A 56473-nucleotide genomic window follows, 5' to 3' on the forward strand; every position below is an offset into this window, starting at 1 on the left:
CATCTTTACCTATTTGCCACATTCTGGCGTACAGGTGGGATTGCCGGACGGACTCGCATACCGCCGACCGTCGCGCATTACCGGGACCTGACACTCCGCCGGGTAGCGTCGTTCACGACAGTACGCCCGAAAAATATGGATGAAGGCGCGTATATGACAACGCAGCAGCTCGAGATTACTGTGAGCGATCACCAGCCGGCCGTCGTGGTCGCGCTGCGCGGTGAACTCGACATCGCCAGCGGAGACACGTTCCGGAGGGCGATCGGGAATCTTGTCCGCCAGGGTCGCGTGAAGATCGTGGTGGATGCGTCCGGTCTGCGGTTCTGCGACTCCAGTGGCCTGGAGGCGCTGCTGGACGCCCGGGACGACATCCAGAAGGCCGCCGGTTCGATGCGGCTCACCGGAGTTCACGGCATCTTGAAGATCGTCCTTGAGGCGACCCGGCTGCGCGACACGTTCATCATCGACGGCACGCCCGTCGAGGCGGTCGCCGCCATGGTGGTGAGCGCCTCGCGCGACGTGTCCATGGTCTGACCGTTTGATTGACCACCGGCCCCCGCCCTCGCACCGAGGGCGGGGGCCTCTGACCGCCCGCCGCGGTCGTTTGTGCCGGTCAGGTCCGGGTACGCGCGGACGAGGGGAACGGCCCCGTCGTTCAGGGGGAGGAACACGGACATGGATCAGTCCCGCGCACCCGTGCTGGAGGCGCTCACCGCCTATCGCCGGCGGGGAGACCTCAGCTTCACTCCTCCCGGCCACAAGCAGGGGCGGGGGGTGGACCCACGGGTTCTGGAGATCCTGGGCGAGGATCTCTTCCGGGACGACGTCATGGTCATGAACGGCCTGGACGACCGGCTGCAGAGCAACGGCGTGCTCCAGAACGCGCAGCAGCTCATGGCGGAGGCCGTCGGCGCCGAGAAGGCGTTCTTCTCCACCTGCGGCAGCTCCCTGTCCGTCAAGAGCGCCATGCTCTCCGTGGCCGGTCCCGGGGAGAAACTGCTGGTCGCTCGCAACTCCCACAAGTCGGTCATCTCGGCGCTGATCCTGAGCGGCGTCGAGCCCGTCTGGGTCCACGGGGACTGGGACGGCGATCTCCACATGTCGTATCCGCCCACACCGCGGGCGATGGAGGAGGCGTTCAAGGCCGCCCCCGACGCCAAGGGCGCCATCGTCGCCAGCCCGGTGGACTACGGCACCTGCGCCGACCTCGCGAGCATCAGCGAAGTGTGCCGCAGGTACGACCGGACCTTCATCGTGGACGAGGCGTGGGGCGCCCACCTGCCGTTCCACGAGGACCTGCCCACGTGGGGCATGAACGCCGGGGCGGACGTGTGCGTGACGAGCGTTCACAAGATGGGCAACGGGCTGGAGCAGAGCTCGGTGTTCCACCTCCAGGGCGACCGGGTGGACCCGGCCGTGCTCAAGGCGCGTGAGGACCTGCTCGGCACGACCAGCCCCTCGACGCTGATCTACGCGGCGCTCGACGGCTGGCGTAGGCAGATGGTGGAGCGCGGCAAGGACCTGCTCGACCGTGCGCTGGAGCTCGCGGAGTCGGTCCGGGGGGAGATCGACAAGATGCACGGCCTGTGGGTGCTGAGCAAGGAGAACACCGCGGCCTTCGACGTCGATCCGCTCAAGATCGTGATTGACGTGTCGCAGCTCGGCGTCGACGGCTACCACGCCTGCGACTGGCTGCGCGAGCGCTGCCACGTCAACTTCTCGCTGAGCGACCACCGCCGGGTCAGCGCCGAGATCACCGTCGCCGACAGCGAGGAGACGGTCGGCGTGCTGCTCGACGCGCTGCGCGCCCTGTCGTCGGCCTCCGACCTGCCGCCGGCGGCCAGGATCGACGTGCCCGAGCCGGGCGAGCTGGAGCTGGACGTCGCCATGCTGCCCAGGGACGCGTTCTTCGGGCAGGTCGAGATCGTGCCCACCGGTCAGGCGGTGGGCCGGATCGTGGCCGAGATGGTCACGCCGTACCCGCCCGGCGCGCCGGCCCTGTGCCCGGGCGAGCGCATCACGAAGCCGGTGCTGAGCTACCTGACCAGCGGGCTCGAAGGCGGCATGGGCATCCCGGACGTGAGCGACCCCAGCCTGAAGACGCTGCGCGTCGTCGCGGAGTGAGGATCAGGCCCAGCAGGAGGCGGCCGTCTGCGTCATGAGCAGCTCGGTCACCTCACGCAGGCGGCCGTGCCGGGCGTACGCCGCCCGCTGACGCGCCGCCCCCGACCCGCTGTGCCGTATGCGGTCGAGCTGGAGGGTCAGCGGCGTCCAGTCGCCGTTCTCCTCCAGCACCGGCCGCACGTGCTCGAGCAGGCGGTCCACCAGGCGCCAGGCCGGCACGCGAGCTCCGGTGAGCAGGTCGAAGGCTTCACCGTCCACGCCGTCACGGGCGGCCCGCCAGTAGGCCGCCCGTAGCAGGGTGTCCTCGACGTCGGGGGCGGGCACGCCGGCCCGCGCGTCACGCAGCGCCGTCTCGGCCAGCCCCCGCACGAGCCCGGCCAGCATCACGGCCTCGCCGGCGGTCGGGCACACGTCGGCAGCGCGGATCTCCAGCGTCGGCACGTGATCGGACAGGCGGACGAGCCAGTAGATCATTTTCCGGTCCATGATCACGCCTCCGGCAAGCATGCCGTCGACGAGGCTCTCGTAGTGCCGGAGCGACCGGAAGAACGGCGGCGGCTCCGCGCTCGGCCATCGGCCCATCATCAGCGCCCGCCAGCTCGCGTAGCCGGTGTCGCGGCCGTCCGCGATCGGCGAGTTGGCCGCGAGCGACTGCACGGCCGGGAGCCAGGGCCGCAAGTGGTTGCTGACCCGCAACGCCTCCTCGCGGTCCCCGATGCCCACGTGGACGTGGCAGCCGCACACCCCCTGGCCCTCCATGACGGCCCCGAACTCGCGGTGCATGGCGTGGTAGCGGGGGCACGGCGACAGGGGCGGCACCCCCGCGTTGCCGTCCAGTGCCGTGCCGCACGCGAGGAGCCCGAGCCCCGCGCTCGCGGCGGCCCCGGCGGCGGCGCGCCGCATCTCGAGCAGGTCGCCGTGCAGGTCCTCCAGGCTGACGTGCACCGCGCTGTTGCTCTCCAGTTGGAACTGTGTCAGTTCGAACACCAGCCGGTCCGCCCCCGGCCCGGCCGCCCGCTCGCGGATCTCCCGCGCCGCCGGGACGACCCGTCCGGTTCGCGGGTCGACGAGCAGGAACTCCTCCTCCACCCCGAGCGTGAGCGTCGCCGAACTCGCGGTTGCCTGCGCGACGAGGGAGGGTCCGTGCACGGTGTCGAACTGGACCTCCCTTGTCACGTCCGGCATGAGCGATCTTCTTTGGAGGAGGGTCCAGTCGGTCAATCCCCCACTCCCCCGGACCATGAGGCGAAAAACCACAAATGGCGTTTCTTGACCCTCCACTCTTGACCCTCCACACGGGGCGAAGGACTCTCCGCGAGCCGTACGCCCCGGTCCCGCGGCGTCGCTGCCCTAGACTGACATCGTCTCCCCCCGCCCCGCCGTCCCCCGTTCGCAGCGTCCGCCGAGGTGTGCTCGTGACCGCCGCCGTCGTAATGACCCCCGTGTCCGCCCCTGTCGCCGACCACGTGCTGGTCGTCGCGCTCGACGGCGCCTTGGACTACACGAACGCCGAGCGGCTGCGCCAGGACGTCGAGGCGGCCCTCGGCGGGGAGCGGCACGAGCTCGTCCTCGACCTGAGCCTGCTGAGCTTCTGCGACTCCACGGGCATCCGCATCCTGCTGGCGGTGCGGAAGCTGCTGCAGGAGCGGAACGGCGCGGTGACGCTGGCGGGCCTGAATCCGCGGCTCACGAGGATCTTCACGACCACCGGGCTGATCAACGGCTTCGCCGTCGCGCCGGGCCTCGCGGAGGCCGTCGACATGGTCGTCGCGCGGTCGACCCCCAGGTGAAGGCATCGGACGAGTAACGAGACGGTAGCCTCGGAGATACCGGGCGGCAGACCCAGCCGGAAGGCAGCGGCGAGGAGGACAGGTGGTGGATCACCGCCGGCAGTGGCCGATTACGGATGATCTCGCGGCACTGCGCGAGAACATCCAGCGGTACGCCGTGCAGGCGGGCCTCACCGGCCCCCGGCTGGACGACCTCGTCATCGCCGCCAACGAGGCCGCCATCAACGTGCTGGAGCACGGTGGGGGAGCCGGCACGCTGGCGATCTCGTGCGACGGCGGCGTGGTCGCCGTCGACGTCGCCGACCACGTCGGCGCCCTGCCGCCGGGCGCGGTGCCGGGAGAGCGGCCCGGCGGCCGCGCCGACCGCGGCTTCGGCCTGTGGCTCATGGGCGAGCTGTGCGACTCGGTGACCATCGACCAGATCCCCGGTCAGTCGACCGTCCGGCTGTTCATGCGGGTGGACGGCGGAGATCCGCCCGCCGGTGGGGGCGCCGCCTCCCTGCGCGGCGCTCACTGGGCCTGAGCGGGCGGCGGCCCGTCGCGGACCCAGGAAAGCACCCTGGCCGGCCCTGGTCGAGCCTTGGTTGAGCCCCGGTTGGCCCAGGGCATCGTCCCGATCCCGTAAACCCGGCCTTCAGGGCTCTCCGGCCGCCTTAACCTGGGTCCGCGACCACCTCCTCACGGCTGCTGGACGGCTACCTGAGGAATGCCCATGACGCGGCGGCAACCGCGATCAGGGCGCAGAGGCGGATGGTCCGGGGTGTGCTGTCCACCACGTCCCGGACCGCTCTGGCCACCTCTCCGATCCACGAGCCGAACTCCGGGTCGTGAATCCGCCCTTCGATACGGCGTCCCGCGCTCCCGCGGGGCCTGATAGCAGTCATCGGGGCCCCCTCCCCATATGCGCTGTCCGAAAGCGATGTCTCGGACGTTCGATCGGCCCGATCAGGAATCCGTTCCCGGCCGGTCGGTAGCGCGCCATGGGCGGAATCCCCGCCGCCGTCGCGTCGCCGACCCGGTAGGAGGGATTCCGGACCATTTCCCCGATGTTCACAGGTGACCCACCGTGTACGCAACGAGAACGAGCGGCATTCGAGGTTCCGTACGAAGAGTGACGATCAGATCACAGCTTGCGATAGCCTTTGATCCTGATTTGTCCCGCGATGAGTAGTTGTCTGTCCGATTTGTCCGCGGCCCTTTCCGGAATTTTGGGTCAGCGCGCGACACGCCGTCATTTGTCTCAGAGGACGGCATCGGGCGGCATATCCGGGCGCCCGCGACACCTGGGCAAGGCGCCCGGAACCGCATGCTAATTGGGGATGCCGGAGACGATGTTACCGAAAGTGATGCCGTCGTCACACACCCGGGAGTGGGTGGCGCGGTCAGGCGCCGAGGTCGCGCACGGCGTTCTCCAGGCAGCGGGTGAGTATCTCCACCCGCTCCTCGGTCACCGGCTCGTCGCTGTGGGCCTCGGGCAGGTCCGCGCGGCGCACCACCACGAGCTTGCGGTGCCTCTCGTCGAGTTCGTCGATCGGCAGCACGAGGCACTCGCCCCGGACGAAGACCAGCGCGACGTCCGGATCGGCCGACTCCAGCAGCCGGCGTACGCAGTCGGGGTCGAGCAGCGCCATCGTGCCTCCCTCTCGGCCGGCGTTCACGGACGCGTGCCCACGCCCGTCGTGACCTCCTTGAGCCGCTCCCGGCCCGAGTCGGGCGCGAGCGGCGGGGTCTCCATGCCCGCACCGCGCCGCATGCCCTCGATCACCGCGCGCAGGGCGTCCACCGCGCTGTGCCGCGGCTGCCAGCCCAGTTCCTCACGGGCGCGGGTGGTGTCCATGATCGGGATCTGCAGGACCATCTCCACCATGCCGGGCGAGGCCGGGATCAGCCGCAGGTGCCAGCCCGCCGACACCGCCGTACGCACCACCGCGGCCGGGAGGGGCACCCGCCGGGCGCCGAGCAGGTCCGCCAGCACGGAGGCGTCGATCAACGGGTCGGCGGCCAGGTTGAACGCCCCCCGCACGTCGCGGGTGAGCGCCAGCCGGAACGCCTCGCCGGCGTCCCGCGAGTGCAGCGCCTGGAACCGCAGGCGCGGCATGTCCGGCACGAACGGGATCAACTCCGGCCGCATCAGGCGCTGCGGCAGGAACGGCCCGGCGAACAGCCGTCGCTGCTCGGTCGCGGCCTCCTCCTTGAAGATGAACCCCGGGCGCATCCGCACCACGCGGATGTCCGGGTGGTCGCGCTCGAAGATGTCGAGCACGCGCTCGACGTAGGCCTTCTCCCGGCCGTACGCGGCGTTCGGCCAGCCGTGGGTCGGCCAGGACTCGTCGACGGGCGGGTCCTTGGGCCCGGGCGAGTACGCCCCCACGGACGAGGAGTGGACGAGGACCGAGACCCCGGCCCGGGCGGCGGCGTCGAAGACGCGCGCGCTCCCGAGCACGTTGGACCTCCACGTGGTGACCGGGTCGTGGGTGGGCTGGAACAGCCAGGCCAGGTGCACGACCGCGTCGGCGCCGGCGAAGATCGGGTCGAGGTCGTCCCGGAAGACGTCGGCCGTACGCCATTCGGTCTTCGCCGGACGCCAGCCCGGCATCCGCCTGGCCACCCCGACGATCGAGGTCACGCTGGTCTCGGACTCGAGGGCGGTGAGCACGCTCGTGCCGACGTTCCCGCTCGCACCAATCACGACAACTCGCATGAAATACTCCGTTTCCGGACACTCGCCGGTGCAAACCGGTTACCGGCCGACGTACGGCCCCCTCCCCGGCGCGGTGGCGATCAAGCGGGAGCTCCAGATTTCCCCTGGGACAATGCGGGGAAATCAGTGGTGGCGCGGGAATACCGCTACCTAGGAGGATTAAGTTCTCAATCTGGTCAGAGAGGCGGAGTAGCGGAGATGGCTCAGATCGTCGGTGGCGGACGCCCCGTCAATGACGCCGAGCGAAGGGTCATCGCGCACCTGCGGGACAACGCCCCTGACGACTGGCTGCTGCTGCACAACATCGAGGTGCCGCGCGGCGCCGACCTGTTCGAGGTGGACGTGGTCGTGCTCACCGGCCACTCCCTCGTGGTGATCGACGTGAAGGGAGCCAGGGGGCGGTTCGAGGTGTCGGGCACCCGGTGGTTCCCCCAGCACCGGGAGGCGTTCGGATCGCCGGTGGCCAAGCTGCGCGGCACCGCCCGGGCGCTGAAGGGCCTGCTCATCGAGGAGCATCGCGAGCTGGAGCGGTTGTACGTCGACAACGTGGTGGTGCTGACCGCCCCCGGTGCCGTCCTCGTCGACCCCGGCGGCCGCGACGCCCGCCACGTCACCACCATCGCCGGGCTCATCCCCATGCTCAGCGACGTGTCCCGGGTCAGGCACGGATGCAGCCGGGACGCCGGGCCGTACCGGACCGCGATCATCGAGGCGCTGAACGGCACCGTGCGCCGCTCGACCGCGCCGCCGCGCTTCGGCAACTGGGAGGTGGAGGAGCAGCTCGGCGGCGACAGCCGGGTCACGGAGTATCGCGCCGTCAACGCGACCGCCCCGACCAGCGGGACCGTGCTGCTGCGGGTCTACCGCGCCGACCCGCTGGCCGAGCAGCGGCGGCGGGTGGCCGAGCAGCGCCGGATCGCCAACGCCTACCAGTCGCTCGCCAAGATCCCGCCGCATCCCTGCGTCGTACGCTCGCGGGACTTCTTCGCCATCGACGACGAGAGCCGGTTCGTGCTCGTGCTCGACGACGTGCACGGGCAGGCCCTGCACCTGCATCTGACCGGGCGGAAGCTGGGCATCGACGCCAAGCTCGGCGTGATGGAGGACATGCTGGACGGCCTCGCCCACGTCCACGCCAACAACGTCATCCACCGGGCGCTGACCCCCGCCTGCGTGCTCGTCACCGACGACGGCAACGGGATGCTGACCGGTTTCGACTACGCCAAGCCCGGCCCGCGCAAGCACACCGTGGCCAACGAGCTGCCGAACATCCTCGACGTCCACTACGTCGCCCCCGAGTGCCGGGCCCGCCCCGAGCGGATGACCCCCGCCGCCGACGTGTACTCGGCCGGGGTGATCGCCTTCCAGCTCCTGACCGGCGAGCTGCCCATGCCCGGCGTGGACGCCGAGCCGGACGCCGGCGGCGTCGCCCCCGAGGTCATGGACCTCGTGCGGCGGATGCGCGACCCCACGCCGGCCAAGCGCCCGGACGCGGTCACGGCCCTCGCCGAGCTGCGGGTGGCCCGCGACGCCCAGCCCCGGCGGCGCGCGCCGTTCGGCGGCAGGCTCAGGAACGCCCTGCGCCGCCTGTCCCGTCCGGCGCACCGATGATCCTGGGGTTGTTCCGGCCTCCCGGCCCGGGCCGGGAGGCCGATCGACGTCGATGACGGGACCTTCGTCCCTAACCCGCCCGCCGGTCGATCCCGCAGGCTTGCAGACATGAAGCTCGACTCGGCCGGCCTGGAGATCCTCAGCGGAGGAGAATGCCTGGACCTGCTGGCCTCCGCCCCCATCGGCAGGATCGTCTTCACCGATCGTGCCCTCCCCGCCGTCCAGCCGGTCAACTTCTGCCTGCTCGACGGGAACATCGTCATTCGCACCGCCGCCGGTTCCAAGCTCGCCGCCGCGGCACGCAACGCCATCGTGGCCTTCGAGGCCGACGACTTCGACGTGTCGTGCCGTACGGGGTGGTCGGTGACCGCGGTGGGTCCCGCCCGTGCGGTCTCGGAACCGGAGGAGATCGCCCGCCTTTCGGCGCTGCCGCTCACGCCGTGGGTGCCCGGAAACCGCGACCACTTCATCGTCATGGCCCCCGAGCAGATCTCCGGCCGCCGGCTCAACAGGTAGCGCCCATACGCGAAACGCCCGCCTCGTTCCCCGAGGCGGGCGTTCTCGCGTGCGTCAGCGGGTGACCGTCAGGCGGCGGCGGAACACCCAGTAGGTCCATGCCTGGTAGGCGAGGACCACGGGGGTGAAGATCGCCGCGACCCAGGTCATCACGCCCAGCGTGTACGGCGTGGACGCCGCGTTGTGGACGGTCAGGCTGTTGGCGGGGTCGAGCGCGGGCATGACGTCAGGCCACAGGCCGCCGAACAGCGTGACGGTGACCGCGACGATCGCGGCGGCGTTGGCGGCGAAGGCCCAGCCGTCCCTGCCGCGCAGCGTCGCGACGAGCGCGCCGGCGATCCCGGCAGCGGCGGCCGCCACGCTCACCCAGGTGCCCGGGGTGCCGGTCATGAACTGCGTGACCAGCAGGAACGCCCCGCCCAGCACGAGGGCGGACAGGCCGGTCCACCGGGCGGCCGTCCTGGCCCGGTCGCGCAGCTCGCCGGTCGTCTTCAGCGCCGTGAACACGGCGCCGTGCAGGGTGAACAGCGCCAGCGTGGCCAGGCCGCCCAGCAGCGCGTACGGGTTGAGCAGGGTGAGCAGGCCGCCGGTGTACTCGTGCGCGGCGTCCAGCGGGACGCCGCGCACGATGTTGGCGAAGGCCACGCCCCACAGGAAGGCCGGGCCGAGCGAGCCCCAGAAGAACGCGCGGTCCCAGCCCCGGGTGCTGTCGCTCTTCGAGCGGTACTCCAGGGCGACCCCGCGCACGATCAGGGCCAGCAGGATCAGGAAGAGCGGCAGGTAGAAACCGCTGAACAGGGTGGCGTACCACTCGGGGAAGGCGGCGAACGTCGCGCCGCCCGCGACCAGCAGCCAGACCTCGTTGCCGTCCCAGACGGGGCCGATGGCGCGCACGAGCGTGCCGCGCTCGGCCTCGTCGCGGCCGAGGACCGGCAGCAGGACGCCGACGCCGAAGTCGAACCCCTCCAGCACGAAGTAGCCCGTCCACAGGACGGCGATGAGCAGGAACCAGACGGTGGTGAGTTCCATGACGGCGGTCCTTCAGTAGGAGAGGGCGGGGAGAGCGGGCCCGTCCTCGTGGACCGCGTCCTGCGGCTCGGGCCCCTTGCGGATGAACTTCAGCAGCAGGCGGACCTCGATGACCGCCAGCACGGCGTAGACCACCGTGAAGCCGACCAGGGTGGTGGCCACCTCGCCGACGTCGGAGCCGGGGGAGACGGCGGCGGCGGTCCGCATCATGCCGAAGACGGTCCACGGCTGGCGGCCCATCTCGGTGAAGATCCACCCGAGCGTGTTGGCCAGGAACGGCAGGCCGATGCCGAACACGGCGGCCCGGTAGAACCAGGGGCCGGCCGGCAACCGTCCGCGCCGGGTCAGCCACAGCCCGGCCAGCGCCAGCAGCCCGGCCAGCGCGCCGAACCCGATCATCAGGCGGAACGACCAGTACGCGAGGCCGACGACGGGGCGGTAGTCGCCGGGGCCGTACGTCTTCTCGTACCTGGCCTGGATGTCGTTGATGCCCTCCACCTTGCCGTCCAGGGTGTTGGTGGACAGCAGGCTCAGGCCGTAGGGGATCTGGATGTTGATGTGGTTGCGGCCGTTCTCCACGTCGCCGACGGCGAAGATGGAGAAGCCGGCGGAGGTCTCGTCCTCCCACAGGGCCTCGGCGGCGGCCATCTTCATGGGCTGCTGCTGTGTCATGATCTGCGCCTGCCAGTGGCCGCTCAGCGCGACGCCGGCCGACGCGGCCAGCGTGACCACGAGCGCGGCGCGGGCCGACTTCCGGAACAGGTCCGTCTCACGCTTGCGGGCGAGCTGCCAGGCGCTCACGCCGATGACGAACGCCCCGGCCGTCACGAACGCGCCGAAGATGACGTGGGGGAACGCCGCGAGGGTGGTCGAGTTGGTCAGCACGGCCCAGATGTCGGTGAGCTCGGCCCGCCCGGTGGTCGGGTTGAGCCGGTAGCCGACCGGGTGCTGCATCCACGAGTTGGCGGCGAGGATGAAGTACGCCGAGATGTTCGTGCCGATCGCGGCCAGCCAGATCGTGGCGAGGTGGACCCTCTTCGGCAGCTTGTCCCAGCCGAATATCCACAGGCCGAGGAAGGTGGACTCCAGGAAGAAGGCCATCAGCCCTTCCATCGCCAGCGGCGCGCCGAACACGTCCCCGACGAACCGCGAGTAGGCGCTCCAGTTCATCCCGAACTGGAACTCCTGGACGATGCCGGTGACGACGCCCATCGCGAAGTTGATCAGGAACAGCCTGCCCCAGAACTTCGTCATCCGCAGGTACGCCGCGTCGCCCGTACGGTGCCAGGCCGTCTGGAACCCGGCCACGAGGACCGACAGGCCGATCGTGAGGGGCACGAACAGGAAGTGGTAGACGGTCGTGATGCCGAACTGCCACCGGGACAGATCCAGGACGTCCATGGGGGCTCCACAATCATGAAGGGACGTCTGAAGCCTGGCCGAGACGCGATCACGCCCCCAGGGCTACCGGACCCGGCCGGAAAGGACCTTCGTCACCATCCTCCCGGGACTGTTGGCGCTGATTGAGATGATTGAGGGGTGCGCGCCCGTCCCGTCTCCCCGTCCCTGCTCGTGGAGGAACTCGCCGATCTGATCGCCGCCCGGCCGCGCGACGCGTGGGTGCGCGTCGCCGTGGACGGCGCACCCCCCACCGAGCCCGGACGGCTGGCCGACGACCTGGTGGAGCCGCTGCGCCTGCGCGGCCGGGACGTCCTGCGGGTGCCCGCGGCCGGGTTCTGGCGCCCGGCCTCGCTGCGGCTGGAGTTCGGCCGGACCGACCCCGACGTGTTCCACGACGAGTGGCTGGACGTGGGCGGCCTCCGCCGTGAGGTGCTCGGGCCGCTGGAGGCGGGCCGTACGGGCCGGGTGCTGCCCTCGCTGTGGGACAGCGTGCGCGACCGGGCCACCCGCGCGGACTACGTGACGCTGAAGCCGGGCGGGGTGGTGCTGGTCGACGGCACGCTGCTGCTCGGGCGCGGCCTGCCCTTCGACCTGACCGTCCACCTGTCCCTGTCGGCCGCCGCACTGGCCCGCCGCACGCCCCCCGGGGAGCGGTGGACGCTGCCCGCCTACGAACGGTACGAACGCGAGGCGGACCCGGCGCGGGCCGCGGACGTGGCCGTCCGCGTCGAGGACCCGCGCCACCCCGCCCTGGTGATCCGATGACTCAGACCCCGACCTCCTCCGCGACCTCGGAGGATGGAGCCGGGGCCGGCTTCGGTGCCCGGCGCCCGGGCATCCACCAGTTGGCCTTGCCGCACAGTTCCATCACCGCGGGGACGAGGACCAGCCTGATGATGGTGGCGTCGATCAGCACGGCCACGGCCATGCCGAGACCACCCTGCTTCACCGCGACGTCGGAGCCGAGCAGGGATGTCGTGAAGACGGCGATCATGATGGCGGCCGCGGCCGTGATGACCTTGGCGGTCCGCGCCATCCCGCGGGCGACGGCCGCCCGGGTGTCGCCGGTGCGCTCGTACTCCTCGCGTACCCGCGAGATCAGGAAGACCTCGTAGTCCATGGACAGGCCGAACAGGACCGGGAAGATCATCATGGGCACCCACGTCGTGATCGGCATGGTCGTGGGGAAACCGAGGGCCGAGCCCAGCCATCCCCACTGGACGACCGCGACGAGCACGCCGTAGGCGGCGCCGATCGACAGCAGGTTCATGACGGCGGCCTGCAGCGCGATCGTGACCGACCGGACCAGCGCGATCAACAGCAGCAGTGACACCGCGACGACGACCGCGATCATCAGGGGCAGGCGCGAGCTGACGTCATCGGCTGTGTCGATCGTCGCGGCGTTCGGACCGCCGACGTAGACCCCCTCGCCGCCGGGTGCCTCGGGCAGCACGTCGTCGCGGAGCCGGTGCACCAGGTCCGCGGTCGCCTCGTCCTGGTATCCGGTCGTGGGGAAGGCCATGAAGATCGCGGCCTGCCCGTCCTCGCTGACCTGAGGAGGCATGGCGTAGGCGATGCCCTCGGTCGCGCCGACCGCTGCGACGAGGGGACGCAGATCGGCCTGGCCGGATCCGACCTCGGCGGCGAAGATCAGGGGTGCGCCGTAGCCGGGACCGAAGCCCTCGGAGAGGATCTCGTACGAGAGGTAGCTGCTCCTGTCTCGGGGCTGGACACTGGCGTCGGGGTTGCTCAGCCGCATCGACAGCGTGGGAGCGGCCAGCACCACCAGGACCGCGCCGGCCAGAGTGGCGGAGGCCAGCGGCCTGCGCTGGACCACGCCGGCCCAGCGCTCGGCGAGGGTACGGCGCTCCCGGGACGTGCGGCGGGGCAGGCGCAGCGCGTTGATCTTGTAGCCGGTGAAGCCCAGGAACGCCGGCAGCAGAGTCACCGCGGCGATCATCGTCACCAGCACGATCACCGATGTGGCGACGGCCACTCCGGTCATCAGCCGCTGTCCCATGACGATCAGACCCATCAGCGCGATCACGACGGTCGTGCCGGCGAACAGCACCGCGTGACCAGCGGTGGTGATGGCCTTGACCGTGGCGCTTTCGGGGTCGTCGCCGTCCTGCAGGCCGTCCTTGTAGCGGGTCACGATGAACAGCGCGTAGTCGATGCCGACGCCGAGCCCCACCATCGCGGCGATGATGACGGTGAAATCCGGCGCGGGGACCAGGTAGCCCACCAGCTTCATCAGGGCGATTCCGGCGGCGATCGCCAGCAGTGCGGTCACGATCGGCAGGCCCATCGCCACCAGTGACCCGAAGGCGACGAACAGGATCACCGCTGCCGCCAGGATGCCCACGCTCTCCGCCGAGCCCTGTGGGGGCGTCTCGGCCTTCTCCGCCTGAGTCCCGCCCAGCGCCAGCGTCACGCCGTCGCCGGAAGCGTTCCTGACCATGTCCACCAAGGGCTTGATCTCGGTCTTGTCCACCTCCTTCCGGGTCAGCGGGATGGTCGTGCGGGCGATGCGGCGATCCGCGGTCACCAGGCTCTTGTCCTGGTAGGGCGAGGTCACCGGTCCTACGACCGGTGCGGCCGTCAGATCGGCGAGTGCCTTCTCGATCTTCTGACGGGCGGCGGGGTCGTCGACTCCCCGCTCTGCCCTGATGGCGAGAGTCAGCGTGTCCCCCTGCCGCTCGGGGAAGTGCCTCTCGATCAGCGCCTGCGCCTTGGCGGAGTCGGAGTTTCCGCCCGAGAAGTCGTTCTCGGGGGCGGCGCCGTAGCCGAAACCGGCGAACGCCACGGCGATCACCCCGACGATCCAGGTCAGGACGACCAGGCGGCGCCGCCGATAACAGAACCGGGCCAGTCTCGCCAGAGCTCCGTCAGTACGGGGAGTCTCGATCGACACCAATTTCTCCTCACGTCGTTGAGCCATGGCCCGGGCTCGCGCCGTGCGAGCCGCCGAACGGCGTGGTGACGCCGTCGTAGCGGAGGCGCAGCATCATGCCCTGATGCGCATGGGGCAGGTTGTGGCAGTGGTTCATCCAGATGCCGGGGTTCGCGGCGCGGAACGCGACTTCCCATGTCTCGCCCGGGCGGACGTCGAACGTGTCCACCCACAGCGGGCTGCCCGTCGCCGGCGTCCCGTCCCTGGACAGGATCAACACGGCATGGCCGTGCAGGTGCCAGGGATGTGTTTCCAGGCTTCGGTTGACGACGGTGAATCGGACGATGTCGCCTTCGGCGACGAGCTGGTCGGGGATGGAGGGGTGGCCCCGGCCGTTGACGGTCTGCGCGTACGCCGGCCGGCCGTCGACCATGGCCACGCCTCGATCGAGGACCATGGTGAAGTGCCGGTCCGCATCGCGGGCGTCGAAGGGCACGGCGGCCGGTGCCCCGTAGCGCAGCAGGTCGAGCTCCGGCAGGCCGGAGGTGTCCTCGGCGCGGGCGTCACCGGCGTCGGCATGCGGGCGCAGGAGCAGTCCGCCGTCACGATCGTCGTCCACCACGAGTGCCACGGGCGTGTCCGGCATGACGAACACCAGGTCGTATCGTCCGCCGGCGGCCAGGCGCAGGCCGACGTCCTCGACCTCGCCGGGTCTGTTGAGGTCCCGTCCGTCGACGGCCGCCACCCGGAACGGGGTTCCGGCGAGGACGATCCGATGCGGGACCGAGTCGGTGTTGATCAGTCGCAGCCGCACGGGTTCACCGGGTGACACGTCGTGTACGGTCCGGCCGTCCCTGTCCGCGATCACGACGGTGCCCTCGAAGGTGTGCACGGGCAGTGTCAGGTCCGTCCGCTCCGCCGGGAGGTGGTCGCCGGTTCCTCGCCCGTCGCGCGGTCTCACGACGAGGGTTCCGTACAGCCCTTTGTGCACCCCGACGTGGGACGCGTGATGCGTGTGGTACCAGTAGGTGCCCACTTGGTCGGCGCGGAACCGGTAGACGAAGTCCGCACCCGGGCCCACATCCTTCTGGGTCACACCCGGCGCGCCGTCGTCACCGCACGGCACGTCGTAGCCGTGCCAGTGCAGGGTCACGCTGTCCTCGATGTCGGCGTTGCGCAACCGCACTTCGATCAGGTCGCCCTGGGTCGCCGTGATCGCCGGACCCGGCACCTCGCCGTTGTAGGTCCACGCGTCGATCTCCCGTCCGGACGCGAGCCGTACCGTGGCCTTCTTCGCGGTGAGCACGTGCCGCCGCACGGCGCCACCCGGCGCCGGTGCGCCGGAGAACCGCAGGCCGGCCACCGACGCTGTCGCCCGGGACGAGCGTCCGGGACCACCGCCCAAGGCCACCGATGGCGTGGACAGGAGCGACAGCCCGGTGCCGGCGCCGGCCGCGGTCGCCACGACCGCGCCACCGGTCCAGGCGACGAACCGGCGGCGCGAGACCTCCCGCCCGTCCTCCGGCGCCCGTGCGGCACCCGCCGCAGCGGCGTTCCGGGCGGGAGGCGCGACCACGCGCGCGGTCAGCAACGCACCGGCGCACACGAGCGAGATCGTGATCAACGCCGTGCTCGGAGTGAGCGGGTACCCGCCCAGGAAGGTCACCGCGAAACCGGCCAGCGCGGCGTACGCCGCGGTGAGCACCGCGACCACGCCGGCCGCGGAGCCGCCGTCGCCCCGCCCCCGCCTCGCGGCGAGCAGTCGTGGTCCGGCGAGCAGCACGGCGCCGGTCGCGGCGGCCCCCAGCAGCGGCAGCCCCAGCAGCACTTTCTCCTGGACGAACCACCAGCCCCGGCCGGCCAGCATCGCCACGGTGACCACCCGGACGAGCGTCACGAGCACCGCCGCGGCGAGGGCGGCGAGCGCCGTCCGGACGCGCCGCAGCGCCAGTGTGACGCCCGCCGCGAACCACGCCACGCTGCTCAGCAGCGCGACGGCGTGGTCCGAGACGATCAGCGGTGTGGTGCTCACGGAGCCGGTCGCACGGGTGTGCCCGGCCCGGACATCCGCCGGGCCTGCCGGACGATGGTCATGGCCACCGCCATGATGGCGAGACCGCCGACGGCGTGCAGACCGAAGACGAGCTCGCCGGCGGTCGTGCTGCCGCCCGCGTCGTCGAACGCCGCGGCGATCACCCGGATCACGGCCTGGAGAACCGCGAGCCCGGCGACCAGGCCGCTCATCCCGATGAGCCGCCCGGGCATCCGGGCCACCGCGGCGACGACGGTCACCAGGACCGCGAGCAGGACGATTCCGGCCCCCAGCATGCGGTGCGTCTGGAAGGACTCGTCGTTGGACGCCGTGGCGAACGCACCACTGGCGGCCAGGAAGAACTGTGCGACGACGGCCAGCACCTGCAGGATGGCCAGGCCGGCGAAGAATCTACGCATGGCGCGCTCCTCCAGGTTGGGGAGGGTGATCGTTCATGGCGGAAATCGTCGCGCCGGTGAGGTGCCGTGCCCTCTGACAGCGGACGGCCGCGTCTACGCAATCGGACGTAGAGGATCCCTGTCCCGCTACGTCCGTCGGCGTAGCAGGTCGCGCGTCCGGGCGGAGCGTCGTCCGGGTACGGGAACAGTACGATCACGGCATGGAGCACCGAGCCGCGTCGTTGCGCCTTCCTGTGCCGGCGCAGGAGGTGTCGCTCGCGGTCTTCATCACCGTGATGCAGATTCAGGGCACGATCATCCGCACCACCGGCGAGGTGGTGCAGCGTCCCCTCACCGATCTCGGGAACCTCGGATTCGCGCTGCTCGCGCTGAACGGCCTGATCCTGACCGTCCGCCGCCGGTGGCCGGTGCCGGTGTTCGTCGTCGCCGGGCTCGCCAGCCTGGTGTATTACGGTCTCGACTTCCCGGACGGGCCCGGCTGGCTCGGACTCTTCGTCGCCCTGTACACCCTCGCCGCTTACGGTGACGGGCGCCGGTCGTTGGTGATCGCCGGCGTGGGCACCGCCGTGCTCGCCGTCTGGTGGCTGGTCACCGCGGCCGACATACAGCCGCACGCCGCCATCGGCTGGGTGTACTTCCGCATCGGCGCGTCGGTCATGAGCGTGGCTCTCGGTGAGTCCGTGCGATCGCGGCGGGTCATCGCGGCCGAAGCGGAGGCGCGTGCGGAACTGGCCGAACGGACCCGCGAGGACGAAGCCCGTGCGCGGGTCGACGCCGAGCGGCTCAGGATCGCCCGCGAAGTCCACGACACCGTCGCGCACGCCATCGCGATCATCAACGTGCAGTCCGGGGTCACCGCGCACGTGCTCGACAAGAGACCGGAACAGGCCCGCGCAGCGCTGCAGGCCATCGAGCAGACCAGTTCCCGGGCGCTGCGGGAGATGCGCGCCATCCTCGGTGTGCTCCGTGACGACGACGACGGCCGCGCGCCACACCCCGGCCTGGAACAGATCGGCGAACTCACCGCCAAGGCACGCGACGCCGGGCTGGACGTCACGCTCGAAGCGCCCTCCCCCGCGACGCCGCTGCCGAGCGCGGTGGACAGTGCCGCCTACCGGATCCTGCAGGAGTCGATCACCAATGTGATCCGCCACGTCGGTCCGACCCGGGTGACGGTCGCGCTGAATCCGGGCGTCGACATCCTGGAGATCCGCGTGGCCGACGAGGGCCGCCGCACCGGGTCCGGCGGCGACTCCGCGAGTCGAGCGGCCGGCGACGGCACGGACACGCCGGGTGGGGCCGGCCGCGGCATTCTGGGCATGCGCGAGCGCTGTCAGCTGCTCGGCGGAGACCTCGACGCCAAGCCGACTCCGGGCGGAGGGTTCGAGGTCACGGCCCGCCTGCCTCTCGTGCCGACCGGGTCGCGTCTATGAACACGGCATTCGTGTCACCGCCGGCTTCCTCTCCGATCAAGGTGCTGCTCGCCGACGACGAGGGGCTCGTGCGATCGGGGTTCAGACTGCTGCTCGACCTCGAAGACGACATCACCGTGGTCGGCGAGGCGACCAACGGGGCCGAGGCCGTCGAGCGCGCCCGCGCGACCCGCCCCGACGTCGTCCTCATGGACATCCGCATGCCGAAGCTGGACGGGATCCGGGCCACGGCCGAGATCACCCGGATACGCGGACTGGAGCGCGTCCGGGTTCTCATCCTCACCACCTACGACACCGACGCCCACGTTTTCGAGGCACTGCAAGCCGGCGCCAGCGGCTTTCTGCTCAAGGACGCCGGACCGGCCGAGCTCCTGCACGCCATCCGGGTGATCGCCGCGGGAGAGGCCCTGCTGGCACCGCGGATCACCAGACGCCTCATCGGCCGGTTCACCGCGCTACAGACGGCGGCCAAGGCCGCGGAGGACCGGCTCGCGGTGCTCACCGAGCGCGAGCGGGAGGTGCTGGCCCTGGTGGGCCGGGGCCTGAGCAACGACGAGATCGGCGCCGAGCTGTCCCTCAGCCCGGCCACCGCCCGCACCCATGTCAGCCGCGCGATGACGAAGCTGGGAGCGCGTGACCGCGCGCAGCTGGTCGTCATCGCCTACCGGACAAGACTGGTCAGCCCCGACGGGTGACCACGCGACGGACCACGACGCCGGTTAGAGCCCGTACGCCTCCAGCAGGCGCAGCCACACCTCGCTGACGGTCGGGTAGGCCGGTACGGCGTGCCACAGGTCGTCGAGGGTCACCCCCGCGGTGACCGCGATCGTCGCGGCGTGCAGCAGCTCGGCCGCCGCGGGGGCCACGAAGGTCACGCCGAGCAGCACCCGGCGGCGCTCGTCGACCACCGCCTTGGCCCTGCCGCGATAGCCGTCGCCGAGCAGGTAGCCGCCGGCCACCTGCTCCATGTCGTACTCCACCACCCGCACGTCGAAGCCCTCCGCGCGGGCCTGCGCCTCGGTGCGGCCCACCGCGCACACCTGCGGATCGGTGAAGACCACCTGCGGCACCCCGGCGCGGTCCGCGCGGTCGCGCATCCCGGGCCGGTCGTCCGCCTCGCCGCGGGCACGGGCGGCGACCACGTCCGCGGCCACCCGCGCCTGGTACTTGCCCATGTGCGTGAGGAGCGCGAGGCCGTTCACGTCCCCGATCGCGTAGAGCCAGCCGTCCGCCACGCCGGCGGCCCGCATGCTCTCGTCCACCTCTATCGGGCCGGACTCGGGCAGCCCCACCGAGGCCAGGCCGAGGTCGTCCGTGGCGGCCCGGCGGCCCGCCGCGACCAGGATCTCGTCGGCCGTGACCGTTGCGCCGCTCGCGAGCCGCACCGTGACCTCGCCGTCCGGCTCCGGCCGTTCGACCTTCTCCGCGCTCTCGTGCATGCGGACGTCGATCCCCTGGTCGGCCAGCGACCGCGCGACCGTCTCCCCGGCGAAGGGCTCCATACGCCCGAGCAGCTGACCGCCCCGGACGAGCATCGTGACCTCCCTGGCGCCGAGCCCGCGCATGGCCTGGGCCATCTCGCACGCGACCACGCCGCCGCCGATCACGACGAGCCGGTCCGGTACGGCACGCACACCGGTGACCTCACGGTTCGTCCACGGCCCGGCCGCGGCGAGACCGGCCACGGGCGGGATCACCGGGCGGCTTCCGGCGGCCAGCATGACGGCGTGGTTCGCGACGAGCGTGCGGGTGCCGCCGTCGGCCGTCGTGACCTCGACCCGCCGGGGGCCGGTGAGCCGTCCGGTGCCGCGTACGAGCGTCACGCCCGCCGATTCGAGCCAGCGCACCTGCCCCTCGTCGTCGTAGTGCGAGACCACGGCGTCACGCCGGGCCAGCACCGCGGCGGCGTCGATCGGGCCGCCGAGCCTCAGCCCCGTGACCCGGCCCACCTCACCCGCGAGGTCCACCGGCCGCAGGAGCGCCTTGCTCGGCATGCAGGCCCAGTAGGAACACTCCCCTCCCGCCAGCTCGCTCTCCACGATGACGGTGCTCAGGCCGGAGGCGGCCACCCGGCCCGCGGCGACCTCACCCGTCGAACCCGCACCCACCACGATCACATCGAAGACGTCCACGGCTCCACCCTGTCACCCCTGCGGCCGTGAGGTGGAGACGAGTCCCCCTTCGTAGGCGGCGATGACCAGCTGGGCCCGGTCCCGCGCGCCGAGCTTGGCGAGCAGGTGGCCGATGTGGGTCTTCACGGTGGCGGTGCTGACGTGCAGGTTCGCGGCGATCTCCAGGTTGGACAGGCCGCGTGCGACGAGGGTGAGCACCTCCCGCTCACGGCCGGTCAGCCCGTCGAGCGCTCCCGTGGCCGCCCGGTTCGGGGCAGCGGCCGGGCCGCGGGCGAACTGTGTCGACTGGGCGAACTGGGCGATCAGCCGCCTCGTGACGCTCGGCGCCAGCAGTCCCTCCCCCGCGGCGATGACGCGGATCGCGGCCAGCAGGTCGGCGGGCGGGGTGTTCTTCAGCAGGAACCCGCTCGCCCCGGCCCGCAGCCCCGCGTAGACGTACTCGTCGAGGTCGAACGTGGTGAGGATCAGCACCCTGGTGCCGAGGCGTTCGGCGCAGATGCGCCGGGTCGCCTCGATGCCGTCCATGCCGGGCATGCGCACGTCCATCAGCACGACGTCGGGGCGCTCCGCGCGGGCCAGTTCGACGGCCCGCGTCCCGGTGCCGGCCTCGCCGACCGCCACCAGTCCCGGCGTGCTGTCGACCAGCAGGCGCAGGCTGCCGCGCAGCAGTTCCTGGTCGTCGGCGAGCAGCACCCGGATCGGACCCGGATCGTTCACCTCTCCTCCCCCCGCAGCGGCAGGCGGGCGCGCACGCGGAAACCGCCGCCGGGAAGCGGACCGGCCGTGAAGTCCCCGCCGTGCGCCGTGACGCGCTCACGCATGCCGATCACACCGTGTCCGGCAACACCGTGCCCGGGCGGGCCGGGGGGCAGGACCCGGCGGCCCGGCCCGTCGTCGGTCACCTCGACGCGCAGCCGTCCCTCCTCCTCGTCCACCCGGACCCGGCACCGGGCCGGGGCCGCGTGCCTGACCACGTTGGTGACGGCCTCCTGGACGATCCGGTGGACCGCGAGCTCCAGCGCCTCGGACAGGCCGCCCGTCACCCGGACGTCCAGGTCGACCCGTACGCCCGCGGCCGCCGCGCGCTCGGCGACGTCCGTCAGCGCCGCGAGCCCGGGCGCCGGGGACAGGCCCTCGGAGACAGCGCCGGGAGCGGTGCGCAGGACACCGAGCATGTGCCGCATCTCGGTCAGCGCCTGCCTGCTCGTGCTCTCGATGACCCGCAGCGCCTCCAGCGCCTCCTCCGGCCGCCGGTCGGCCACATGCGCCGCGACCCCGGCCTTGACCCCGATGAGGCTGAGCGTGTGGGAGACCACGTCGTGCATCTCCCTGGCGATGCGCAGCCGCTCCTCGGTGACGGCGCGCTCGGCGGCCTGCCCGGCCAGGCGGGCGGCGTACGCCCGGCGCTCCCGCACCGCCCGGCCGATCGTCCAGGCGCCGCCCAGCGCGAGCGCGGCCAGCACGACGGTCTCCGCGATCCGCCTGACCTCGGGCTCGGCCGACACGCCGCCGAACGCCGCGAGCAGCAGCGCCCCGGCGGTCAGCACGCCGATCGCCGCCGTCGGTTCCCACCGGCGCCGCCGTGTCGTGAGCGCGACCGGATAGAGCGCGTACGCCGCGGCGGCCAGCGGTTCCCGCACGACGCCGAACGCCATGGCCGCCATGGACGCGGCCGCGACGACGCAGAAGACCGGCAGCGGCCACCGCCGCCTCGCCGCGAGCGGCAGCGTCATCGCGGCGATCAGGGCCAAGGCCGCCGGGTGGTGCACACCTGGAGGGTTGACGACCAGCACGAACGCGTAGCCCAGCCCGGCCAGCACGTCGAGCGCGACCAGCTCACAGGGGCGCAGCGGCCGGGGGAACAACGGCCGCACGTCCGGATCGTCCACGCGCCCACGCTAGCCATACGTGCGCACGCTCGCCTCCTGCCCCGGTCTGTCATGCCACGGTCTGAGACACGTCCCGCGGATCGCACGCCGCTCCGACGCGAAGAGCGGGGGCTCCGCGAGACCGTCGGGAGATGATCGAAGTCAGAGAGCTGACCAAGCGCTTCGGGCGCACGGTCGCCGTGGACGGGCTGACGTTCCACGTGAAACCAGGCCGGGTCACCGGGTTCCTCGGGCCGAACGGCGCGGGCAAGTCCACCACCATGCGGATGATCCTCGGCCTGGACCGCCCGGCGAGCGGCGAGGCGCTGGTGGGCGGCCGCCGCTACGACCGCCTCCGTCACCCGATGCGGGAGGTGGGCGCGCTCCTGGACGCCGGCGCCGTCCAGGGCGGCCGTACGCCCCTGGGTCACCTGGGCTGGATGGCCCGCGCCAACCGCATCGGCCAGGACCGGGTCGTGTCCGTCATCGAGCAGGTGGGGCTGGCCGGAGTGGCACGCAGGCGGATCCGGGGCTTCTCGCTCGGCATGCGGCAGCGCCTCGGTATCGCCGCCGCGCTCCTCGGCGACCCCGGAGTGCTGCTGCTGGACGAGCCGGTCAACGGCCTCGACCCGGACGGCGTGCGCTGGATCCGCGAACTGCTCCGCGGCCTCGCCGCGGAGGGGCGGACGGTGCTCCTGTCGAGTCACCTGATGAGCGAGATGGAACTCACCGCCGACCATCTGGTCGTCATCGGACGCGGGCGCCTCATCACGGACACCTCGATGCGGGAGCTGACCGCCGTACGGGACGTCTTCGTCCGCAGCAGCCGCGCCGCGGACCTCGCCACGGCGCTGTCGGCCGCGGGCGGGACGGTCGCGGCCGAGGACGGCGGGGGCCTGTCGGTGCGCGGCCTCGACCCGGTGGAGATCGGCGACCTCGCCGCCCGGCACGCGATCCCTCTCCACGAGGTCACCCCGCGCGGCGCCTCCCTGGAGGAGACCTACATGCGGCTCACGGCTGAGCTCACAGCGGAGGAGGCGAACCGGTGATCGACGCTCTCGCCGCCGAATGGCTCAAGCTCCGCACTGTCCGATCCACCTCCGTGGTTCTCGCCGTCGTCGCCGTCGTCGTCGGTCTCATGGCCCTGCTGGCCTGGTACGCCGCCCACCTGTGGGACGGCCTGCCGCCCGGTCGGCGCGACCACCTCGAGGTGTCGTCGCTGCCCGAGGTGACGCACACGCTCGCCTCGCTGTGCCTGGCCGTGCTGGGCGTCCTCGCCTTCTCCGGCGAGTTCGGCACCGGGATGATCCGCACCACGTTCACCGTGCTGCCGTCACGCGGCCGGGTGCTCGCCGCCAAGGCGGTCGTCGTCGCGGTCGTCGCCTTCTGCACGGGCCTCGCGGCCGTGCTCGCGACGTACGCCGCCGGGCGGCTCATCATCGGTGACCGGCCCGTTCGCGGGCAGTCGGCGGAGGCGCTGAGCGGGCAACTGCCGCTCTTCCTGGCGATGAGCCTGTCCATCGCGATGTTCGCGCTCCTCGGACTGTGCCTGGCCGCGCTCACGCGCTCCGCCGTCGCCGCCGTCGCCACCCTCGTGGCGGTCTGGTACGTGCTGCCCATCGTCGGCTTCAACCTGCCGGCGCCCTGGAACGAGCGTGTCGGCTCGATCCTGCCGGGCGCCCTGGCGGGCCAGCTGGCCGGCACCGGCAACCCCCAGTCGGTCGGCGGCGCGCTGCTGTCGCAACCCGCCGCGCTCGCGGCGATGGTCGCCTGGGTGGCGGTGCCGTACGCGGTGGCCGCCGTCCTGCTGGCCCGCAGGGACGCCTGACGGCTCAGGAGGCGGTCTGCGGCAGGCAGGCGGCGCCGGTGGCGGCCCCGGTGGTCGCCCCGGTGGTCGCCCCGGTGGTCGCGGCCTCCGGCTTCGCGTCGAGGGACACCGCGGCCGTGAGCGAAAGGGTCAGGGGCAGGGTGAGAGTGGGCGTGCAGGCGGGAGCGCACGCCGCGGGCTTGACGACCGGCTGCGGCACGGGCTTCTCAACCGGCTTCACCACGGGCTTGACGACGGGCTTGACGACCGGCTTCTCGACCGGCTTCACCACGGGCTTGACGACCGGTGCCGCGGCCGGCTGCGGCGTGGGGGTGGCGGGCCGCGTGACGGGGTCCACCTGTGGCCGGGGCGACGGAGCGTCCGGCTTCGCCTTGCCGCCCGCCTTGCCCTCCTCCTTGCCCTTCTCGTCGCCCTTCTCGTCGCCCTTCACCTCGACGGACCGATCCACTTCGGTCTCGTGCTCGTCCACCCGCGGGGAGGCCGTCGTCTTGCTGTTGTGCTCCTCGCCGTCGCGGTTGATCTCGACCGCCTCGGGCGCGTTCTCCTGCGTGGACAGCCGGTCCTGGTTGCCGTACTGCTGCGCGACGGTGCTGTCGTTCTGCCAGTTGTACGGCAACGCCTGCGCGTCCGTCGTCTCCTTCTGGTAGGGGACGAGGACCAGCGTGAGGTCACGCATCAGGAACTGGTGCTGGCGCTGCTGCTCCCGCAGCCGCTGGTTGTGCCGGTGCCCGTTCTTCTGGCGGTTGCGCTGCCCCCGTGCGTGCGGATGGCCGAACCGGACGAGGCTGTGCTGTGCGGACATCGTGGCGGACATCGTGGCGGGCAGCGTGGCGGCCCCCGCCGGTGTGGCGACGAGAGGAGCCCCCGCGATCACGGCGCCCCCGGCGATGACGGCGCCGATCGCGAGGATCCCGGCGACGCTCGTGCTTTTTGCCATTTCGTTTCCCCCTAGAACTACCGCAGCACAATCACGGAACAAGCGCCGTGCTTACCGATCTCGGGGTTTCCACGTCGATCATCGGACAAACGGGCCAAGAGCCGGTTTTTCCTTTCCCCTGCGCTTTGTTGGGGCCGCTGCCCGTTTGAATGTCCGCTTTCTGCGGGAAATGTCCCGACACCGCCCAAGTGAGGGCTGACCCCCTCCGGGTACGGCTCAGGCATGACCTCAGCACGGGACGAACTGGCGGGGCTCGACCCCTTCGACATCTTCGACACCGAGGCGGCACGGCTGGAGCGCTTCTTCTCCTCCCTCGACGACGACGGGTGGAGCCGCCCCTCCCGGTGTGACGGCTGGACGGTACGTGACGTGCTCGCGCACCTGGCCGGCGAGGAGTTGTACAACCACGCGTGCCTGGACGACGACATCGACGGGTTCTTCGAGCTGCTCGACCACGAGGGCGTGCGCGGCGGCTTCGACGGCTTCAACGAGTGGTGCGTGCGCAAGCGGCGCGCCCTGCCGGTGGAGCAGGTGCTCGACGAGTGGCGGACCAGGAACAGGGAGACCCGCGCGCGCATGCGCGCCCTCGGCCGCGACGGCACGCTCCACACGTCGGCCGGCCCCTACCCGGCGGGCCTGCAGACCTTCCACTACGACTCGGAGTACGCCACGCACGCCGACGACGTCGGGGCGCCGGTGACACAGGACGAGGCCGGCGACCGCCTCGACTGGCGGGTCCACGTCGGCGTGTCCGTACTGGAGGAGCAGGGGCCCAAGGCGCGGGTCGAACGCGCATGCGGCCGGGTTCAGGTGCAGGTGGACGGCGGCCTGACCGCCGACCTGTCCCCCGAGGAGTTCGTCGAGGCGACCGTCGGCCGTCTGCCCGCCGGGCATCCTCTCGACGCCCGCGTCCGCGGCGCCCTGCGCTGCCTCGCCTGAGCGACGAGGAGACGCCGGGCGCCCCCGCGGGCGCCCGGCGTGCGGGACATAAGGGATCGGACCGTGCCCTCGGCACCGGTGGTAATAAGCCGCTCGTCTCCCGCCTCGGCGGGACCGCCGCCCACAACCGGGTGCGCCCGGGAGCGGGCCGTACGAGCGTGATCGTGCGGACGGTCACGGCGATCGCGCCGGCCGGTACGGCGGAGCCGTGGATGCCCGCCCCGCCGCCCACGCGGCATCGGTACGGCGGGCCGACCGGACGTCTGCGGCCGGGCGGCCGGGTGGGCCCCCCTGGCCGGCGGTCGACGGCGGCGCGCCGGCGCGCCGGATATGGAATGCGTGTCGATAAACGCCTCATGCGAATTCCCCGAATGAAAAATGCGGCCAGGACAGGCCGGTTTTGCCCGGGGGGATCCAGACGTGCGGCGGCCCGTCAACGATGCACCGGGATCGGGCCCAAATCAATCAGGCACGCCGGAGAGAACGCATTCCGCCCGATTAGACAGGAGATCAGGGCAGCCAGGAGACGCGGCCGCGCAGCAGTCCGTACCCGACGAAGGCGACCACGTCGATCAGCGTGTGCGCGGCGATCAGCGGCATGGTCCGGCCCCAGCGCTGGTAGAGCCGGCCGAAGACCACGCCCATCGCGATGTTGCCGACGAAGCCGCCGAAGCCCTGGTAGAGGTGGTAGGACCCGCGCAGGACGGCCGACGCCCCGACCGCGCGCCACGGCGACCAGCCGCGCTGCCCCAGCCGGTGCAGCAGATACCCGGCGACCAGCACCTCCTCCAGCACGCCGTTCTGGGCGGCCTCGACGACGAGGACCGGGATCCGCCACCAGGTGTCCGGCAGGCTGTCGGGCACGACGTTCAGGTTGATCCCGGAGCGGAAGGCGAACAGGTAGAACACCAGACCGGTGCCGCCGATCGCCGCCGCCAGCACGGCGCCGCGCAGCGTGTCGCGGCCGGGCTCGCGCCAGTCGGCCCCGATCGTGCGCATGGACTCGCCCGATCGGGCCAGCAGGTAGGCGACGAGCCCCACCGGCGCCACGTTCACCGCGATCCCCGCGAGGTGCAGCGTGAGATCCAGCCACGGGCGGCCCGGGGCCAGCGAGCCGACGAGCACGGCGTGCTGGTCGCCCAGGTCCTTCGGCGCGGTCAGTGCGCCGATGAGGCGGATGAGCGACAGCAGGGCGCTGGCGCCGAGCGAGACCGCGAAGACCGCGATGATCTCCGGGCCGATCAGCCGCGGCGTGAGACCGCGCAGGGCGGTGGCGTCGGCGGTGGCGTCGTCCATGCTGGCAGGGTAGCCGCCCCCGCACGCTCACCCGTCCCGTCAGGCCCGCCCCATCAGTACGGCAGCGCACGGGACGTGAACGACGGTGCGACGAACGCCGCCTTGAACTTCGGGAAGGCCACCGTGTTGGGGTTGCCGTCCGAGGTGTAGCGGTCCGTAGGGTTGGCCTTGAGCCAGTCGAGCCACGCCATCGAGCAGAACTTCTTACAGTCGCCCACCTTGTTCTCCTTCGACCTGATCCGTGGGATGCCCACCGGGTCGAAGTCCTTGGTGAACGGCGACGGCGCCGGCGTGTAGCCCGCGAGGAACACGCCCTTGTAGTCGTAACGGGTGCCACCGGACGCCCCCTGCAGCGCCCACTTCTTCTCGTGCGGCTGGTTGCCGTACGGCAGGGCGAGCGTGACCGGCGGCGTCTTGACCAACGAGGTGATCAGCGTCTGCCCGGCCGCGATCTCCTTCTCCACCTGGTCCTTCGGCTTGCCCAGCAGGTTGAGGTGGTTGCGGGTGTGGTTGCCGATGTCGAAGTTGTGGTCCTTGAGCCACTGCAGGACCTGGATCTGCTCCTCCTGGCGGGCCTTGCCGAACAGGTCCTTGATCACATACATGGTCGCCACCGGCCGGAAGCCCGGGTGCTTCTTCGCGACGTCCATCAGGATGCCGACCGCGCAGTCCGGCGACGGGTTGCCCATGCCGTCGAGCGTGAGCTGGGCGGGCGAGGAGTCGTCGAAGGTCAGCACCACCGGGTGCTTGCCCGCCGGGATGTCGATCTTCCCGGTGACGTACTCGGCCGCGGTGACCGGCACGTAGTCCTCCGCCGCCAGCCGCTCCAGCTCGTCGCGGAAGTCCTTCGGACTGCGGTCGTCGCCCGGCGGCGGGTTGTTGACGATCCGGTGATACATGATCACCGGAATCTGCCCCAGCTCATTGGCCTTCGCCTGGGCGGCGGCGGCCGTCTCGGACTTGCGAAGCGTCGCATCGGCGGCCGCTCTGTTCTGCCGGTGGCCGGCCGGGCTCGCCGGTGTGGCGTGCTTGCCCCCGCCGGCCGCGCAGGCGGAGAGCGCCACCGCCCCCAACGACACCACGGCGATGCCGGCAACCCTGAAGCGCCCCATGGATCCCCCTCGTCGGGCCGCGCTTGACGATGAGGGGCTCCTACCCGCGCGACGTCTTCACGTCACGCCGAGTAGGACAAACATCACGCTAAGTACGTCATATCTGGGGCTGCGCACAGAAGGCGACGCCGTCGCCGCCGATCTCGGCCGGGCCCTCGGACGCGTCGGCGAACACCGACTCGCCGGAACGCAGCTTCACCTCCGAGCCGGAGGCCGTACGCACGTTGACGACGCCTTCGGTGCACAGCACGATCCGGGGAAGACCCCCGGGGAGCACCTCCACCGCGCCGGACTCGACCCTGCGGAGCAGGAACTCCGGGACGGGCGGCACGTACGCGCCGCCGACCGGCTCCACCGCCAGGGGCTGCGCCGCGGCGTCGGTGATCCGCAGCAGTTCCTCCACGTCGATGTGCTTGCCGGTCAGGCCCGCCCGTAGCACGTTGTCGGAGCAGGCCATGATCTCCACGGCGAGGCCGTCGAGGTAGCAGTGCAGCACCCCGGCCCCGAGGAACAGCGCCTCGCCGGGGGCCAGCGTGTGGCGGCGCATCAGCAGCGGCGCCAGCACGGCCGGGTCCTCCGGGTAACGCCGCGCCAGCCGCACCACGAGCGCGTAGTCGGGCGTGTGGCAGGCGGAGGCCGCCCACACCACCGACTCGACCAGCTCCCGCCGGGAGCCGGGCCACTCGAGCAGCGCCCGCAGCGCGGCGAGCACGTCGCCGTCGCGCAGCGCCGCGACCACCGGCTGCAACGCGTTCACGTGCAGCCGCTCGACCAGCATCGACGCCTGCTCCGGCGGCCGGAACCCGGCCAGCCCGGTGAACGGCGTGAGCGCGCAGACCAGCTCCGGCTTGTGCCAGGGGTCGGTGTAGTTCGCGTCGCCCCGGGCGTGGCCCGCGGCGGCCTGATCGGCGTCGGGGTGGACCTGCAGCGACAGCGGCGCGTCCACCGCGATCACCTTCATCAGGTACGGCAGCCGCTGCCCGAACCGCCCGGCGACCGCCTCACCGAGGGTCCCCACGGGGTCGGCGGCGACCGCGTCGGCGAGCGTGATCTCGGCCCCGTCCCTGGTCAGCCGGGAGGACGCGGCCGGGTGAGCACCCAGCCACATCTCGGCCTCCGGCCCCGAGGCGGGCCGCCCGGTCAGCTCGGCGATGGCCGTACGGGAGCCCCAGGGGTAGTCCTTTATGGGGTTGGTGAGCAGGTCCACGTGCGTCCTTCGGGCGTCAAAGGGGGAGTTACGAGACTAACGGGGTTCGTTGACGCATCGGAGCACCGGGTGACGTACGAGCGCGCCGGGGTCGGGACTGCCGCCGGTGACGTGGAAGACCGCGGTCTCCCCCGGCAGCAGCGTGACGAGCTGGTCGTCCACGGTCGCGCGGGGATCGAGCCGGTCGGGGAAGAGCGCCAGCTCCCGCACGATCGTCCGCGCCGTCACGCGCACCCGCAGCCCGCCCTCGAACTCCTCGACCACCGTGTCCATCTCCGCCGGAGGGTAGTCCATGGCCGGGTCCTCGCGGGGGAACCGCAGCGCCCGGGCGTCGCCGAGGGTCGCGACCAGCACCTCACCCGCCGGATTCCCGGCCCGCGCCACCCCTTCGGGCAGCTCCACGGACGCCGTGCCGCGCGCCGGGACCGCCACGTCGAAGCGCTCCTTGGCGAGGATGTCCCCCGCCAGGCTGAGCCGTTCGACGGCGAGCTCGCCCGACCACGGCTCGCCGGTGTCGTTCACCACCGCCACCGCGTCGCCCTGGAAGGTCAGCAACCGGTCGGCGTACACCCGGCGCAGCGCGTACCACAGCGGCTTGCGCCGCCCGCCGCCGTCCACCGCGGCCCAGGAGGTGACCGGCCAGCAGTCGTTGAGCTGCCACGCGATCGTGCCCATGCAGTACGGCGCGAGCGCCCGGAACCGCTCGATGCCGAACGCCATCGCCCTGGCCTGATTGACCTGCGTGTAGTAGTGCCAGTCGTCGAACCCGTCCGGCTGCGGCAGATGCTCGCCGAGGCCGCGCAGCAGCTTGAGGTTGCCGTCGATCGCCTTCTGGTGGTGGGTCACGCCCGGGGAGACCGGCGTCAGCGGGTCGTCGGAGACCGCGGCGCGCAGCGTGGCGTACGTCGGCGGGCCCTGGAAGCCGAACTCGGCCACGAACCTCGGCGTGTAGGTCCCGTAGTGCGTGTAGTCGTGGGTGTTCCAGACGGTCCAGATGTGGACGGTGCCCTTCGACGGGTCGTTCGGCGGCAGGTCGGGCGCCCCGGAGTACGGGCTGCCCGGCCAGTAGGGCCGGGTCGGGTCGAGCTCGGCCACGACCCGGGGCAGCACGTCGTAGTAGAAGCCGGCGCCCCAGCTGCGGCCCTCCAGCGTCTCCTGCCAGCCCCAGTCGGCGTGGCCCTCGATGTTCTCGTTGTTGCCGCACCACAGGACGAGACTGGCGTGGCGGGTCAGGCGGGCGACGTGCTCGCGGGCCTCGGCCTCGACCTCGGCCGCGAAGCGGCCCTCCTCCGGGTAGGCCGCGCAGGCGAACGGGAAGTCCTGCCAGACGAGCAGGCCCATCTCGTCGGCGAGGTCGTAGAAGTCCTCGCTCTCGTACATCCCGCCGCCCCACACCCGCAGGCAGTTGGCGCCCGCGGCGGCCGCCTGGGCGAACCGCTCGGCGAGGCGCTCGCGGGTGACGCGGGAGGGGAAGCAGTCGTCGGGGATCCAGTTGAAGCCCTTGACGAAGACCGGCGTGCCGTTGACGACGAACGTGAACGCGTCGTCCGTGCGGTCGAGTTCGACGGAGCGAAAGCCGATCCGGCCGGTCCATTCGTGGTCGTCGAGCCGGACGGTCAGGTCGTACAACGGCTGCTCGCCGTACCCGCGCGGCCACCACAGCTCCGGGTCGGGCACGGTCAGCGTGACGACGGCCCGGCGCTGCCCGGCGCCGACGGTGACGGTCCCGGTCACGCCCCCCGCCGAGGCCGTGAGCGTGAGCGGCCGCTCGGCGGCGCGCTCGACCGCCACGTGCACCTCGACCCTGCCGTCTCCGTGGACGAGCGGACGCACCTCGGCCAGGCGGGCGGTGCTCCAGGTCTCGATGCCGATGGGCCGCCAGATCCCGGCCGTGACCAGCGTCGGTCCCCAGTCCCAGCCGAAGTTGCAGGCCATCTTCCTGATGAACTGGTACGGCTCGGCGTACGCGCCGGGGCGGTCGCCGAGGGCCGCCTTCTGCGCCTCCGCGTACCCGTACGGCGGGTCGAACAGGATCTTCAGCATGTTCTCGCCCGCACGCAGCAGGTGCCGTACGGAGAAGCGGTACGACCGGTGCATGTCGGCCGTCGTGCCGATCTCGATGCCGTTGAGCACGATCGTGGCGGCCGTGTCGAGCCCCTCGCAAACGAGGTCCGCCCGGTCGTCCTCGGTGCCGTCCCACGTGAAGGCGGTCTCGTACGCCCATGCCGTGCGGCCGATCCAGGTCAGCCGGTCCTCGTTGTCGTCCAGGTACGGGTCCTCGATCAGCCCGGCGGCCAGGAGGTCGGTGTGGACGCAACCGGGAACGATCGCGGGCAGGCCCGCGACCACCGGCCGGAGCTGCCCGGTCGACGACACGGCGGTGACGGTCCACCCGTCGTGCAGGGGACGGTACGAGCTCACGCTTTCTCCTTAATCTTCTTCTCCTCGGCAGCAGCCCCCGCGCAGCCGGAGCACGCCACGAAGTGGCCGTCTTCCACCTCGGCCAGCCCCGGGCGGGTGCGGCTCTCCTCCTGCGCTTCGTGATAGGCACACGGCACGTCCTCGACGACCTCGTCCGTCCATTTGGCGTGCAGCCGCGGGACCGAGGCCAGCAGCGAGCGGGTATAGGGGTGCGCCGGAGCGCCGAAGACGAGGTCCGTTCGGCCCATCTCCACGATCTTCCCGTTCCGGAGCACGACAGTCCGGTCGCTGACGTAGTTGCCGAGCGACAGGTCGTGCGTGACGAACAGGATGCCGAGGCCGCGCGCCCGCAGGTCGGCCAGCAGGTTCAGCACGTCGATGCGGGTCGACGCGTCGAGCATGCTGATGATCTCGTCGGCGACCAGCAGCCGGATGTCGAGGAGCACCGCCCGGGCGATGAGCATCCGCTGGAGCTGCCCGCCGCTGAGCTGGTGGGGATACTTGCCGAGCACGTTGCCGGGGTCGAGTCGCACACTCTCCAGCGCGGTCTCCACGCGCGTGCGCCACTCGGCCGCGCCGAGCCGGGGGAAGTACTGCTCTTTGATCATCTCGAAGACGCGGTCGGCCCGGAAGACGGGGTTGTAGCAGCTGAAGGGGTCCTGGAAGACGCCCTGCACCTGCCGGTAGTACTCCTTGCGGTCCCTGATCGAGGAGATGTCCCTGCCGTCCAGGGTGATCGTGCCGGAGCTGACCGAGGCGAGGCGCAGGATCATCCGGCCGAGCGTGCTCTTGCCGCTGCCGCTCTCGCCGATGAGGGAGACCACCTCCCCCTCGCCGACCTCGAAGCTGACGTCGGAGACGGCCCTCAGCTCGCCTCCGCCGAAGGCGCCGACGCGGTAGACCTTGGAGACGCTATCGAGTTTCAGCATTCACTCGGCCTTCCAGCAGGCGACGAAGTGGCCGGGGGCCACCTCCGCGAACGGCGGCTGCTCGGCGCACTGCTCGAACGCGAGCGGGCAGCGGTCCCGGAACCGGCATCCGCCCGGCGGCTTCAGCAGGGACGGCGGATTGCCGGGGATGCCGGTCAGCCGGCGGTCCTCGTACCGCACCCCCACCTCGGGCAGCGCGGAGATGAGCTGCTTGGTGTACGGATGCCTCGGGGCGGTGACGAGCACGTCGGCCGGGGCCTTCTCGGCCAGCCGTCCGGCGTACATCACCATGATCGTGTCGGCGATCTGGTAGACGAGCGAGATGTCGTGGGTGACCACCATCATGCTCGTGACCAGGCCGCGGTCGCGGAACCCGAGCAGCGTCGTGGCCACGGCCTTCTGGCTGGACACGTCGAGCGCGGAGGTGATCTCGTCGGCGATCAGCAGCGAGGGGTTCAGCAGCGTGGAGACGACCATGACCACCCGCTGCTTCATGCCGCCCGACAGCTCGATCGGATAGCGGTCGAGCACGTCCTTCGACAGCCCCACCAGCTCGAGCCGGCGCTCCAGCTCGGCCCTCTCCGGCCGCTCACCGCGCGACTCCAGCAGCTCGCCGACCATCTTGCCGATCTTCCTGGTCGGGTTGAGCGCGCTCATCGAGTACTGCGGGATGAGCGAGACCTCACGGAAGCGGAACCGGTCCATCCCGGTGTCGTCCGACAGGGGCATCGTCTTGCCGTCCAGCTCGACCGTGCCGCCGACGTGCCGCATCCGGCCGTCCAGGCGGATCAGGCTCTTGGCGAGCGTGGACTTGCCCGAGCCCGACTCCCCGGCCAGGCCCATGATCTCGCCGTCCGCCACGGAGAACGTGACGCCGTCGAGCGCCTTCACCTCGCCGCGCAGCGTCCGGTAGTAGACCCGGAGGTCGGTGACATTCAGCGCCACGTCACATCTCCCTCAGCTTCGGGTTGAACACCTCGTCCAGCCCGACGTTCATGACGTAGAGCGCGCCGACGATCGCCGTGATGCCCGCGCCCGGAGGGATGAACCACCACCACAGGCCGAGCTGGAGCGCGCTCCACCGCGCGGCGTTGTTGAGCATCAGCCCGAGGGAGACCCCCTGGGTCGGGCCGAGGCCGATGAAGTCGAGCGAGGCGGCGACCAGGATCGCGCTGCCGAACAGCAGGATGAACGTCAGGAACAGGTACGAGCTCATGTTCGGCGCGATCTCCCGAAGGATGATCTTCGGGGTGCGCACCCCGCTCAGCCGGGCGAGGTCCACGAAGTCGCGCGAGCGCAGCGAGAACGTCTGCGCCCTGATCGCCCGCGCGGCCCACGGCCACGAGGTCAGCCCGATGAACAGCGCCTGCACGCCGATGCTGCGCACGCCCAGGTACGCGTTGATGATCAGCAGCACCACCAGCGCGGGCAGCACGAGCACGATGTTGGTGAGCATGTTGAGCAGTTCGTCGACCCATCCGCCGCGGTAGCCCGCGACGAACCCCACGACCATGCCGACGGCCGCCGCCAGCACGCCGCCGAGCACGCCCACGAGGAACGTCGCGCGCAGGCCGTACACGAACTGGGCGAAGACGTCCTGACCGAACGTCGTGGTGCCGAACCAGAACTCCCCGGACGGCGGCGCCATGGCCGGCCCGACGTAGTCGTTCGGCCCGTGGTCGAACATCAGCGGTCCTGCCAGGCCGGCCACGAGGAACACGGCGATGACGACCGTCCCGACGACCAGCTTGCGGTTGCGCAGCGCGAAGTGCAGCGCCTCGTTTCTCACGCCGCTCCTCCCATCCCGGTCCTGGTGCGCGGGTCCACCAGGACGTACGCGACGTCGATGATGAAATTGGCGATCAGCACGCCGATCACGATGAACAGGAAGGTGCCCTGCAGCAGGAAGAAGTCCTGGTTCTGGATGGCCTGGAGGATCAGGTGCCCCAGCCCGGGATAGCTGAAGACGATTTCGGTGACGAGCGCGCCGGCCACGAGCACGCCGAGTTGCAGGGCCAGGCCGGTCACCTGGGGCAGGATCGCGTTCCTGAAGGCGTAACGCCGCACCAGCCGCGTCGGCGCGCCGAGCGCCCGCAGGTAGTTGACGTAGTCCGCCTCCAGCTCGTAGATGATCATGTTGCGCATGCCGATGGCCCAGCCGCCGAACGCGACCAGGAACAGTGACGCGAACGGGAGGAACCAGTGCTGCGCGAGGCTGCCGAGGAAGGTCCACGACCAGGACGCCTGCAGGTCGAAGCCGTAGGCGCCGGCGACCGGGAAGATCCCCGCGACGATGCCGAGCGCCCAGGCCAGCAGGATCGCCAGCCACATGTACGGCGTCGCGGTGAGCACGTAGCCGATCGGGAGCACGCTGTTGTCGAGCCACTTGCGCCGCGCGGCGAACGCGCCGAACCGGTTGCCCGCGAACCAGCTCAGCAGGATGGACGGGATCAGCAGGCCCAGCGTGTACGGGACCGCCCGGACGATGACATCGGAGACCGGCGTCGGGAACAGCCAGATGCTGATGCCGAGGTCGCCCTTCAGCAGCGAACCCCAGAAGTTCAGGTACTGCTGCCACAGCGGCAGGTCAAGGCCGAACATCGCGGTGTAGTGCGCCCGCATGGCCTCGACGGCCGCCGGCTGCGCGACGTTGGCCCGCGACAGCATGCTCTGCACGGGGTCGCCCGGCATGAACCGCGGGATCATCCAGTTGATGGTCACGGCCACGAAGAACGTCAGGCCGTAGATGAGAAGCTTTCTGCCGAAATAGCGGCGCAAGATCGACCTCCCGGTCGCGGAACGGCGCCCCCCTCCCGTACGCAGGATGGAAGGGGGGCGCGACAGAATCAGCCTCCGGAGGCCGGCTGGAGTTCTGTGAGCATGAGCGTGCCGCCCATCTCCAGCCAGTTGCGCCACACCGTCGGCGGGTACTTCGGGGCGTTCGGCGCGCTGGTGGGCCAGTTCTTCCAGGTTGAGTTCGTGGTCTGGGACCACAGGCCGTTGTACCAGAGCGGCACGACCGGCATGTCCTCGAGCTGGATCTTCTGCAGCTCCGAGGTGACCTTCTTCATGCCCTCGATGTCCTCGGGCTTGACCTGGTCGAGCTGCTGCGTGAGCTCCCACGCCCGCTTGTTCTCGTACCGGCCGTAGTTCGTCGTGCTCTGCAGCTTCTGCACCGGCAGGCGGAACAGGTAGTCGTAGTACAGCCAGGGGGTGTTCGCGAGCTGCTTGTCGTTGTTGAGGACGAGGTCGAACTTGCCCTGGTTGCGCACGTCGACGAGGGCGTTGTAGTCGGGGAAGTCGGCCTCGATGTCGATGCCGGCGGCCTTGGCGCTGGAGCTGATGACCCGGGCCGCCTCCATCCAGTCGGTCCACCCGGCGGGCACGATCAGCTTCAGCGAGATCTTGGCGCCGCTCGGCGACTCCACCAGCCCGTCGCCGTTGCGGTCCTTGTAGCCGGCGTCGGCGAGCAGCTGCTTGGCCTTGTCCGGGTTGTAGGAGAAGCCGAGCGTGGAGGTGACGTTCTTGTCGACGTACTTGTCCCACTGCGGCAGCAGGCCGGTGGGGTCGGACCCCTTCACCAGGTTGCCGTAGACACCCTCGACGATCTTCTTGGTGTCGATGGCGTAGGCGACCGCCTTGCGGAACTCCTTGTCGTCCATCGGCTTCTTCGCCGTGTTGAACCACATCCAGGTGGTGTTCGCCGACAGCATGTACGGCGGCTGGTCGTAGAAGGTCTTGATGCCGAAGCTGCCCTTGACCAGGTTGGCGATGCCCGGCAGGAAGTTGTTGCTGAGGTCGAGGCCCTTCTGCAGCAGCAGGCCCATCGCGACCTCGTTGCTGGAGTTGACGATGTCGACGATGTACTTGGGCTTGACGTCCTTGTTCAACGCCTTCGTCGCCCACCAGCCGTCGCGCTTGATCCAGACCATGCGGTCCTGGTCGTGGGACTGGTAGGCGTACGGGCCGGTGCCGACGGGCTTCTCGTTGACGCCGTTCATCACCTCGTCCTCGGACCGCCCCTCCCACAGGTGCTTGGGGACGATGGCCCGGCTGTAGAGGTGGTTGGCCCACTCCTGGTGGTTGGCCGTGCTGAAGCTGAACTTGATCGTTTGGTCGTCGACCTTGGTGGCGCTCTTCATCCACGACCACAGCGGGTGGTAGGGGACGGTCTCCATCTTGCCGAGCTCGAACGTGAAGATCACGTCGTCGGCCGTGAACGGCTTGCCGTCCGACCAGGTGATGTCCTTGCGCAGCTTGAGGGTGTACTCCAGGTCGCCGGTCCAGTCGCCGCTCTCGGCCAGCCACGGCGAGAACTTGTCGGTGTTCGGGTCGTACATGAACAGCGTCTCGTAGACCAGGCCCTTGGTCCCGGTGGCGCAGTCCCACTCACGCAGAGGGTTCCAGTTCGCGGGCGGGCCCCACTGGGTGCCGCTGGTGTAGAGGGTCTCGTTGCGGGGGAACGCCCCGCCATCCGCCGGGGCGGCCGCGCCGCCTCCCGCCGCACCTTCCGCGGGGCCGGTCGGCGTGGACGACCCGCTCCCTCCCGAACAGGCCGCGCTCAACAGGCCGGCTGCCAGCACCGGTATAAGAAACCGCGATCGGTTTCGCATGGTGACTCTCCTTCCCCCACGCGACACCGCGCGGGGTCCGCACTACTGCCAGGCCCCGATGATGTTCGGCTCGCTATTGCTGAACCGGATAAGTACCGAGACCGTAAAATCACCATGTATCCGGTGTCAATAGGAAGAAGATGGAGGCAAAGTAACGGTAGTAAGGTGAGGGTCACTGGACCGGTTCAGCCGAGGGGACACGTGAGAAGACCGACCATCGCGGACATCGCACGGCAGGCGGGGGTCTCCAAGGGCGCGGTCTCGTACGCCCTGAACGGCCAGCCCGGGGTGTCCGAAGCGACCAGGGCCCGCATCCTGGCGATCGCGAACGAGATCGGCTGGCGGCCGAACATCGCGGCCCGGGCGCTGAACGGCGCCCGCGCGCACGCCGTGGGCCTCGCCCTGTGCCGGCCCGCCCGTTTCCTCGGCGTGGAGCCGTTCTTCATGGAGCTGATCAGCGGCATCGAGGCGGAGCTGTCCGCCCGCTCGTACGCCCTGCTGCTGCAGGTGGTCGGCGACCACGAGGCCGAGATGGGCGTCTACCGCCGCTGGTGGGGAGAGGGCCGGGTGGACGGCGCGATCCTCGTCGACCTCCACCTCGACGACCCCCGCGTGCCGCAGGTGGAGGAGATGGGCATGCCCGTCGTCGTCCTCGGGCACCCCTCGGCCGCCGGGTCGCTCGTGCCGGTCTGGGCCGACGACAGCGCGGCCGTACGCGAGACGGTGGAGTATCTCGTCGCGCTCGGGCACCGGCGGATCGCCCGCGTCGCCGGGCTGCCCCGGCTGTCGCACACGTCGATCCGCGACCGGGCGTTCCGCGACGTCTGCGCGGGCCTCGGCCTGGACGGCTGCCCGATCGTGCACACCGACTACACCGGCGAAGAGGGCGCGCGGGCCACCCGGCGGCTGCTCAGCTCACCCGAACGGCCCTCGGCGATCGTCTTCGACAACGACATCATGGCCGTGGCCGGCCTGTCGGTCGCCCAGGAGATGCGACTCGACGTGCCGGCCGAACTGTCCGTCGTCGCCTGGGACGACTCCCCGCTCTGTCAGGTCGTCCGCCCGCCGCTGACCGTGCTCACCCGGGACATCCCGGCGTACGGCGCGCACGCGGCGCAGCGGCTGCTCGCGCTGATCGACGGCGTGGAGGCGAGGCCGCTGGAGGACCGGGCCCCGCGCCTGACCACCCGCGGCAGCACCGCGCCGCCCGCCTAGTCTTCAGGGTCTTCAGGGTCTTCAGGGTCTTCAGGGTCTTCAGGCCGCCGCGGGGAGCGCCGACCAGTCGATCACCAGGCGCGGGACCAGGGCGGTCGCCGGCAGGCCGGTGCCGACGAGGTCCCGGTTGCCGGTGCCCAGGAAGCTCTTCATCTGGCCGAAGACGCCGGTGGAGGGGCCACCGCCGCCGACCAGCTTGGTGGCCAGGATGACGACGTCGCCGATCACCAGGAACATCCCGACGATGAAGGCGGGCATGCCCCACGACATGGTGTCGATCGAGCCGATCCCGTAGATGCCGGCGAGCAGCATGGCGAGGCCGGTGCCGGCGCCGATGACAAGGACAGTACGCGACATTGTTCTCAACCCTTCGGATTTCTCGTACGTCCTAGAGATAGGCGGACGGGCTTGATCCGTACTTGCAGGGCGGTTACCTCGTTTGAAAGGTGACGTTCAGGGGAGATCGCTACACTTGGCCCCGTTTGCCGCTACTGGCTTGCGACCTGGTGAGAAACGCCTGGTCCGACCCCCTCAGGAGCACGACAGTGGGTCACGTCGACGTCCGTCCCGCGCCCCCGGCGGAGGAGGACCTCCCGGCGCCGCCGCCGCCCCGGACGCCCCCCAGGTGGCGGGCATGGCTGTGGGTCACGTTGTCGGGAGCGCTGGGCGTGCTCACGGGCGCCGCCACGTTCGCCGTCGGCGGGTACGTCAAGCTGACCGGCAACGTCAAGCACGAGACGGTGACCAAGCAGGATCTCGGCGAGGCACGCCCGCAGAAGATCAGCAAGGCGCTCAACGTGCTGATCGTCGGTTCGGACCAGCGCAACGGCGCGAACGCCAAGTACGGCAGGTTCCCCGGCGAGCGCACCGACACGATCATCCTGGCGCACATCTCGCCCAACCGGGACGGCGCGGTGCTGATCAGCTTCCCGCGCGACTCGCTCGTCCGGCTCCCCGCCTGCCCCGCGAAGGGCACCCTGCCGGGCCAGCGGCCGCACGTCGGAATGATCAACGAGTCGTTCAACTCCGGCGGCATCGGCTGCACCTGGAAGACGATCGAGGGCCTCACGGACATCCACATCGACCACTTCGTGAAGGTCGACTTCACCGGCTTCAAGGCGATGGTGAACGCGCTGGACGGCGTGCAGGTCTGCCTGCCGCAGGCCGTCCACGACAAGAAGGCGCTGCTCGACCTGCCCGCCGGCAAGCAGGTGCTCAAGGGCGAGCAGGCGCTCGGATACGTCCGCGCGCGCTACAGCCTCGGCGACGGCTCCGACATCGGCCGGATCCAGCGCCAGCAGATGTTCCTCGCCTCGATGGCCAAGAAGGCCATGAGCGGCGAGACGCTGACCAACCCCGCCACGCTGTTCGGCTTCCTCGACGCGGTGACCAAGTCGATCACCACCGACCCCGACCTCACGATCGGCGTGATGAAGGACCTCGCGACGAGCGCGCAGGGCCTGACCGCCGGGCAGATCCGCTTCGTCACCACGCCCTGGCGCTACTCCATCACCAACCCCGGGCGGGTCGAGTGGGTGCAGCCGCAGGCCCAACGGCTGTTCAGGATGGTCGCCGCCGACCAGATCGCCAAGAACGTCAAGAGCGGCGAGCAGAAGATCCCCAAGTCGCAGATCCACATCCTGGTCCGCAACGGCAGCGGGCAGCAGGGGCTCGGCACCCAGGTGGCCGCGGAGCTGGAGCAGCGCGGCTACCACATCGTCAAGGTCGAGCAGGCGCCCCAGCCGTACGCCAAGACCGTCGTGGCGTACTCGAAGAACGGCGAGAGCCGGGCGTCCCGGCTGTACCGCGAGCTCAAGAAGTCACGCTCCCGTCTGGTGCCCACGGCCACCACGCAGACCCTCGTGCTGGGGATCGGGGCCGACTGGAACGGGATGAAGCCCCCCAGGACGCTCGACGACGTGGAGGGCTTCGACGCCACGCAGGACAGCTGCACGGCCTCCTAGAAGAGCCAGTCCAGCAGTCCGCCGCCGTGGCGCGGCTCCTCCTTCGTGGGGGCGGGCGCGCTGGTCGGCTGTTCGGTGGCCGCGTCGGCGGTGGGGGCCGTGGCCGCCTGTTCCTCGGCCGGGCCCGCGTCCGTCCCACCGACCTGCTTGCCGGTCTGGGCGTCGACCGACACGCGCGACGGACGCGGGGAGGCGGTCGCCCGGGAGCCGGGGTCCTGTGTACGAGGCCGATCGGCGCGCGAGGGCGCGGGCGACGCGGCCGGCGCCTCGGTCCCGGACGTCGCGGGCCGGGTCCGTTCGGGCCGGGCGCTGGGAGGCTCGCTGGGCGCCTGGCTCGGCACGTCGCCGGGCACGTCGCTCACCTCGTCGGTGGGCACGTCCGTAGGCTCTCCGGCCGGTGAGGCCGGCGCCGTCGTGGCCGTGCCGGCCCCGGCGGCGCAGGTCGCTCCGTCAGCGCAGTCCGCTCCGGACGGCTGCCCGACCCACAGCGCCAGCGCCCAGATCGCGCCCAGGACCCCGGCGGCGATCAGGCCGGTCCGCAGCAGCAGCCCGCCGCGCCGCGACCCCTCGGCCTCGTCCCCCTCCGGATCGGGGGCGTTGCGCCAGCCCGAGCCGAGGAAGCCGCGCGGATCGGTGTCGCCGTCGCTCACCTCCTCGTCGCTCACCAGGCCCTCGGGCCGGAGCCGAGCCGTGCGTCCGGCGGCGTAGTCATCCTTGTCGGCGTGGTCGGCGGGGGTCAGCGCGGGCTGGTCCGGCCGCCAGTCCTCCGACAACACGTCGCCCTGGTCTTCCGGCGCGGTGCCGAGAGCCTGGTCGTCGTGCTCCTCGGACCAGAACCGGTCTCCCTCACCGCCATGACGGCCTTCGTCGGTGATGTACGGCCGGCTGAGCGAGCCGTCCTGCTCGTAGGCGTCCTCGGTGGCCGGGTCGCGCATGAAGGTCCTTCCTCGGTGGGCTTTTGGGCCATGTCTCAATAGCGTCCGTTCCTAGCACCGATCGACACGTCCTGTCTGGAAATTTCACAACAATCGCTGGAAGCCGGGTTGTCATCGACACAACAACCCCGCCAACCCATCGGGCTTGACGGGATTCCTGGAACGGTCTTTAATATCGACTAAACCGACTGACTTGGTAGGAATCTCGGAATAGAGGACACGGCATGAGAGTGCGCAGGCTCGGGGCCATCGCAGCCGCCGTCATGGCGACGACCACCCTGGTCACCGCCTGCGGGGGAGACGGCAACGCCGGCGGGGGCGACGGCGGCGGCGACAAGGTCCAGTTGGCACTGGTCGCCTACTCCACCCCCCAGGCGGCGTTCGAAGACATCATCAAGGCGTTCCAGAAGACGCCCGAGGGCAAGAACATCACCTTCACCCAGTCGTTCGGCGCGTCCGGCGACCAGAGCCGCGCCGTGGCGAACGGGCTCAAGGCGGACCTCGTCGAGTTCTCCCTGGAGACCGACATCACCCGGCTCGTCAAGGCCGGCATCGTCGCGGAGGACTGGAACTCCGGTCCCACCGGGGGGATCCTCACGAAGTCCGTCGTCGTCATCGGCACCCGCAAGGGCAACCCGAAGGGCCTCAAGAACTGGGACGACCTCGTCAAGCCCGGGATCGAGGTCATCACGCCCAACCCGTTCACCTCCGGCGCCGCCCGCTGGAACCTCCTCGCGGGTTACGGCTTCAAGTCGGACAAGGGCGCCGACCAGGCCGCCGGGCTCGCGTACCTCGACTCGCTGCTCAAGAACGTGCCGGTCCAGGACGACAGCGGCCGCAAGGCGCTGCAGACCTTCACCGGCGGCAAGGGCGACGCGCTCCTCACGTACGAGAACGAGGCCATCTTCGCCCAGCAGAACGGCCAGGAGCTGGACTACGTGATTCCGGACTCCACGCTCCTGATCGAGAACCCGGTGGCCGTGACCAAGAACAGCGCCCACCCCGCGGAGGCCGCGGCCTTCCTCAAGTACCTCTACTCGGTCGAGGCCCAGACGATCTTCGCCAAGAACGGCTACCGCCCGGTCGTCGACGGCGTGACGGGATTCGACTGGCCCGCTCCGCCGCAGCTGTTCACGATCCGGGACCTCGGCGGCTGGGACAAGATCACGACTGAGTTCTTCGACTCGAAGACCGGCAAGGTCGCGGAGATCGAACGCAAGCTCGGCGTGGCGACGGAGAAATGACGACGGAGAGATGACACGGTCACGCGTGGCCGGCGGCACCGCCGCCGGCCTCGGCATCGCGGTCCTGTACCTGAGCCTGATCGTGCTGATCCCGCTGGCCGCCGTGGTCTGGCGCTCGGCGGACGAGGGGCCCGGGTATTTCTGGCGCTCGGTCACCACCCCCGACGCCTGGGCCGCGCTCACCCTGACCATCGGCGCCTCGGCGCTCGTCGCCCTGGTCAACCTGGTCATTGGCACGGTCATCGCCTGGGTGCTGGTCCGCGACCGCTTCCCCGGCCGGGCCGTGCTCGACACGATCATCGACCTGCCGTTCGCGCTGCCGACCATCGTCGCCGGTCTCGTCCTGCTCGCGTTGTACGGCCCGCAGTCCCCGCTCGGGGTCAACCTGGCCTACAGCAGGGCCGGAGTCGTGCTGGCGCTGATGTTCGTGACGCTGCCGTTCGTCGTCCGTACGGTGCAGCCGGTCCTGCTGGAGCTCGACACGGAGATGGAGCAGGCGGCGGCCTCGCTCGGCGCGAAGCCGTTCCAGACCTTCCGCCGGATCATCCTGCCGAACCTGATCCCCGCGATGCTGTCGGGCACCGCCCTCGCCTTCACCCGGGCGATCGCCGAGTTCGGCTCGACCGTGCTCATCTCGGGCAACCTGCCGTTCAAGACGCAGGTCGCGGCGGTGAACCTCTTCAGTCAGATCGAGAGCGACAACATCACGGGCGCGGCCGCGATCTCGACGGTGCTGCTCGTGGTGGCCCTCGTGGCGCTGATCGCGCTCGACGTCCTGCAACGCTGGGGGAGCCGCCGTGGCTAAGCACGTCCTGCGCCTGGTCGCGGTCGTCTACGTCCTGTTCCTGCTGGTCCTGCCCGTAGGGCTGATCGTCTGGCGGACCTTCGGCGACGGGCTCGGGCCGTTCGCCGAGGCGCTGACCTCCCCGTCGGCCCTGCACGCGTTCAAGGTGACGCTCGCGGTCGCCGGCTGGTCTGTCGTGGCCAACACGGTCTTCGGGGTCGGCGCCGCGCTGCTGCTCGTCCGGCACGAGTTCCCCGGCAAGCGGCTGCTGGGGGCGTTCATCGACCTGCCGATGGCCGTCTCGCCGGTCGTCGTCGGCCTCGCGCTCATCCTCGTGTACGGCCGTTTCGCCCCCGTCGGCGGCCTGCTGGAGAGCTGGGGAATCCAGGTGATCTTCTCCACCCCCGGCATGGTGCTGGCCACGGTCTTCGTGGCGCTGCCGCTCGTCGTACGGGCCGTCGTACCGGTCCTGGAGGAGCTCGGCGACGAGCAGGAGCAGGCCGCGCACACGCTGGGCGCCGGCCGCCTCCAGGTGTTCACCCGCATCACGCTGCCCGGCATCCGCTGGGCCCTCGGCTACGGGGTGGTGCTCTGCCTGGCCCGTTCGCTCGGCGAGTACGGCGCGGTCGCGGTGGTCTCCGGCCGCCTCGTGGACCAGACCCAGACGCTGACCCTGTTCGTCGAGGAGCGGTTCCAGAACTTCGACCAGCCGGCCGCGTTCGCCGCCGCCACGGCCCTCGCCCTGATCGCCGTGGTCACCCTGCTGCTCACCAAGCTCCTGCGCCCGAAGGATCGGTCTCATGGCAATTGAGGTACGCGACGTGAACAAGTCGTTCGGGGCCACGCCGGTCCTGCACGACGTGTCGCTGGACGTCGCCGCGGGGTCGCTCACCGCGCTGCTCGGCCCGAGCGGCGGGGGCAAGTCGACGCTGCTGCGGGTGATCGCCGGCCTGGAGCGGCCCGACACCGGCACGGTCCGGATCTCTGGTGTCGACGCCACCCGGTTGTCCCCGCAGCGGCGCAACGTCGGCTTCGTGTTCCAGCACTACGCCGCCTTCAAGCACCTCACGGTCTTCCGCAACGTGGCCTTCGGGCTGGAGATCCGCAAGCGGCCCAAGGACGAGATCCGCAAGCGCGTCATGGAGCTGCTGGAGCTGGTCCACCTCGAGAAACTGGCCGACCGCTACCCGTCCCAGCTGTCGGGTGGCCAGCGCCAGCGCATGGCCCTGGCCCGGGCGCTCGCGGTGGAGCCCCAGGTGCTGCTGCTGGACGAGCCGTTCGGCGCTCTGGACGCGCAGGTGCGCAAGGAGTTGCGGGCGTGGCTGCGCCGGCTGCACGACGAGGTCCACGTCACCACCGTGTTCGTCACCCACGACCAGGAGGAGGCCATCGAGGTCGCCGACACGATCGTGGTGCTGGCCGGGGGCGAGGTCGTGCAGGCCGGCAGCCCCGGCGAGGTGTACGACAACCCGGCCAACCCGTTCGTCATGCGCTTCCTGGGCCCGGTCACCGAGCTCGGCGGCAACCTGGTCCGCCCGCACGACATCGAGATCAGGCAGGACCCCGTCGAGGGCGGCTCGCCCGCCGTGGTCTCCCGCGTCGTACGGCTCGGCTTCGAGGTGCGCGTGGAGGTGGAGATCGCCGGGCAGGACGCGTGGGTCCAGGTGACGCGGGAGCAGGCCGACCGGCTCGGTCTCGGGCCGGGCGACACCGTGCATCTGCGGCCCGCGCCCGGCGCCCGATCTCTGGCCCTCGCCCTGTGACGGACGCTGTGTGAGACATGCGGCTCTCCGTACGGACCCAGTACGCCCTGCGCGCCGCCGCCGAACTGGCCGCGGCGGCGCCGGGGCCGGTTCCGGCCGAGCGGATCGCGGCCGCGCAGCGCATTCCGCGGCGGTTCCTCGACAACATCCTGCTGCAGATGCGGCGGGCCGGTCTCATCAACAGCCAGCGCGGGCCTGACGGCGGCTACTGGCTCGCCCGGCCCGCCGAGCAGATCACGCTCGCCGACGTCGTCCTCATCATGGAGGGGGCGCCGCAGGACAGCGAGGGCTTCCACGGCGTCGCCGAACCGCTGGGCGACGTCTGGACGGCGCTGCGCGACCACGAGCAGGCGACGCTCACCGAGGTCACACTCGCCCACATCGCGACGGGTTCACTTCCGCCCCTCTGATCCCGGCACCCCTCTGATCCCGGTTTGTGCAAGACTCCGCTTTCAAGCGGAACGTGCCGGGGCGTAGAGGCAGGCGTGATGGGTACTGCTGGGCAGCTCATCGTGGGGCGATACCGGCTGGTCCGCGCCCTCGGCCACGGGCGCGCCGGGCTGGTGTGGGAGGGCCGCGACACGCTGCTCGACCGGCCCGTCGCGATCCGCGAGATCCTGCTGCCTCCCGACCTGGGCGAGACCGCCCGGTTGCGGCTCGTCCAGCGGATCTCCCGCGACGTCCGCCAGGCCGAACGACTGCGCCACCCCCACATCGCCGCCGTCCACGACGTCGCAGAAGAGGACGACACGCCGTACGTCGTGACGGAACTGGTTCCCTCGCGCTCGCTCGACGGGGTTGTCTCCGGCGAGGGACCCCTGCCCCCCGCCGACGCCGCGCGCATCGCCCGCGCGGTGCTGTCCGCGCTCGCGCACGCCCACGCGGACGGCGTACGGCACGGCGACGTCCGGCCGGCCAACGTGCTACTCGCACACGACGGGCGGGTGCTGCTCGCCGACTTCGGCGTGTCGATCCCGGCCACCGACCCGGCGTTCGCCCGCGCTCCGGAGACCGGTGACCGCGGGCCCCGGACGTACCTTGCCCCGGAACGGGCCGCCGGCGGTCCGCGCACGGTCGCCGCCGACCTGTGGTCGCTGGGCGCCACCCTCCACCTGGCCGTCACCGGCCGGCCGCCGTCCGTCCCTCCGGGATCGCTCGAGGAGACGCCCGAGGAGCTCCGCGCGGTGCTGACCGGGCTGCTGGCCCGGGAGCCCAGGCGGCGGATCGACGCGGAGACCGCCGACCGCCTGCTCGCCGAGGCCGGGCCGCCTGCCCCGGCCCGGCCCGTACGCCGGGGCTCCGGCCGTAGGCGGCTCCTCACCGGGCTGGCGGCGGGCGTCCTGGTCGCGTGTGCTGTAGGGGGGTGGGCGGTGCTGCGGCCCGGCGGCGACGAAAGCCGGGCCGGGACCCGGGCTGTCGCCTCCCCCGCCTCCCCCGCCTCCCCGCCGGCAGCCGCCTCCGCGTCGGCGGCCGTCTCCCCGCCGGCGTCCGCCCGGCGGCTGAAGCTGAAGTGGCACACGTCCGACGCCGGATGGCGGGCCGGCGTGCCCCGCGGCTGGACCCGCGAGGAGGGGCCGTACTCGACCTCGTGGCGCTCGCGGGACAGCGCGGCCGCCTTCACGGTCGAGGTGACCGCACAGCGCGGCACCGACCCTCTGGCGGCGCTCGGCGAGGCGGAGGAGATCCTCCGCCCGTCCGCGAAGACCTATCGCCGGCTCCGGCTCGAGGCCGTGACCGGCGAGCACGGTCCCGCCGCCGACTGGGAGTTCACCTGGACCCCGCGTAAGGCGTCCGCCCGGGACCATCTGGCCAAGGGAGTGGAGTATCACCAGTACCGCCGGGTGATCTCCACGGGCACGACGACGAGCGTGCTCACCTGGACCACCCCCGCCGCCGGCTGGGACGCCCTGGAGCCCACGCTCGTCAGGGTGCTCTCGCTTTTCCGACCGGCCTGAAATCCGCCCACGCCGCCTCCTGCTGTGTCATGATGACGCACGAGTGAAAGTGACAACGGTTTTCATTTCGTTTCGGGGGGCCGCATGCGAGTGGCGTTCGTCGGCAAGGGCGGAAGCGGCAAGACCACGCTGTCGTCGCTGTTCGCGAGGTACGCGACGCGGAGGGGCCCGGTCGTCGCCATCGACGCCGACATCAACCAGCACCTCGGGCTGGTCCTGGGGGCGGCCGAGCCACCGCCTCCGCTGGGCGGGATGCTGACCGAGATCAAGGACTACCTGCGCGGCGGCAATCCGCTGATCCGCGACGTGGCGTCCATGGTCAAGACGACCCCGCCGGGGCGCGGCTCCCGGCTGATCCGGCTGGACGACCCGTTCTTCCCGTCCCGCCGCGTCGAGGGCGTCTCACTCATGGTCACCGGCCCGTTCGAGGAGGACGACCTCGGCGTCGCCTGCTACCACTCCAAGCTCGGCGCGGTCGAGCTCTACCTCAACCACCTGGTCGACGGCCCCGGCGAGTACGTCGTGGTGGACATGACCGCCGGGGCGGACTCCTTCGCCTCCGGGTTGTTCACCCGGTTCGACCTCACGATCCTGGTCGCCGAGCCGACCCGGCAGGGCGTGAGCGTCTACCGGCAGTATCGCGACCACGCCGCCGGGTTCGACGTCGAGATCGCGGTCGTGGGCAACAAGGTCCACTCGCCGGAGGACGTCGGCTTCCTCCGCGAGCACGTCGGCGACGACCTGCTGACCTGGTTCGGCCACTCCCCCGCCATCCGCGGCATGGAGCAGGGCCGGCCGTTCACGCTCGACGACCTGGAGCCCGCCGGCCACCAGGCCCTCGCCACCCTGCTCGACCGGCTCGACGCGCAGCCCAAGGACTGGCCGAAGTTCGGCAGGCAGGCGGCCGAGTTCCATATCAGGAACGCCCACGCGTGGGCGAACCGGGCCACCGGACAGGACCTGGTCGCACAGATCGACCCCGGCTTCGTCTACGGCCCGGCCGTCGCCACCCCATGAACGTGTCGCCTCCGCGCCACATGGAGACCCGCCGCGTTCGATCTACCGTCAACTGCGTCCCCGCTCTCTGAGCAGACGCCGAGAGGAGAACAGCCCATGTCGCTGTCCGTGCCCAACGACCTGCTCGACCAGGCCCGCGCCGGTGAGGTGGACGACGCGGCCTTCGTCGCCTGCGTCCGCGACTCGCTGCCGTACGCCTGGGCGACGATCACCGCACTGGTCGACCGGCGGGACCGGTCCGGCGCCGACTTCGCCGACAACCAGGTGCCGCCGCCCGACGAGACCGCCCGCGGTCAGTTGCTGCGCTGCCTGGCCAGCGACGCGATGCGCGGCGCCCTCGAAAGGCACTTCGGCGTACGGCTGGCCTTCCAGAACTGCCACCGCGTGGCGGTGTTCCGGCCGGAGGCCACCGAGGCCTACCGCGAGTTCGTCACGCCCCGCGCGCAGATCCTGAACCAGAGCCCGGAACTGGTCGACTGCTGACCTGATGTCCGGCCGGGGGCGGCGGCTCCGGTTCACGCCGCCCCCGGGTTCAAGGACTGTCGGGGTTCAAGGACTGTCGGGGTTCAAGGACTCTCGCACCGCCGGAAGCACCTCGGCGCCGAGGCGCGCGATGTTCTCCAGCGTCCGCACGCGGTCCCCGGCGCCCTCCACCATCAGGATGAGGTGCCGCAGCCCGGTCCGCGCCGCCGTCGTGATGATCTTCTCGACACAGTGCTCCGCGGATCCCACGGGATGAATGCGACACAGCAGGTCCACGTACTCCGGAATGTCGCGCCGTGGCGGCGGCCGGCCGTCCACGGGGACGTATCCGGCCAGGCCCGGCCAGAGCCAGCGCGGCAGCGACTCCCGCAGCTCCCGTACGGCCTGCTCGGTCGTGTCCGCCACATGACCGAGCGCGGCCCCGACGTGCGCCGCCGGGGCCGCGTCGCAGGTCGCGTACACGTCGTAGGCGGCGTACGCGTCGTAGGCGGCGACCATCTCCGCCCTCTCCTCGTCGCCGATGTGCATGCCGAGCAGCATGGGCAGCCGCCGTTCGGCGGCGAGCCGGACCGTGCCGTCCGACGTGCAGGCGACGACCGGCGACATCCGGGCCTGCGGAACCATCGAGACCTCCCTGAACCGGAAGAACTCGCCGTCCGCCGCCACCGGGCCGCCGTTCAGGGCCGCGCACAGCAGGTCGAGCGCTTCGGGGAAACCCCGCTCGAACCTCGCCGTGCCGGTGCCGAAGACCTCCAGCTCCAGCCACGGGCCCCCACGTCCGACACCGAGCCGGAACCTGCCGTCCGACACGTGGTGAAGGATCGCCGCCTGCTCCGCCAGCGCGACCGGATGCTGAGCCGACAGCACGCTGACCGCCGTCCCCACCGTGATCCGCGAAGTCCGGCCCAGCGCCACGGCCGCCAGCGTCACCGCCGACGGGCACACGCCGTACGACATGAAGTGATGCTCGGCGATCCAGGCGTCGTCGAACCCGGCCCTTTCGGCGGCCTCGATCGCCTCCACTGTGCCGCGCAGCACGTCCCCGGGGGCCCTGCCCGGAAAGCCGGCCGCGACGAGGAAGACCCCGATCCTCATGCCTACGGCCGCGCCCCTACCGCGGGCCGCCGTTGACGTACAGCGTCTGGCCCGTGACGTACGACGCGTCGTCCGAGGCGAAGAACGCCACCACCGACGCGATCTCGGTCGGCTGGGCGACCCGCCGCAACGGCACCGCCTGCGCCATCGTGGCCTGGTGCTCCTCGGGTGTCACGCCGAGCCGCACGGCCGTCGCCTCGGTCATCGGCGTCGCGACGTACCCGGGCGCGACCGCGTTCACCCGGACGCCGAACGGGCCGAGCTCGATCGCCATGGTCGCGGTCAGCCCCTGGATGCCCGCCTTGGCCGCCGAGTAGTTGGCCTGCCCCCGGTTCCCCAGCGCCGACCGGCTCGACAGGTTGACGATCGCTCCCGACCGCTGCTCCACCATGTGCTTCTGCACGGCCCGGCTCATGAGGAAGACGCCCTTCAGGTTCACGTCGACGACCTTGTCCCAGTCTTCCTCCGACATTCGGAACAGCAGGTTGTCGCGGGTCAGCCCGGCGTTGTTCACCAGCACGTCGATCCGCCCGAACTCGGCCATCACCCCCGGCACCAGCCCCTCGACCTGAGCACTGTCGGAGACGTCACAGCCGAACGCGACCGCCCTGCCCCCGGTCACAGTGATCTCGTCCACGATCGAGGCACACCGGTCCGCCGTGAGATCCACGCAGGCCACGGCCGCGCCCTCCGCCGCCAGCCGACGTGCGATCGCCGCACCGATCCCCCGCGCCGCACCGGTGACCACCGCGAACTTCCCGACGAACCGTGACATCGCAAGCCTCCTCACCAGGATCCGATCACAGCAACTTACTCCGAGTCATGCTCCCGGCCACGCCACCGACCGCCGCCATCCCGATCGCGCGACACCGCCACGGCCCTGGCCGGGTCGGTCGGGTTGGTCACTGCCACGATGCTTGGCCCGGCCGGTCACCGCCACGGTGCTGGGCCCGGCCGGTCACTGCGCCGGAAGGAACCTCCGGTCCTCGCGAAGCCCGCTCCGCTGGGCCTTCGCTGCGGTCCTCGCTCCCTTCCGCTCCGCTCCCTCCAGCCCGGTGGACGTGTGTGCACAGCACTAGATCCGCACCCGGCTGGTCCGGGCCGGGTGGTAGGTGAAGGCCCAGCGGTCTTTGCCGGTCTTGCGGCGGGTGTAGCGGTCGGGGTGCTGGTAGCGGTCGCGGTTGTGGAACTGGCAGGCCGGGCCCAGCAGTTTGAGGTCGGTCAGGCCGCCGGTGCTCCAGTTGTCGGCGTGGTCGATCTGGCACCTGGTGGCCGGCAGTGGGCAGCCGTCGATCCAGCAGGTGGCGTAACGGGCGTAGATCGCCCGCCGCTGGGCGGGGGTGGCCAGGCGAACCTTGCGGCCCATGTCCAGGACCTGCCCCTCGGCGTCCATCACCAGACGCACCAGGGTGGAGGTGCGGGCCAGCCGGTGCACGCTGGAGACGGGCAGCACCTGCCCGGTCGCCAGCAGCAACCCCGGTGCCGTCCCCAACGTGCCCAGCGCCCCCAGCAACGCCCCAGGCAGCCCTCCGGCCGACGCTCCCGGTGACGCCCCCGGCTCTCCTCCCGGTGGCCTCTCCGGCTCTGGTCCCGGTGGCTTCTCCGGCTCTGGGCCCAGCACATCCTGCGGCGACCCCGGCTCTCCTCCCGATGACGCCTCCGGTTCTGGTCCCAGCACGCCCTGCGGCGTCCCCGGCTCTGCTTCCCGCGCGTCGGACGCTCCCGGCGTCCTCGGTGTTTCCGGCGCTGTGGACGAGCACCGCGCCCTACTGCCGCACCCGCACCCGCACGCGCCCTCGCCGTGCCGCTGGTGCTCGTGGCCGTCATCCTCACGCGTGGCCTGCCCATGCCGGTCCTCCCCCGCAGGCCGAGGCCCGGCGTGGGCGTGATGGACACAGGTGTCCCCAAGAGGATCAGGCGACCGCCACTCACCCCACCGCGACTCCCACGAATGCCACTCCTGCCGCCGTGGCGCGCTCCGCTCTGACTCCCTCCGCTGCGGCGAGCTGCTCTGCTGTGGCTCCTGCGGCGACTCGCTCCGCTGCCTGCCTTTCGCCTGCGCGCGTCCGGTTGCGTGATCGCCGGGCTCCACATCATGGGGTCCGGTCGTCAGCTCGGCACTCTCGACGGCGCTCTGGCCGGCGTTTTCGACGGCAGCCTCTCTGGCTACATCGGCACCGGCGCCTACCGCGGAAGCGGCTTCCTCGGCCGCCTCGGCGTCCTGAGTGTTCTCGGGCTCTTCGGTGTCTTCGGGGGTTTCAAAGGTCTCGGGGTGGTCGGCGCTCTCTGGCCGGTCGGCGCTCTCGGGGCAGTCTGTGGCGGGGTCGGTGGGGAGGGATTCGGCGTTGACCAGCACCAGGAGCTCGGCGGCGATCTTCTCCTCCAGCAACGCCATGAACGCATCCGCCTGACGCACTCGCAGCGGCCGGTCATCGCCCTCCGCCTTCGGCCTGGCATACGCATCCAGCAGCGCCTGCAACCGGGCGGCATGCTCACGCGGCAGATAAAACTCCCCCTCAAGCCCCCCGCCCTTGCCCCGGCGGACCCGCAAGAACCGCCGCCCGTAATCGGCCCGCTCATCGCGGTCCTCACCATCGGGGTCCAGCACGGCCCGCAGGTAGCGGCCGGCCCTGGCCACCTCCGCCGCGCCCGCCTTGCCCGCCAGCTCCAGCAGAATCGGCTCAGCCACCGCAGCGTGCTCATCGGACAGGCCAGAGATCGCCGCGCAGATGGCCTCCACCACCCCCGCCGCCAAGTCACCCGCGGCGAACTTCTCCCGCACCTTCGGCAGGCGGGCCAACTCGATCCCCAGGGTGAGCAGGCGGCCCGCACCCGCGACGCTCATTCCTCCGGTGGTGCGCAGCCAGCTGCGGGTGGAGGCATGCCCATGCCGCTTGGCCTGCCCCGCCCGATGCACCCGCCCCACCCGATCCGCCAGAGCACACGTGATCCGATCCCGCGCGAACACCAACTCCTCAGCCTCGGCCAGACAGACATCCACATCGTCCGGAAGCGGCGCCAGCGCCAACGCCTGCGCCGTCTCACGAAGAGAACCGATCAGCACCCACGACGACCGACCCCGGCGATCACCCGCGCCAGCGGCATTCGCCCCGGCAGAACCCGCCCCCGCATCATCGGCGGCACTACCGGCACCATCGGGCCCGGCGCTCGCGGCACAGCCATCGGCGGCCTCACTGCCCATGCTCCCGGTGTCAGCGGCCGCGTCGTTTTCCACATTGCCGTCGCGGGCGAGCGAACCCTCCGTCGACCACAAAGGAGAATCGGCAGTCAGCCGATCCCACCAGCCGCCGTCCGCATTGTTCGAACGACGAGGGCGATCGGGATCACAGTCGAACAGATCCATCACACCCCCTCAATAAATTCGAAAACCTGTATGAATTCTTTCACTCCCGCTTCATCTCAAGCAACCGCGAGAAACGAATAGTTGGAGTGACAGGTCAACCGGAAAAAAGGGGCAATAGCACCGACGACAACTCGGTGCACCGGCCGGCCGTGGTTTCGATACGAACGGCACCTCGCGCCGGCTTCACCCCGCGTGGCTTCAGAAACCGGCGATGGCGCGGTCGACGGCTTCCATCGCGCGGTCGAGCAGGGCGATGTGGTCGGCGAGCACATCCTGCGCGGGATCAGAGGCGCGAATCCTGCCGACGCTGGTCACGTACACGGTGCGGTAGGCGGCGACGACCAGGGCGGCCGCGAGCCGCTGGGCCGGTTGAGCGGGGTCGGTTCCGGCCGCTTCGGCGAACAGGCCGGCGAGCACGCCCTCGAACTCCTCGACCAGTTCCCGCACCCGCGCCCTGAGCGCGGGCGAGTCGAGGACCACCTGCCAGAACACCTGATATCCCGGGCTGATGCCGCCGATGGGATGGCCTTCTTCGAGCATTCGGAGGAACAGCCGGCGCAGCGTGGCGAGCGGGCTCTCCCCCTCGGCGCGCTCCCGTACGGCACGGGTGACCAGCTCGACCGCCTCGGGGAAGCGGTCGAGGAACAGGTCCTCCTTGCGGGGGAAGTAGTTGAAGACGGTCTTGGTCGAGACTCCCGCCGCCTCGGCGACCTCGGCGACCGTCACGTTGTCAAACCCGCGCTGAATGAACAGGCCCGAGGCCACGTCCGAGATGAGCGATCGAGTCTGGCGCACGGCTCACGCATCGCCGACCACCTCCACGAGGGCCGGGGCCTGCTCGTCCGTCGGAGCGAAATCGGAGTCGCCGGCTACGACGACCGGGTCACCGCCATCGCGACGGCCGTGCGCGGCCCGCACGCTCCCGGCTCACTTCTCGTACGCCCGGACGGGTTCGTCGCGTGGGCGCGGGACCCGCGCGGAGCCGGCGGCGAGGGGCTCGAGAACGCCCTGAAGACCTGGTTCGGGCCGCCGCTGAACCCGCCCGCCGGGCCCCGTGGATCTTTGGCCAAATCTTTACCCTGAGCGCTCACCTCAGGGCTCCCGATTCACCCCTCTGACCTGCGGTTTCTCAGGTGGTCAACCCCCTTAACCGGACCCCCGCCAAGATGTCTCGTGTCATTTGGTATCGGCCGTGTTCAGCAGACCCCATCATGTGCTCATGCCCGCTTTTGTCACCCTGTCCGGGCGCTCCGTGCGCCTGGAACCGCTCAGCCTCGCGGTGCTCGACGACCTCGTCGCCGCGGCGAGTGAAGACCGTTCGACGTACGCCTTCACTCGGGTTCCCGCTGGCCGGGATGAGATGGCCTCCTACGTGGAGGCCGCCATGGCTGAGCAGGCGGAGGGCCGCACGATGCCCTTCGCCATCCGGTGGCTGCACACCGACCGCGTGGTCGGTGCCACCCGTCTGATGAACCTGGAGTACTGGCAGGGCCCGATGCCCTGGCCGCCGGGGACGAAGGGCGCGGTGGGCGAGGTCCCGTCCGTCGCGGACATCGGGTACACCTGGCTCGCCGCGTCGGCCCAGGGCACCGGTGTCAACCGGGAGAGCAAGTATCTGCTGCTCTCCCTGGCCTTCGAGACCTGGCAGGTTCACCGGATCACCCTCAAGGCAGACGTACGCAACTCCCGATCCCGGGCCGCCATCGAGGCCCTCGGCGCGCACCTGGACGGTGTGCGACGAGCGGACAGCCGAGGCGCCGACGACACGGTCCGAGATACCGCGTACTACTCGATCCTGAGTCCTGAGTGGCCCGCCGTACGCGAACGTCTCCGCGTGCGGCTGGGCCTCCTGGAAACGGCGTCGGAAGCAGCGTAATCGTCCCCTAGAGAAGAAAGCGGCCCGTCCCGGAAGGGACGGGCCGCGTCGTTCGGGGACGGTCAGGCCTCGTAGCCGTACTCGTCCTCGTAGGCGTTGTAGATGTCGCGCCAGTAGCCGCACTTGACGGGCTGGTTGCTGTACTGGCCGATCTGACAGACCTTCGCCTGGACCTGGGCGACGTCGTAGCGCCAGAAGTTGATGCTCTTGTAGCCGCCGGCGCCGCAGTACTTGTACGACTTGTAGCTGGAGGACCAGTCGTCCTCGTCGTCGTCCCAGTACGACACCCGGAACTTGATGTACGCGCACTTGCCGCCCTGCCGGTAGGTGCGGTTGTCGTTGTCGTACAGCTTGCCGGTGATGTGGACCCGGTTCGACTCCTCGTCGTTGTAGTTCACGTCGACGTAGCCCTTGGCCTTGGCGAGGTGGTTGGACGACCAGTAGGTGCCCCACCAGCCGTTGTAGTCCCAGTCGTCGTGGTGCGGAGCGGAGGCGGAGGAGGCGGAGGAGGGGGCGGCGTTGGCGGCGGTCGCGAGGGCCGGCAGTCCGAGGGCGGCGACTGCGGTGGCGGCGGCGAGACCGAGGGTGATGGAGCGGCGCATTGCGGTTCTCCTGTTCGAGGACGATCCCCCGATGCGGGGTGCTGTCGGGGTTGCACCTCAGTGATAGGCCCGCCCGCCTGCAACTCGCTTTCAGCGCTCACACCGTGGTTTGCAGGATGCTTTCAAGCACCTGAACGCAGACTGAACCGGCGCGCCCGGTCCTACTGCCGTCGCGCTACACGATCTATCATTTGGTCGGAAACTTGCCATTGGGAGACAGGTCACATGCCTGATCACGCCGCCGCGGACGGCCTGCGCTTCGCCGTGCTGGGACCCGTCCTGGCCTGGCGCGACGGCGACGAACTCGACCTCGGCACACCATTGCAACGCTCCATCCTCGCCATGCTCCTGCTGCGGGAGGGGCACCCGGTCACGCCCGACGAGATGATCGACGGCGTGTGGGGCGAGGACGCGCCCCCACGCGCGCTCGGCGCGCTGCGCACCTACGTCTCCCGCCTGCGCACCGTCCTGGAGCCGGACCGTTCCCCGAGGACGCCGCCGCGGCTGCTGACCTCCGTGGGCCGGGGGTACGCGCTGCGGCTCGACTCCGCTCACTCCGGCCCCGCCCGCTTCGACCTCGCCGTCTTCGAGCGTGAGTGCGCCGCCGCCGAGTCCGACCGCCGCACGGGCAGGTCCGGGGAGGCCGCAAGGCGGCTGCGCGGGGCCCTGCGCCTGTGGTCGGGCGAGCCGCTGACCGGCGCGGTCGGCCCGTACGCCGAGCACCAGCGCGACCGGCTGGCCGAGCGCCGGATGAGCGCGGTCGAGACGCTCATGGAGCTCGACCTGGAGCTGGGCCGCCACGCGGAGATCGTCTCCGAGCTGGTCGCGCTCGCCGCCGAACACCCGCTGCGCGAGCGGTTACGCGCCCAGCTCATGCTCGCCTACTACCGCTGTGGCAGGCAGGCCGAGGCGCTGTCGGTCTTCACCGAGACCCGGCAGGCGCTG

53 protein-coding genes (1 of these 53 only partly in view) are annotated in these 56473 nt (G+C 71.0%); 25 read left to right on the plus strand and 28 right to left on the minus strand.

Annotated features, from left to right (window positions below):
- The first annotated feature begins 135 nt into the window (after window positions 1-135).
- Complete coding sequence (locus tag HHX41_RS04025; RefSeq protein WP_169983709.1) at window positions 136-534, plus strand: STAS domain-containing protein; 399 nt, start codon at window positions 136-138, stop codon at window positions 532-534.
- Between the two features lie 141 nt (window positions 535-675).
- Window positions 676-2124: an aminotransferase class I/II-fold pyridoxal phosphate-dependent enzyme gene (locus HHX41_RS04030; RefSeq protein WP_182904861.1), complete on the plus strand. Its 1449-nt coding sequence runs from the start codon at window positions 676-678 to the stop codon at window positions 2122-2124.
- 3 nt (window positions 2125-2127) lie between these two features.
- Here the strand turns inward: HHX41_RS04030 and HHX41_RS04035 are convergent, their stop codons facing one another.
- Entirely contained in the window at window positions 2128-3309 is a 1182-nt protein-coding gene (locus HHX41_RS04035; protein ID WP_182904862.1) for a glutamate--cysteine ligase, read from the minus strand.
- A 230-nt stretch (window positions 3310-3539) separates the two neighbouring features.
- On the opposite strand from HHX41_RS04035, the gene HHX41_RS04040 reads away from it, so the two are divergent.
- Window positions 3540-3914 carry an STAS domain-containing protein gene (locus HHX41_RS04040; RefSeq protein WP_310741766.1) on the plus strand — a complete coding sequence of 125 codons (375 nt, stop codon included), beginning with the start codon at window positions 3540-3542 and terminating at the stop codon, window positions 3912-3914.
- Window positions 3915-3996: 82 nt separating this feature from the next.
- Window positions 3997-4437 carry an ATP-binding protein gene (locus HHX41_RS04045; RefSeq protein WP_182904863.1) on the plus strand — a complete coding sequence of 147 codons (441 nt, stop codon included), beginning with the start codon at window positions 3997-3999 and terminating at the stop codon, window positions 4435-4437.
- Window positions 4438-5296: 859 nt separating this feature from the next.
- On the opposite strand, the gene HHX41_RS04050 is transcribed toward HHX41_RS04045, so the two are convergent.
- Window positions 5297-5545, minus strand: a complete 249-nt coding sequence (locus HHX41_RS04050; RefSeq protein WP_182904864.1) for a hypothetical protein — start codon at window positions 5543-5545, stop codon at window positions 5297-5299.
- Between the two features lie 23 nt (window positions 5546-5568).
- Window positions 5569-6615 carry an NAD-dependent epimerase/dehydratase family protein gene (locus tag HHX41_RS04055; RefSeq protein WP_182904865.1) on the minus strand — a complete coding sequence of 349 codons (1047 nt, stop codon included), beginning with the start codon at window positions 6613-6615 and terminating at the stop codon, window positions 5569-5571.
- A gap of 198 nt (window positions 6616-6813) precedes the next feature.
- Here HHX41_RS04055 and HHX41_RS04060 point away from each other — a divergent pair, with 198 nt between their 5' ends.
- Both HHX41_RS04060 and HHX41_RS04065 read left to right on the plus strand, forming a co-directional pair.
- Window positions 6814-8226, plus strand: coding sequence for a methylation-associated defense system protein kinase MAD6 (locus tag HHX41_RS04060; RefSeq protein ID WP_169983703.1), 1413 nt, complete (start codon window positions 6814-6816; stop codon window positions 8224-8226).
- Window positions 8227-8334: 108 nt separating this feature from the next.
- On the plus strand, window positions 8335-8742 hold the full coding sequence (locus HHX41_RS04065) for a pyridoxamine 5'-phosphate oxidase family protein (protein ID WP_169983702.1): 408 nt from the start codon (window positions 8335-8337) through the stop codon (window positions 8740-8742).
- A gap of 54 nt (window positions 8743-8796) precedes the next feature.
- Here the strand turns inward: HHX41_RS04065 and cydB are convergent, their stop codons facing one another.
- Window positions 8797-9771, minus strand: a complete 975-nt coding sequence (gene cydB, locus HHX41_RS04070; protein WP_182904866.1) for a cytochrome d ubiquinol oxidase subunit II — start codon at window positions 9769-9771, stop codon at window positions 8797-8799.
- A gap of 12 nt (window positions 9772-9783) precedes the next feature.
- Window positions 9784-11172, minus strand: a complete 1389-nt coding sequence (locus HHX41_RS04075; protein ID WP_182904867.1) for a cytochrome ubiquinol oxidase subunit I — start codon at window positions 11170-11172, stop codon at window positions 9784-9786.
- Window positions 11173-11310: 138 nt separating this feature from the next.
- Here HHX41_RS04075 and HHX41_RS04080 point away from each other — a divergent pair, with 138 nt between their 5' ends.
- Window positions 11311-11937: a uridine kinase gene (locus HHX41_RS04080; RefSeq protein WP_182904868.1), complete on the plus strand. Its 627-nt coding sequence runs from the start codon at window positions 11311-11313 to the stop codon at window positions 11935-11937.
- Between the two features lies 1 nt (window position 11938).
- Here the strand turns inward: HHX41_RS04080 and HHX41_RS04085 are convergent, their stop codons facing one another.
- Genes HHX41_RS04085 through HHX41_RS04095 form a run of 3 tightly spaced genes read right to left on the minus strand, consistent with a single transcriptional unit; the run spans window position 11939 to window position 16516 of the window.
- Window positions 11939-14086, minus strand: coding sequence for an MMPL family transporter (locus HHX41_RS04085; RefSeq protein WP_310741767.1), 2148 nt, complete (start codon window positions 14084-14086; stop codon window positions 11939-11941).
- A 10-nt stretch (window positions 14087-14096) separates the two neighbouring features.
- Complete coding sequence (locus HHX41_RS04090) at window positions 14097-16097, minus strand: multicopper oxidase family protein (protein WP_182904870.1); 2001 nt, start codon at window positions 16095-16097, stop codon at window positions 14097-14099.
- Window positions 16094-16516 carry a DUF6220 domain-containing protein gene (locus HHX41_RS04095; protein ID WP_182904871.1) on the minus strand — a complete coding sequence of 141 codons (423 nt, stop codon included), beginning with the start codon at window positions 16514-16516 and terminating at the stop codon, window positions 16094-16096. The genes HHX41_RS04090 and HHX41_RS04095 overlap by 4 nt, the downstream gene beginning before the upstream one ends.
- 200 nt (window positions 16517-16716) lie before the next feature.
- On the opposite strand from HHX41_RS04095, the gene HHX41_RS04100 reads away from it, so the two are divergent.
- Window positions 16717-17949 carry a sensor histidine kinase gene (locus HHX41_RS04100; RefSeq protein ID WP_182904872.1) on the plus strand — a complete coding sequence of 411 codons (1233 nt, stop codon included), beginning with the start codon at window positions 16717-16719 and terminating at the stop codon, window positions 17947-17949.
- Window positions 17946-18644, plus strand: a complete 699-nt coding sequence (locus HHX41_RS04105; RefSeq protein ID WP_182904873.1) for a response regulator transcription factor — start codon at window positions 17946-17948, stop codon at window positions 18642-18644. Before HHX41_RS04100 ends, HHX41_RS04105 begins: the two co-directional genes overlap by 4 nt.
- Window positions 18645-18668: 24 nt before the next feature.
- Here the strand turns inward: HHX41_RS04105 and HHX41_RS41580 are convergent, their stop codons facing one another.
- The 3 genes from HHX41_RS41580 to HHX41_RS04120 are packed head-to-tail and all read right to left on the minus strand — an operon-like array spanning window position 18669 to window position 21970.
- Window positions 18669-20081 (minus strand): NAD(P)/FAD-dependent oxidoreductase, encoded by a 1413-nt coding sequence (locus HHX41_RS41580; protein ID WP_310741768.1) that lies wholly within the window; start codon window positions 20079-20081, stop codon window positions 18669-18671.
- A 12-nt stretch (window positions 20082-20093) separates the two neighbouring features.
- On the minus strand, window positions 20094-20798 hold the full coding sequence (locus HHX41_RS04115) for a response regulator transcription factor (protein WP_182904874.1): 705 nt from the start codon (window positions 20796-20798) through the stop codon (window positions 20094-20096).
- A complete protein-coding gene (locus HHX41_RS04120; RefSeq protein WP_220503730.1) occupies window positions 20795-21970 on the minus strand; it encodes a sensor histidine kinase in 1176 nt (391 codons plus the stop codon). The genes HHX41_RS04115 and HHX41_RS04120 overlap by 4 nt, the downstream gene beginning before the upstream one ends.
- A 131-nt stretch (window positions 21971-22101) precedes the next feature.
- On the opposite strand from HHX41_RS04120, the gene HHX41_RS04125 reads away from it, so the two are divergent.
- Together HHX41_RS04125 and HHX41_RS04130 are read left to right on the plus strand one after the other, a co-directional pair.
- Window positions 22102-22998: an ABC transporter ATP-binding protein gene (locus HHX41_RS04125; RefSeq protein ID WP_182904875.1), complete on the plus strand. Its 897-nt coding sequence runs from the start codon at window positions 22102-22104 to the stop codon at window positions 22996-22998.
- Window positions 22995-23777: an ABC transporter permease gene (locus HHX41_RS04130; protein ID WP_182904876.1), complete on the plus strand. Its 783-nt coding sequence runs from the start codon at window positions 22995-22997 to the stop codon at window positions 23775-23777. Before HHX41_RS04125 ends, HHX41_RS04130 begins: the two co-directional genes overlap by 4 nt.
- 4 nt (window positions 23778-23781) lie before the next feature.
- Here HHX41_RS04130 and HHX41_RS04135 read toward each other — a convergent pair whose 3' ends face one another.
- On the minus strand, window positions 23782-24714 hold the full coding sequence (locus HHX41_RS04135) for a hypothetical protein (RefSeq protein WP_182904877.1): 933 nt from the start codon (window positions 24712-24714) through the stop codon (window positions 23782-23784).
- Between the two features lie 222 nt (window positions 24715-24936).
- On the opposite strand from HHX41_RS04135, the gene HHX41_RS04140 reads away from it, so the two are divergent.
- Complete coding sequence (locus tag HHX41_RS04140) at window positions 24937-25653, plus strand: maleylpyruvate isomerase family mycothiol-dependent enzyme (protein ID WP_182904878.1); 717 nt, start codon at window positions 24937-24939, stop codon at window positions 25651-25653.
- A 510-nt stretch (window positions 25654-26163) separates the two neighbouring features.
- Here HHX41_RS04140 and HHX41_RS04145 read toward each other — a convergent pair.
- From HHX41_RS04145 to HHX41_RS04185, 9 genes are all read right to left on the minus strand, one after another.
- Window positions 26164-26949 carry a CPBP family intramembrane glutamic endopeptidase gene (locus HHX41_RS04145; RefSeq protein ID WP_182904879.1) on the minus strand — a complete coding sequence of 262 codons (786 nt, stop codon included), beginning with the start codon at window positions 26947-26949 and terminating at the stop codon, window positions 26164-26166.
- A 53-nt stretch (window positions 26950-27002) separates the two neighbouring features.
- Complete coding sequence (locus HHX41_RS04150; RefSeq protein WP_182904880.1) at window positions 27003-28061, minus strand: polysaccharide deacetylase family protein; 1059 nt, start codon at window positions 28059-28061, stop codon at window positions 27003-27005.
- Between the two features lie 97 nt (window positions 28062-28158).
- Window positions 28159-29268, minus strand: a complete 1110-nt coding sequence (gene manA, locus HHX41_RS04155; protein ID WP_182904881.1) for a mannose-6-phosphate isomerase, class I — start codon at window positions 29266-29268, stop codon at window positions 28159-28161.
- Window positions 29269-29304: 36 nt separating this feature from the next.
- Window positions 29305-31689: a glycosyl hydrolase 2 galactose-binding domain-containing protein gene (locus HHX41_RS04160; protein WP_182904882.1), complete on the minus strand. Its 2385-nt coding sequence runs from the start codon at window positions 31687-31689 to the stop codon at window positions 29305-29307.
- Window positions 31686-32618 (minus strand): ABC transporter ATP-binding protein, encoded by a 933-nt coding sequence (locus HHX41_RS04165; RefSeq protein WP_182904883.1) that lies wholly within the window; start codon window positions 32616-32618, stop codon window positions 31686-31688. The genes HHX41_RS04160 and HHX41_RS04165 overlap by 4 nt, the downstream gene beginning before the upstream one ends.
- A complete protein-coding gene (locus tag HHX41_RS04170; RefSeq protein WP_182904884.1) occupies window positions 32619-33563 on the minus strand; it encodes an ABC transporter ATP-binding protein in 945 nt (314 codons plus the stop codon).
- A gap of 1 nt (window position 33564) precedes the next feature.
- Entirely contained in the window at window positions 33565-34407 is an 843-nt protein-coding gene (locus HHX41_RS04175) for an ABC transporter permease (RefSeq protein ID WP_182904885.1), read from the minus strand.
- The gene (locus HHX41_RS04180; RefSeq protein ID WP_182904886.1) at window positions 34404-35396 is read right to left on the minus strand and encodes an ABC transporter permease; all 993 of its coding nucleotides are present in this window, start codon (window positions 35394-35396) and stop codon (window positions 34404-34406) included. Before HHX41_RS04180 ends, HHX41_RS04175 begins: the two co-directional genes overlap by 4 nt.
- Window positions 35397-35464: 68 nt before the next feature.
- The gene (locus tag HHX41_RS04185) at window positions 35465-37231 is read right to left on the minus strand and encodes an ABC transporter substrate-binding protein (RefSeq protein WP_182904887.1); all 1767 of its coding nucleotides are present in this window, start codon (window positions 37229-37231) and stop codon (window positions 35465-35467) included.
- A gap of 201 nt (window positions 37232-37432) precedes the next feature.
- Between HHX41_RS04185 and HHX41_RS04190 the strand changes: the two genes are divergently transcribed.
- Window positions 37433-38446, plus strand: coding sequence for a LacI family DNA-binding transcriptional regulator (locus HHX41_RS04190; RefSeq protein ID WP_182904888.1), 1014 nt, complete (start codon window positions 37433-37435; stop codon window positions 38444-38446).
- Between the two features lie 39 nt (window positions 38447-38485).
- Here the strand turns inward: HHX41_RS04190 and HHX41_RS04195 are convergent, their stop codons facing one another.
- On the minus strand, window positions 38486-38803 hold the full coding sequence (locus tag HHX41_RS04195) for a hypothetical protein (protein ID WP_182904889.1): 318 nt from the start codon (window positions 38801-38803) through the stop codon (window positions 38486-38488).
- 188 nt (window positions 38804-38991) lie between these two features.
- Here HHX41_RS04195 and HHX41_RS04200 point away from each other — a divergent pair, with 188 nt between their 5' ends.
- On the plus strand, window positions 38992-40410 hold the full coding sequence (locus tag HHX41_RS04200; RefSeq protein WP_182904890.1) for an LCP family protein: 1419 nt from the start codon (window positions 38992-38994) through the stop codon (window positions 40408-40410).
- Here HHX41_RS04200 and HHX41_RS04205 read toward each other — a convergent pair.
- The gene (locus HHX41_RS04205) at window positions 40407-41345 is read right to left on the minus strand and encodes a hypothetical protein (RefSeq protein WP_182904891.1); all 939 of its coding nucleotides are present in this window, start codon (window positions 41343-41345) and stop codon (window positions 40407-40409) included. The two genes, HHX41_RS04200 and HHX41_RS04205, sit on opposite strands and share 4 nt — an antisense overlap.
- 224 nt (window positions 41346-41569) lie before the next feature.
- Here HHX41_RS04205 and HHX41_RS04210 point away from each other — a divergent pair, with 224 nt between their 5' ends.
- The 8 genes from HHX41_RS04210 (at window position 41570) to HHX41_RS04245 (ending at window position 48591) form a co-directional block, all read left to right on the plus strand.
- The gene (locus HHX41_RS04210; RefSeq protein ID WP_182904892.1) at window positions 41570-42589 is read left to right on the plus strand and encodes a sulfate ABC transporter substrate-binding protein; all 1020 of its coding nucleotides are present in this window, start codon (window positions 41570-41572) and stop codon (window positions 42587-42589) included.
- 10 nt (window positions 42590-42599) lie between these two features.
- On the plus strand, window positions 42600-43394 hold the full coding sequence (cysT, locus tag HHX41_RS04215; protein ID WP_169983678.1) for a sulfate ABC transporter permease subunit CysT: 795 nt from the start codon (window positions 42600-42602) through the stop codon (window positions 43392-43394).
- A complete protein-coding gene (locus HHX41_RS04220; protein WP_169983677.1) occupies window positions 43387-44184 on the plus strand; it encodes a sulfate ABC transporter permease in 798 nt (265 codons plus the stop codon). Before cysT ends, HHX41_RS04220 begins: the two co-directional genes overlap by 8 nt.
- On the plus strand, window positions 44174-45136 hold the full coding sequence (locus tag HHX41_RS04225; protein ID WP_182904893.1) for a sulfate/molybdate ABC transporter ATP-binding protein: 963 nt from the start codon (window positions 44174-44176) through the stop codon (window positions 45134-45136). The genes HHX41_RS04220 and HHX41_RS04225 overlap by 11 nt, the downstream gene beginning before the upstream one ends.
- A 17-nt stretch (window positions 45137-45153) precedes the next feature.
- Window positions 45154-45546, plus strand: coding sequence for an Rrf2 family transcriptional regulator (locus HHX41_RS04230; RefSeq protein WP_169983675.1), 393 nt, complete (start codon window positions 45154-45156; stop codon window positions 45544-45546).
- Window positions 45547-45624: 78 nt separating this feature from the next.
- On the plus strand, window positions 45625-47091 hold the full coding sequence (locus HHX41_RS04235; protein WP_182904894.1) for a serine/threonine-protein kinase: 1467 nt from the start codon (window positions 45625-45627) through the stop codon (window positions 47089-47091).
- An 84-nt stretch (window positions 47092-47175) separates the two neighbouring features.
- Window positions 47176-48108: an ATP-binding protein gene (locus tag HHX41_RS04240; RefSeq protein WP_182904895.1), complete on the plus strand. Its 933-nt coding sequence runs from the start codon at window positions 47176-47178 to the stop codon at window positions 48106-48108.
- Between the two features lie 96 nt (window positions 48109-48204).
- Entirely contained in the window at window positions 48205-48591 is a 387-nt protein-coding gene (locus tag HHX41_RS04245) for an SCO5389 family protein (protein ID WP_169983672.1), read from the plus strand.
- A gap of 66 nt (window positions 48592-48657) precedes the next feature.
- Here the strand turns inward: HHX41_RS04245 and HHX41_RS04250 are convergent, their stop codons facing one another.
- The 4 genes from HHX41_RS04250 to HHX41_RS04265 all read right to left on the minus strand — a co-directional run bounded on the left by HHX41_RS04250 (window position 48658) and on the right by HHX41_RS04265 (window position 53845).
- Window positions 48658-49686 (minus strand): LLM class flavin-dependent oxidoreductase, encoded by a 1029-nt coding sequence (locus HHX41_RS04250; RefSeq protein WP_182904896.1) that lies wholly within the window; start codon window positions 49684-49686, stop codon window positions 48658-48660.
- 16 nt (window positions 49687-49702) lie between these two features.
- Window positions 49703-50461: a glucose 1-dehydrogenase gene (locus HHX41_RS04255; RefSeq protein ID WP_182904897.1), complete on the minus strand. Its 759-nt coding sequence runs from the start codon at window positions 50459-50461 to the stop codon at window positions 49703-49705.
- Between the two features lie 300 nt (window positions 50462-50761).
- Window positions 50762-53050 (minus strand): HNH endonuclease signature motif containing protein, encoded by a 2289-nt coding sequence (locus HHX41_RS04260; RefSeq protein WP_182904898.1) that lies wholly within the window; start codon window positions 53048-53050, stop codon window positions 50762-50764.
- A gap of 198 nt (window positions 53051-53248) precedes the next feature.
- Complete coding sequence (locus tag HHX41_RS04265) at window positions 53249-53845, minus strand: TetR/AcrR family transcriptional regulator (RefSeq protein ID WP_182904899.1); 597 nt, start codon at window positions 53843-53845, stop codon at window positions 53249-53251.
- Window positions 53846-53884: 39 nt separating this feature from the next.
- On the opposite strand from HHX41_RS04265, the gene HHX41_RS42200 reads away from it, so the two are divergent.
- Together HHX41_RS42200 and HHX41_RS04270 are read left to right on the plus strand one after the other, a co-directional pair.
- Window positions 53885-54133 (plus strand): hypothetical protein, encoded by a 249-nt coding sequence (locus HHX41_RS42200; protein ID WP_396794164.1) that lies wholly within the window; start codon window positions 53885-53887, stop codon window positions 54131-54133.
- Between the two features lie 136 nt (window positions 54134-54269).
- Entirely contained in the window at window positions 54270-54926 is a 657-nt protein-coding gene (locus HHX41_RS04270; protein WP_182904900.1) for a GNAT family N-acetyltransferase, read from the plus strand.
- A gap of 62 nt (window positions 54927-54988) precedes the next feature.
- On the opposite strand, the gene HHX41_RS04275 is transcribed toward HHX41_RS04270, so the two are convergent.
- Entirely contained in the window at window positions 54989-55528 is a 540-nt protein-coding gene (locus HHX41_RS04275; protein WP_169983666.1) for a hypothetical protein, read from the minus strand.
- A 225-nt stretch (window positions 55529-55753) separates the two neighbouring features.
- Here HHX41_RS04275 and HHX41_RS04280 point away from each other — a divergent pair, with 225 nt between their 5' ends.
- Window positions 55754-56473, plus strand: partial view of an AfsR/SARP family transcriptional regulator gene (locus tag HHX41_RS04280; RefSeq protein WP_182904901.1) — the beginning only. The gene runs 2319 nt beyond the window's last position; 720 of the gene's 3039 nt are visible here — the first part of the coding sequence; its start codon is at window positions 55754-55756; its stop codon lies off the right edge, out of view.

The sequence above is a fragment of the Microbispora sp. H13382 genome (assembly GCF_014161445.1).
GTDB lineage: Bacteria > Actinomycetota > Actinomycetes > Streptosporangiales > Streptosporangiaceae > Microbispora.

Excerpts from the sequence above, each read along its gene's own strand:
- HHX41_RS04105 (WP_182904873.1), top strand. The coding sequence starts at position 17,946 with ATGAACACGGCATTCGTGTCACCGCCGGCTTCCTCTCCGATCAAGGTG.
- HHX41_RS04225 (WP_182904893.1), top strand. The coding sequence starts at position 44,174 with ATGGCAATTGAGGTACGCGACGTGAACAAGTCGTTCGGGGCCACGCCG.
- cysT (WP_169983678.1), top strand. The coding sequence starts at position 42,600 with ATGACACGGTCACGCGTGGCCGGCGGCACCGCCGCCGGCCTCGGCATC.
- HHX41_RS04165 (WP_182904883.1), bottom strand. The coding sequence starts at position 32,618 with ATGCTGAAACTCGATAGCGTCTCCAAGGTCTACCGCGTCGGCGCCTTC.
- HHX41_RS04065 (WP_169983702.1), top strand. The coding sequence starts at position 8,335 with ATGAAGCTCGACTCGGCCGGCCTGGAGATCCTCAGCGGAGGAGAATGC.
- HHX41_RS04185 (WP_182904887.1), bottom strand. The coding sequence starts at position 37,231 with ATGCGAAACCGATCGCGGTTTCTTATACCGGTGCTGGCAGCCGGCCTG.
- HHX41_RS04250 (WP_182904896.1), bottom strand. The coding sequence starts at position 49,686 with ATGAGGATCGGGGTCTTCCTCGTCGCGGCCGGCTTTCCGGGCAGGGCC.
- HHX41_RS04210 (WP_182904892.1), top strand. The coding sequence starts at position 41,570 with ATGAGAGTGCGCAGGCTCGGGGCCATCGCAGCCGCCGTCATGGCGACG.
- HHX41_RS04195 (WP_182904889.1), bottom strand. The coding sequence starts at position 38,803 with ATGTCGCGTACTGTCCTTGTCATCGGCGCCGGCACCGGCCTCGCCATG.
- HHX41_RS04230 (WP_169983675.1), top strand. The coding sequence starts at position 45,154 with ATGCGGCTCTCCGTACGGACCCAGTACGCCCTGCGCGCCGCCGCCGAA.
- HHX41_RS04055 (WP_182904865.1), bottom strand. The coding sequence starts at position 6,615 with ATGCGAGTTGTCGTGATTGGTGCGAGCGGGAACGTCGGCACGAGCGTG.
- HHX41_RS04255 (WP_182904897.1), bottom strand. The coding sequence starts at position 50,461 with ATGTCACGGTTCGTCGGGAAGTTCGCGGTGGTCACCGGTGCGGCGCGG.
- HHX41_RS04150 (WP_182904880.1), bottom strand. The coding sequence starts at position 28,061 with ATGGGGCGCTTCAGGGTTGCCGGCATCGCCGTGGTGTCGTTGGGGGCG.
- HHX41_RS04135 (WP_182904877.1), bottom strand. The coding sequence starts at position 24,714 with ATGGCAAAAAGCACGAGCGTCGCCGGGATCCTCGCGATCGGCGCCGTC.
- HHX41_RS04275 (WP_169983666.1), bottom strand. The coding sequence starts at position 55,528 with ATGCGCCGCTCCATCACCCTCGGTCTCGCCGCCGCCACCGCAGTCGCC.
- HHX41_RS04140 (WP_182904878.1), top strand. The coding sequence starts at position 24,937 with ATGACCTCAGCACGGGACGAACTGGCGGGGCTCGACCCCTTCGACATC.
- HHX41_RS04095 (WP_182904871.1), bottom strand. The coding sequence starts at position 16,516 with ATGCGTAGATTCTTCGCCGGCCTGGCCATCCTGCAGGTGCTGGCCGTC.
- HHX41_RS04100 (WP_182904872.1), top strand. The coding sequence starts at position 16,717 with ATGGAGCACCGAGCCGCGTCGTTGCGCCTTCCTGTGCCGGCGCAGGAG.
- HHX41_RS04050 (WP_182904864.1), bottom strand. The coding sequence starts at position 5,545 with ATGGCGCTGCTCGACCCCGACTGCGTACGCCGGCTGCTGGAGTCGGCC.
- HHX41_RS04245 (WP_169983672.1), top strand. The coding sequence starts at position 48,205 with ATGTCGCTGTCCGTGCCCAACGACCTGCTCGACCAGGCCCGCGCCGGT.
- HHX41_RS04075 (WP_182904867.1), bottom strand. The coding sequence starts at position 11,172 with ATGGACGTCCTGGATCTGTCCCGGTGGCAGTTCGGCATCACGACCGTC.
- HHX41_RS04060 (WP_169983703.1), top strand. The coding sequence starts at position 6,814 with ATGGCTCAGATCGTCGGTGGCGGACGCCCCGTCAATGACGCCGAGCGA.
- HHX41_RS04270 (WP_182904900.1), top strand. The coding sequence starts at position 54,270 with ATGCCCGCTTTTGTCACCCTGTCCGGGCGCTCCGTGCGCCTGGAACCG.
- HHX41_RS04235 (WP_182904894.1), top strand. The coding sequence starts at position 45,625 with ATGGGTACTGCTGGGCAGCTCATCGTGGGGCGATACCGGCTGGTCCGC.
- HHX41_RS04035 (WP_182904862.1), bottom strand. The coding sequence starts at position 3,309 with ATGCCGGACGTGACAAGGGAGGTCCAGTTCGACACCGTGCACGGACCC.
- HHX41_RS04125 (WP_182904875.1), top strand. The coding sequence starts at position 22,102 with ATGATCGAAGTCAGAGAGCTGACCAAGCGCTTCGGGCGCACGGTCGCC.
- HHX41_RS04240 (WP_182904895.1), top strand. The coding sequence starts at position 47,176 with ATGCGAGTGGCGTTCGTCGGCAAGGGCGGAAGCGGCAAGACCACGCTG.
- cydB (WP_182904866.1), bottom strand. The coding sequence starts at position 9,771 with ATGGAACTCACCACCGTCTGGTTCCTGCTCATCGCCGTCCTGTGGACG.
- HHX41_RS04205 (WP_182904891.1), bottom strand. The coding sequence starts at position 41,345 with ATGCGCGACCCGGCCACCGAGGACGCCTACGAGCAGGACGGCTCGCTC.
- HHX41_RS04145 (WP_182904879.1), bottom strand. The coding sequence starts at position 26,949 with ATGGACGACGCCACCGCCGACGCCACCGCCCTGCGCGGTCTCACGCCG.
- HHX41_RS04025 (WP_169983709.1), top strand. The coding sequence starts at position 136 with ATGGATGAAGGCGCGTATATGACAACGCAGCAGCTCGAGATTACTGTG.
- HHX41_RS04030 (WP_182904861.1), top strand. The coding sequence starts at position 676 with ATGGATCAGTCCCGCGCACCCGTGCTGGAGGCGCTCACCGCCTATCGC.
- HHX41_RS04260 (WP_182904898.1), bottom strand. The coding sequence starts at position 53,050 with ATGGATCTGTTCGACTGTGATCCCGATCGCCCTCGTCGTTCGAACAAT.